Genomic DNA, 57,671 nt, shown 5'->3' with positions numbered 1-57,671 from the left:
AGCGGCCGCCGCACGGGTCGCCGTCCGCAGGCACCGGCTTGGTGTCGGCCACCAGACAGGAGGAGTACACCCGCGGCGGCGTGGGCCGCGGCTCCGGTTCCGACGTGGCGCCCACGGCAATGGCCGCCCCGGCAGCGACGAAGGTCAGCCCTGCCATCACGGCGAGCCAGGTACCGCGGCTCACTGATCACCACGGAAGCGGTGATGGAGATCGTCACGGCAATTGTCCTCGGTGCCGACCTGGACTTGTGAAAAGACCAGCACTCCGTCTCCCTTGCCTTCCTGCTTGGCCTTGGCCAGCTGCGCCTCGATGTCCGCGATGCGTTCGGCGCACCCGATACTGACGGACTTCTCGGGCTGCGGAGCTGGTGCCGAGGAGGCGTTCAGTTTGGCGGTGGCGGCGAGGCAAGCCGCGCACAGCACCGCCCACGCGGCAACCCACGCGTGGGGGCTCATCCGTATCGGCTTGGGCATCCAGGCATCCTACGAGCGCCTCGGCGGGCTGTCGCCGAATCACGGTTTCCTTGTCGACGAGACCGCCGACGGAGCCAGCTGGCATCGCCGAGGAGGGTGACGGTGTCCGACCGATCGCGTGTCAGAGGAAATCCTGAGCCGCGGCAGACGGCCGTAGGGCCGAGCCGGCATGGTGGCCTGCCACGGCACTGCCGTCATTTCTCTTCGACATTTACGAGCCAGCTGATCGACAACTGACTCCGGGACCGGTCGACGATCGCTGTTCCTTGAGATGCACGAAGCCAGTGTGCCGGATGACGTCTACGAGCAGCTGCACCTTGGACCTCGGGGCCCGTTCTCCCCCTGGCGAGAACAGACGGGCCCACACGCGGATCATCGCGGCATCGGATGTGCCCGTCCAGTCACCGCATGCTGCCCGCTCGTGCCTTGCGCCAGCGGCTCCCCGTCACGTACTCAGGGAAGTTGACGATCTCACACCCAAGAGTAGGGGTTCCCGTGCACGATCACGAGAAGGCTGGCTCCCACACCGGGGTGGGCCACAGCCGTACCCCTGCCAGTCGGTCCGCATCCGCCCCGCCCGCGCAGCATGGCCTGCTCGGCCTACAGGCCGCTGTGGGCAACGCCGCGGTTGTCCAGATGCTCCGCGAAGCCGACCACCCCTGGGCCCGGGAACAGCACGCGCACGGCGCCGGCTGCGGCCACCAGGAGAACCACCAGGAGATCGCCACCTCGCCCGCACCGGTGCAGCGCTCCGCCGTCCACGACGTGCTCCGCAGCGCCGGAAAGCCCCTCGGCGACCCAGTGCGCCAGGAAATGGAGGCGCGGCTCGGCGCGGACTTCTCCGACGTGCGCGTCCACGACGACAACGCCGCCCGTGCCTCGGCCAGCGAGGTCGGTGCCCGCGCCTACACGTCGGGCCGCCATGTCGTCGTCGGCGCCGACGGTGGGGACAAGCACACCCTCGCCCATGAACTGACCCATGTCATCCAGCAGCGTCAGGGCCCTGTGGCCGGTACGGACATGGGCAACGGACTCCGGGTCTCCGACGCTTCCGACAGGTTCGAACGCGCCGCGGAGGTCAACGCGCAGCGCGTCATGCAGGCACCGCTCGGTGTGCAACGCGCCGTGGAGCCACGGACTGCCCCCGCCGCCAGTGCCGCCCACGAGGGTCGCGGCGGCCCGGTCGCCGTGCAAACTGCGCCCGGAAAGCCGCCGCCCGTACCGCCCAAGCCCGACAAGCTGAGGCTCGGCGGGGCCGACCAGACCAACTCGGCCGGGCAGACGTCGGCCGACGCGGATCCCGCGCAGGCGAACTCCGACACCCCCGCGCACGGGTACACGCTCGCCGAACCGGCCAGTCTGGTCTTCTTCCGAGCCGATGGGCGCTCTCCTGAGGTCATCCAGCAGGCAAACGGCATGAGGTCCCGCAACAACGCGTCCGTCGCAACCGAACTCGCCATGTTCCTTGACGACCCGATCGCCTACGCCCGGGCCCATGTCAGCAGCCCCAAGCCGACCTTGGTCTCCACGGCGCTGGACGAGGACTGCGGTGGGTACGCCAGCAATGACCGGCACCTCTACCGGATCCAGGTCAACGGCTGGTACCAATTCGCCGCGCCGCCCGCGCGGAGCAAGATCCTGACCAAGCCGACGGTCTACGCCAACAGCACGTCCCTGGATTCCGCGACCGCGGTTGTCATCGGTCCCGTTGGCCCCACCCGGGAAATGGATTTCATCGGGGAAATTCCCCTGGCGGCCATCACTGGCTGCCGCCGACCGGGAGAGAGCGGCTTCAGCGCGCTCTGACGCCCGCGACGAGGGGCGGTGCCTGCCCGAGGGCGGGCCCGTCACCGGCCCGCCACGAGACCGGGGACCATCCCCGCACGCGCGGGAGCACGCTGTCGTTCAAAGGGCGCCAGCTTGGTTGCCGGGACCATCCCCGCACGCGCGGGGAGCACAAGCAGCCGGTACAGGATCGGGGCGTTGCGTCGGGGCCATCCCCGCACGCGCGGGGAGCACGGACCCGGACAACAAGCCTGCCCCACGGGTCAGGGGCCATCCCCGCACGCGCGGGGAGCACGACACCAACACCATCACCCTCGACCTGACGAAGGGACCATCCCCGCACGCGCGGGGAGCACACGTCCTGAGCCCAGCTCGCGGGCGCGAGGGACTCCTCGGCATAGGCATGCTGTACCAGGGGGCTGATGTCGTGCGGCAGCCGTACGGGATGCCGCCGTCCGCCCTCGAGATGCGGGAGCAGCGCTGCGGCGGACCGCAGCAGCGCGTACGCCCCGTACACGGCGACCGAACCACGAACCGGCTCCGGCACGTCGGCTGTCCAGTCGACGACACCGCTGACCAGGCAGCGGGCCGTACGGAGCCGTTCGGGCCGCTCCGCCTGGTCCTCACCTCCCCGGAGGTGCCGGTGCAGGCGGCCCATGCGCTGGAGCAGGAGGTCGGCCGGACACAGGTCCGTGACCAGGAGGTCGAAGTCGACGTCGAGTGACTGCTCGGCGACCTGACTGGCGACCACGATGTGCCGGGCCGGCCGGTCATCCGCCTTCTCCGGAGGCCCGAACCGTTTGAGCAGCGAGGTGTCCTTGGCCGCGCGGTCGACGTCGACGAAGCACGAGTGCGCGACGGTCACGTCGGAGTCCCCGAACCGCTCCCGCAGCGCCCGTGCCGTCTCCACCACCCGTCGTACGGTGTTCCGTACGACGAGAACGCAGCCGCCGCCCTCGAGTTGGTCCTCCAGGCGGTCGGCGAGAAGCGACAGATCGTCGTCGATGCGTTCCAGCACGACGTCCACCCCGCGGCCCGAGGCCGATGGACGGCGCAGGACCGGTGTCCCGCCAGGCGCGACGGCCGTCAGCAGTGGGTACTCCCCCGCTTGAGCCACACCATCGAAGTCGCGGGTATCGGCCTTCTTCCTGCCCGCGTACGCCTCGACCAGTTCGCGGCGCCGGGTTGCCGGGAGAGTCGCGGAGAGCACCACCACCGGGACGCGGTATGCGCCCAGCCAGGAGAGCACCCGGTCGAGATAGGCGCTCATGTAGGTGTCGTAGGCGTGTGCCTCGTCGATGACGATCACTTTGCCCGCGACCGCGAGATGGCGTAGAGCCAGGTGGCGGCTCTTCAGTCCGGCGAACAGCAACTGGTCGACCGTGCCCGCGACGAACGACGACAGCATGGCTTTCTTCCGGCCGCGCAACCATGCGTGCGCGACCAACTCGGCTGGGGCCGTACGCGTACGGCTGGAGGACCGCAACTCCTGTGAGCCATCTGCGGTGTCGAGGTCGACTGCCTTGACCTGGCCCCGTTCCATGAGGTCGGTGAAGTCCTCGTTCAGCGCGGACTTGGAGTGGGCCAGCAAGACCGAATGGCGTGCACCGTCGTCCGGTGCGGGAAGACGCTGGAGCCAGTCCAGGAGCCGGGGGAACATGGCGTTGCCCGTGGCCATCGTCGGCAACGCGAAGAACACGCCGCCGGCGCCGGACCGTGCCGCGAAGACCTCTGCGGCGGCGAGCGCGGCCTCGGTCTTCCCCTCCCCCATCGGCGCCTCGATCACCAGGAGCCCCGGGGCGTCCATGGTTCGGGCCAGTTCCACGGCCGCCTCCTGGACCGGGCGGACCTTTGCGCCCGGAGGCAGCGCGAAGCGGGAGGCGAACAGTTCCTGGACATCTGCCGGTGGCTCCGCGGCACGCCAGGCTGCCGGCAGGTTCAGACCTCGCCAGGCGGCTTCGATCCGTTCCTCGTTGCTACGGGACGCGTCCTGGGGGAAGTAGGGGAACAGATCGGGGTTGCTGGCGATCCAGTCCGAGACGATGACCAGTGCTGTGAGAACGACCTGTACGGGCTGCGGCAACTTCGCCGATCGCCATGCGCTGAGCCTGTCGAGCACACCGAACTCCGCCGCGCACGCGTCCAACAGCTCCTGCTGTACGCGTTGCCACAACTCCTTGCTCCTGCCCGGGGTGCGCAGCAGCTGAGGGTGCCTGTCCAGAGCGGTGATCTGACCATGTTCGGGAGGTACTCCGTGGTGTCCGCCCACCGCAACGGTGAACTGACCCGTCTGCGAGACGGCCCAGTCGTGGGCGTCCTCCAGCCACTCCCCCAGCAGGACCTGCCCGGCCAGCCCGTGCGGAGCCACCTTCCGGTCCGCGCCCATCGCCCGCTGGGAGCGCATCTCCAGCCCATCGGCTCGCATCGCCTGCGCGAGCGGCTCCACCTGACAGGCGAACGCCGGTGTGGCTTTGCCGATGTCGTGCACGCCGGCCAGCCACACAACGAGACGACGGGCGTCGTCTGCGGCACCCGGCAGTTCGGCAGAGATCAGGTTCCGTATCGACTGCGGCAACCACTCGTCCCACAACAGCCCTGCCACTGCGGCGCTGTCCTCCATGTGCCGCCACAGCGGCAGCCAGCCATCGGAGTCCCGATCATGCTTGGCCCACACCTTGAGCACGGGACCGCGCAGCCTTGCCCGCAGACCGGAGCGGGAGCCGCCTTCGACTGTCATGCCAGATGGATATCTGCAAAGTGTCCGGCCTCGCAGGTGAATGAAGAAAATGTGGAAAATGTGTTGATGATGTGAGTGAACTACTCCGGGGTGGGGCTGGGTGCGAGTAGGGTTGGTCAGTTGCCTGTCGCTGGCGAACTTTTAGATCTTGCCTGAAAAGGGATATATGTCGGTTTCTCTGAAAGTGCTCAGAACTGGGTCAACCCGGCGATAAAACTGCAGGTCACGGAGTCTGCTCCCCGCGCCCGCGGGGATGGTCCCCGAATCCGCCGGATGAAGTAGCCAGCGAAGGGCTGCTCCCCGCGCCCGCGGGGATGGTCCCCGCCGCAACGGCGGGTGGCGCACGCTCACGTTCTGCTCCCCGCGCCCGCGGGGATGGTCCCTACACAGTCTGCTTCGGTGGTGGCTGGAACGCCTGCTCCCCGCGCCCGCGGGGATGGTCCCACCACGGGCCCCGACGCCTCGGCGAGCACCATCTGCTCCCCGAGCCCGCGAGGATGGTCCCGTGGTGGGCGATCTCCCCGAACAGGGCAGGGTCTGCTCCCCGCGCCCGCGGGGATGGTCCCTCTTCGCCACCAGTGTCCTCCAGCTCCGCTGTCTGCTCCCCGCGCCCGCGGGGATGGTCCCGGCCTTATGGAAGCCGCCGCCCAGGGCGCCGCCTGCTCCCCGCGCCCGCGGGGATGGTCCCCCGTCCGGGCCCGACTGGATCAGCTGATCCCCCTGCTCCCCGCGCCCGCGGGGATGGTCCTCGCGCTCACGCTCGACCTCCCGGGGTACGGAACTGCTCCCCGCGCCCGCGGGGATGGTCCCACGGCGGCCGACACCGATTCCTTGCTCCAGCACTGCTCCCCGCGCCCGCGGGGATGGTCCCAAGGGGCTGAGCTACGCGAACGGCGGGATCCGCCGCTCCCCGCGCCCGCCGGGATAGTCCCCCCAGGGACGAGATCGCCGCGCCCCGCGCCTTTCTTCTGTTGTCCGCGGACAACAACCAGCCCGTCCGCTGCCCGTCGCGTGAGAGGGCGCGCTCGCCGTGGGGTGTGTTGTCCGCGGACAACACAGGACGTGAAGCGGCCAGCATCGGGCAAGTCTGCCTCGGCAGGTGGGCACGATGCGCTGGTGGGCGCCAGGGCAGCCGGTGTCTTCGGGGAGACCGTGATCGGCCGCAGTGTCTGGTTCTCAGGCGCGGTCGTGGAGGGTGATTTGGTAGCCGTCGGGGTCGGCGAAGGTGAACGTTCCGGCCGAAGGGTCCGTCGATCGGTGCGGAGACGATGCGGTGACCGTCGGCGACGAGAGCATCGTGGATGGCCTGGACGTCGGTGGCATGGAGCCAGATCGCCGCACTGATGCCGGGCTGGGCAACGGATGCGAGGTCGGTGCCTGGAATGACGTCGCGGAGTGCGAACGCGATCGGCTTCGCATCGCGCTCTGATTGGAGTGCGGCCGAACTTGAACCGGGTGGATCGGGTTCTCGTTCCGGACATACAGAGGGGACGTGGTGCTTGTGCCGCGTGGTCGGCCGGCTCGGTCGGTAGCCGCTGAAGACAGAAGTGCGCCCGAGGGCCAGCAGGCCCCCGGGCGCACGAATCCGTGATTTCGCACGTCACACGTAAGCGTGGAGCTCCTCGATGAGCTGAGTGAGCTGCTCGGGAGGAAGTCCGGACGCGAGGGTCCGCGCCTGTTCCTTGATGGATGGGCCGAGCTGGCGCACCAGGAGCAGGCTGCGTTCCTCTGTGGATTCGGCCGTCTCGTGCAGAGCCGCTGAGGCATCGCGCTTGTTGTCCGCGGACAACAATGGAGCGGGTACGGGGACAGCCGGGGCCGACGCTTCCGGCTCGACGACCGTCTTGTTGTCCGCGGACAACAAACCCTCCGTGTTGTCCGCGGACAACACAGGCTCTTCGGCGGGAGTGGAGTTCGTACGAGACCGGGCCGCGGTTGGAGCCGGCTGAACGGCATCGGTCGTGCCCGGTGTGTTGTCCGCGGACAACACGGAACCCGGAACAGGGGAGTGGCCCACCGGTTCCGAGCTGCCGGTAACCGGTGCGGAAGGCTGTGCAGCAGCGGCCTGCTTGGCCTGGCGGAGGAGAAGCTTCTCCTCCTCGCGCGCGCGGACCTCCTGCTCCCGAGTCCCCTTGAGATGAGCCAGCAGCTGCGCCCCGTCGAGTCCGGGCTCTTCCTTCAGCCGCCGAGCCAGCAGACGGCCGTCACGTTCGGGTAGAGAACCGGAGCTGAGCATCGCCTGCAGCTCGGAGGGGAGTTCCAGAAGGGCGAGCTGGTTCGTGATCCACGAACGGTCACGCCCGAGTCGCTTGGCGGCCCGCGTACGCGCACCCTTCTCCGACTCCTCGCTGCACACCCGTACCAGCTCGAGGACACCGCGCGCACGCTCGACGACATCGAAGTCCTCCCGCTCCAGGTTCTCCTTGAGCAGGTGATCGACGAACTCCTCGCGGGAGGCTGCCAGGTCATCCCGTACGACGAAGTCCAAAGACTCCAGGGCTACGTGGACCGCGCTGCGGAACCTCCGCTCGCCATTGACCAGGACGTAGGCGGAGTCACCGATCTGCGCCTCGTGTTCAGGCCAGAGCCGCAAGTACGCGGGACGGGACACGGCGACGCACGCCGCGAGCTGTGCGATGCGCAGCTCCTCACCGAAGCGGGTGAGGTCTTCCTCCGAACCGAAGTTGCGGCGAGGGTTGAGCGGTGTCGGTGCGACATCCTCCAGAGGGAGGCGCCGCAACTCGTACGCCGGAACGTCGCCCTGCACTATGGCCTTCGCCCGGCCACGGGCGCTGCGGCCGCGCGGCACGCCTCCGAAGGACGCGCCCGTGCCAAGCCGATCGGCAACGCTCATGACATGACCTTCCGAGCAATGGCACGCATGACCTCGGACTGCTCGCACTCCGGGGCGTAGGACAGCAAGGGCTGCTTGAGGCGCACCGACTCGCGCTGTTCCTTGAGCTCGGGCATGACACCGACGACCGGCGGATCGCCGATCTCCTTCCAGCTGTGGAGTGACGACGTGGCGATGTAACCCTTGCGGCTGTCGTACATGTTGACGATGAATCCGAGCATCGAGATCTCGACCTCCATGTCCGCGCTCAGGTCCTGGATCTGGTCGTAGAGCATGTCGTAGGCGTCGGCGGACGAGTCCTCCGCGAGCACCGGGATGAAGATGCCGGAAAGGCCGGAAGCCTCGCCTTCGCGTGTGCGGCAGTAGTACAGGGCGGTGTCCATGGTGTACCCGAGGCTGGGCGGGCAGTCGACCACGATGTAGTCGAATTCCTTCTCCAGCGGCTCCAGAGCCTTCTCGAGAGCCGTCTCCTTGATACGGACGAAGCGGCTCGTAGCGAGCTTGGCGTCGAGCAGGAACGCGTCCTTGCACGCCGGCAGCATGAACAGCCGGCCGCTGAAGGCACCGTCCTCTATCGGGACGAGGAGTTCACGAAGCTCTCCCCTTGCCTCGCCCAGCATGTGCTTGGCCAGGCTGGGGGCTTCGATGTCGAACAGGTCGTACCCGAGCTGTTTGGTGAGGTGGCCCTGAGGGTCGAAGTCGATGAGCAGCACACGGTTGCCTGCCTCGGCCAGCGCCTGTGCGACACCGGAGGATGTCGCCGTCTTGCCGACTCCACCCTTCTGGTTACCGAAGATGAACCGACGGGCCCAGCTGGGCCGCGTTGCGGGGCTACGGGGAGAGAGATGAGTGTCGAGCCACAGCCGGATTGCTTGCGCGATGCCCTGGTTGAAGGGGAGGCCACGTTGCTTGCAGTCGTCCTTGAACTCCCCGTACAGCCCGGCGGGGAGATAGGTGGAGAACGAACTTCCTCCCGTGGTGTCCACGGGGGAGCGCTCGGCGTCATCAGCACGCCATGCCTGGACGCCTTCGGTCACGGCGTCCTTGATGTCGACGCCGAACTCGGCTGCTCTGACCTTGAGTTCCTGCCTCAAGGCCGCCGGCAACTTGGCGACTACCTTTTCCCTGTCATCGGGGGAGTATGGGACGGTCATGCGGTTACCTTACTCACCTCGTTATGGTCTGTGACGCAGGCGGGGGTGAGAATTCGCGGCATGTCACCCGGATGGGGGAGGGATGCTTGAGGTGAGCCGTTCGAGACGATGGGTGGATTGGGTGATATAGGGGCAATGTCGGATTCGGTGAAAGTGCATCAGAAGTGGGCTACCCGCTGGTAGAACAGCAGGTCAGTGAGTCTGCTCCCCGCGCCCGCGGGGATGGTCCCACGGACGCGATCTTGTTCCAGGTGGGGACAATCTGCTCCCCGCGCCCGCGGGGATGGTCCCTGCGGTGCCCGGCGAGAGGACAAGGACCGGTGCTGCTCCCCGCGCCCGCGGGGATGGTCCCCCCGGGCCGCCCAGCGCCCCGGGGTCCTTCACCTGCTCCCCGCGCCCGCGGGGATGGTCCCGGGGCGAGGTTTCGTCATGGCCCGGAGGCTATCTGCTCCCCGCGCCCGCGGGGATGGTCCCAGGGCCATGATCAACCTCCTCGACCCCGAAGAGCTGCTCCCCGCGCCCGCGGGGATGGTCCCGCCATCGCGACCAGCCTCACGATGGGCATCCTCGGGGCGTACTCTGCTCCCCGCGCCCGCGGGGATGGTCCCCGGGCGTAGGCGACGTGAATCCGCTGACCGTTCTGCTCCCCGCGCCCGCGGGGATGGTCCCTTCGCCCGGCGGATCCGCCGGGCGGCCGAGCCCTGCTCCCCGCGCCCGCGGGGATGGTCCCTCGCCGTCCTCGGGCCGGGCGGTGTCCTCTGGCTGCTCCCCGCGCCCGCGGGGATGGTCCCATCGAGTAGCACCGCCAGTGGGAAGACCGAAAGCTGCTCCCCGCGCCCGCGGGGATGGTCCCGCGGAGAGGATGGATCCTGTGCGCTGGGTGGTCTGCTCCCCGCGCCCGCGGGGATGGTCCCGTGCGTGCGGGCGTGCAGGCGTGCGGATAGTGGCTGCTCCCCGCGCCTGCGGGGATGGTCCCTGGGCAATGCCCTTGGCAGTGCCGTGGTTGGTCTGCTTCCCGCGCCCGCGGGGATGGTCCCGGGGCGAGGTTTCGTCATGGCCCGGAGGCTATCTGCTCCCCGCGCCCGCGGGGATGGTCCCAGGGCCATGATCAACCTCCTCGACCCCGAAGAGCTGCTCCCCGCGCCCGCGGGGATGGTCCCGCCATCGCGACCAGCCTCACGATGGGCATCCTCGGGGCGTACTCTGCTCCCCGCGCCCGCGGGGATGGTCCCCGGGCGTAGGCGACGTGAATCCGCTGACCGTTCTGCTCCCCGCGCCCGCGGGGATGGTCCCATCGAGTAGCACCGCCAGTGGGAAGACCGAAAGCTGCTCCCCGCGCCCGCGGGGATGGTCCCGCGGAGAGGATGGATCCTGTGCGCTGGGTGGTCTGCTCCCCGCGCCCGCGGGGATGGTCCCGTGCGTGCGGGCGTGCAGGCGTGCGGATAGTGGCTGCTCCCCGCGCCTGCGGGGATGGTCCCTGGGCAATGCCCTTGGCAGTGCCGTGGTTGGTCTGCTTCCCGCGCCCGCGGGGATGGTCCCGCATTGATCAGGAACGTCCCCAGCGCCGCCAGCTGCTCCCCGCGCCCGCGGGGATGGTCCCTCATAGCGCGGCATTGGGTACGGCGCACGGCCCTGCTCCCCGCACGAGCGCGGGATAGTCCCGAGAGTCCCTGCCGCGGTGGCTGGCGTAAGAGCCTTTTCCGGCCTGTGCGGGGGTAGCTGGCCAGCAGGATCGCCGTCTATGCGCCCTGCCCGACTGCGCGTGCGTGTTGTCCGCGGACAACACGCACGCGCAGTCAGCGTCGCCAGGTCCGCAGTATTGCTGCGACGCGCGCTGCTGTGCACTTCGGGTCGTACAGCTCACGTGCCAGTTCAGACAGCTGTTCCCGTGTCGGTACCACGGGGACCCCACTGGCCTCCAGGTACATCACGGCGACGGCGCAGGCCACGCTCAGGTTGGACTGCTCCAGCCAGCGCAGCCGCCCCAAGGTGTGTACCAGGGCTGCGGCTCTCGCGAAGGCGCCCTGGTAGACGGGGGTCTCCAGAAGCTCGGCGCGGTGGCGAGCGACGGCGGCGAGAGGGACTCCCAGGTCCTCAGGGGCGGGGTCGTGGTGGCCGGCGCGCTCGGCCACTTCGAGGATCCAGGACAGATCTACGTGCAGGGACATGCTCACGCAGCGGCACTCCGGCTGGGCGCGGGGGAGTGCTGGGTGTCGAGATCCCTCTCGAGAGCGTCGAGGAACGAGCCGTGCTCGTCCAGGAGGCGCTGGGCGCTCGCCATCCCGGAGGCCCGGGCGCCTGAGGTGTCCTCGGCGATGAGCCGCTCGATGTACCGGTTGAAGTCCAGGCCGCGAGCTGCCGCGGCGTCCTTTCCGGCTGCGAGCACTCCCGGCTCGAGCCGGAGCTGGGTCTGCTTCTTCTGGGATGACATACATTCAAGGTAGCAGGGTGGTAGCAGCAAGGTAAGGGCAGGCCGGCTGCTCGTAGGTAGGCCCCGGTGCGCCCGAGGCCGAGAAACCCGTGCGGCTCTCTCCTCGTCACCGCCGCTTGGGCGCTACTGCCGGTCATGGTCCGAGAGCGCCGCCGGGAGAGCAGTTGGGGGCGCCGGGTGGCCAGGACGATGGCCACCGGACCACCCATGCTGTGCGCGATCAGTGTCGGGCGACACGAGATTGTCAGTGTTCGGCGACACGGGGTGTGGCAGTGGTGTGGCGGCTTCGTCGCGGGAGGCCGGTGGGCGGTTGGGGAGTGGCCGATGCCCGAGTGCGTGCGGGTGCTATCCGTGGAGGACGAGGTAGACGGAGAGGGTGGCCAGGGTGAGGACCATGGCCTTTTTGAGGCTGCGTGTGGGGAGGGTCCGGGCGATTTTCCAGCCGAGGAGGACGCCGGCGAGTTCGGGGATGCCGACCACCAGGGCCAGTGGCCAGTTGATGGCGCCTTGGGAGAGGTAGCCGACGGTACCGATGGTGGCGATGACGACGGACTGGGCCTGGGCTGCCGCGAGGGATTGAAGGAGGGGGACGCCCAGGGCGATCAGGAGGGGGACGGTCAGCATCGGGCCGCCGACGCCGATGATCCCGGCCGCCATGGACACGGCCAGCCCGAGCACGGCCACCACAGCCACCGGAGGGTGGGAGGCTCTGGCGGTCTGGGCTCGGTACTCGCGGTACCAGACGAGTGCGGCGACCAGCGCGACGATCACGCCGAGCACGGCCCCGAAGGCGCGCTTGGAGACGCCGGCGTTCACCATCACCCCGAGCGGGGTACCGACGGCGGCGGTCGCGGCGAGCAGGAGCGCGGTGCGCAGGGTCGGGCGGTCGCGGAACTGGCCGGAGCGGGCGTAGGCGCAGGTGGCCAGGGCGCCGGTGGCGACGTGGGTGACGATTGCGGTGCCGGCGACCTGGGAGGCGGTGAGGTCGGTGAGGGCGAACAGGCCGATGGTGGGCAGGACGCCGCCCGGCCCCAGCGCCGTGATGCCGATCCCGCCGAGGAGCCCGATCAGCCCCAGAAGCAGGAGGACGGAGGTGGTCAGGCCTGCCATCAGCTGCTCCTGGTTGTTCGTCCGCGGTGCACGGTGGCGTGCAGGGCCATCCGGTCGGCCCGGATGTGGAGGGTTTCCGCGTCCACGGGCCGGCCGTCGGCCAGGTGCGTGAGGCGTTCGATGGTGAAGATCGCCGTGCCGGGTGGGATGTCGAGCACGGCGGCGACGTCCGTGTTCGCGTTGGCGGCGTGGACGGTCAGCTCCGCATGCCCCAAGGGCGCCCCGGTGGCCTCCTCGATCAGGGCGAACACGTCCCGTCCGGCGAGGTCGCCGTCCAGGACGGCGGCTCCGATGTCGCCGGTCAGGTAGGTGATGTCCAGCGACAGCGGCATGCCGTTGAGGCGGCGTACCCGCTCGATGTACACGGCCGGTACGCCGGCGGGGAGGTTCAGCCGGGCCGCGAACGGCTCGGGAACCTCGGCGACGACCTCCGCCGCCAGGACCTCGTTGGTCACGGTGCCGGAATCGGCGAGGATCTCCGCGAGCCCCGCCAGCCGGTCCAGGCCGTGCCCGTACTGAGGCCGCACCACACTGGTGCCAACCCCCCGGCGCCGCACGATCAGCCCCTCCTCCCGCAGCAGCCCCAAGGCCTCCCGCACCGCGTTACGGGAGGCGCCCATCTCCGCGGCCAGGGCGATCTCCTCGGGAACCCCCTCATCGAAGTCCCCCGCGCCGATCCGGCGGCGAAGCCGATCAGCAAGCTCCAGCGCCCGCTGCGCGCGCGGCCGGGACGACGTCCACTCCTGCGGGATCCGCCGACCCACCTGCCCAGAAAAAGATTCCATACCCCCACACGATACGGACATTCGCCAGAGTTCCGCCACAGATACGCCGGAGATCCGCCACACATCTATCTACCTGGAGGACGAGGAGGAGTGGAGCCCCTTGAGGAGGCCGACGGCCTGGCACCGCCCGCGTACGCTCGCACGCGAAAGCACCCCTGGCTCTGCATGCCGGCGGTCAGCGCGTACAGCCTGCGGATGCTCTCCGAGCCGTCACCGCCTACTGACACAGCTCATGTCGCCGACCACTGACATTCGCTGTCGCCAGCCACTGACGTTCTGACGTCGTCCGACAGCAGCCCAGCTCCACGTCCACCGTCGTAGGATCTGTAAGATCAATCTGGATGGATGGACAAAGGTACGTCCTCCAAGGAACGTACCCGCCGGAGTAGTTCGTCTGACCGCAGGGAGTAGGGGAGAGGCAGAGCAGGTGGCCTGGGTCAGTCGGATCGTGGACATGGAGCAGGTCGAATACCGCCTCTCCGGGAACGCCGGCTGTTACGTGCGGTGTGGCGGCCAGGAGGCCGATGACGCCGCCGAGCCCGGCATCGACGCTCAGCCCGGCCACCGGATGACCGCCGGTCAGGACAGTGGACTGGTCTGGCTCGGCGACGGTCTGACCGAAGTCGGGCTGGTGGCCGGCACGTCTCTGGACGAGGCCGGCAAACGCGCGGCTCGGGCGCTCGCCAATGGCGTACACCCGCGGACCGGCGAGCGGCTCGTCGGCGCCGAACTGCGTGCGCACCCCGCCGCTCAGCTCGTCGGTGCTCGACTGGTCGAGGCGATCGGACATGCCGCGACGGCCGTGGGAGTCGAGCCGAAGGACCTCCTGGCCGGCACCCCGAAGCAGCAGAAGAAGTACGCCACCCTGGCCCGCATGGTGAACGCGCGGGGCGAGCAGCACCGGTTGCAGATCGACTCCCTCCACCGGATCGCCCGGGCCGCCGGCATCGACCTGGCCGACGTCTACGACGCGGAGGGACTCGTACGGGCCCGCGCCCATGAGAGGGACCGCGTCAACGTCCGGGTCCGCGCCTACGACCTCGTCGCCGACCTCCCCAAGAGCGCCTCCACGCTGTGGGCCCTGCTCGGTCCTCGCCGGGAGGCCGAGTTCCGCTCCCTGGTCCACGAGGCCAAACGTGAGGCGTTCGCCGAGCTCGAACGATGGATCGGTTACAGCGTCGCGAGCGAGGTGGGGGAGCGGCGCCGGATCGCCACCGGCGGGCTGCTCGGCTGGAGCGTGGAGCACCAGTCCGCCCGGCCCGTCGACGACACTCCTGGCGACCCGCACCTGCACGTGCATCTGGTCATCGCCAACATCGCCCGATGCGAGGACGGCGTCTGGCGCGTCATCGCCAACGGTGGCATGGATCTGCACCGGCACGCGCGGGCCTTCGACGCCCTCTTCAAGGCCCGCGTCCGCGCTCTGGCGAGCGAGCGGTTCGGTGTGCGGTACGAACGCGACGGCCGTACCCGGGCCTGGGAGGTCCGGGGTATCCCGGCCGAGCTGCGCACGCACTACTCCCGCCGCGCGGCCCAGGTCGACGCGCTGGCGGGAGCCGACGCCGGCCGCGACGAGAAGCTCCGGGTCTCGGCCGAGACCCGGCACGCCAAGCATGACGAGGGTGACATCGACCTGCACGCCCACTGGCGTCAGCGCGCGGCGGCCCTCGGTATCGACGTCGACGCGATGATCGCGGCCGCCGCGCCCGGCCCCGGGCCGTCCGGCGGGCTCAGGGCCGGCGGATCGACAGGCCCGCAGATCCCGCCGCCCGACGCGATCGCCCGCAACGTCTTCGACCCCGAGCACGGGCTGACAAGCAGCGCCAAGGACTTTCGTCGCGCCGAACTCCTCGCGGCCGTCGCCAACGCCTGTCCGTACGGCCTCGAAACGACCGCGCTCGACGAACTGACCGAGCAGGTTCTCGCCGTACCCGGCTACGCCCGGCCTCTCCCGCACCGCGGCTCGACTGCCATGAGCAACACCGGCCGCTACACCACGCAGGACATCCTCGACGCCGAGCAGGCCATCGTGGATCATGCCCGCTCCCGGTACGCGAGCGGCTCGGCCCAGCTGACCGAGGACCAGGCCGCCGCCGCGCTGGGGGTTTTCGAGGTCGCCTCCGGGTTCGCGCTCGATGCCGTGCAGCGTGCCACCGTCCGGAGGCTCCTGACCGCCGGCCACGGTGTCGACGCCGTCGTCGGCCCGGCCGGAGCGGGTAAGACCTCGCTGCTGGAAGCCTGCCGCATCGGTTGGGACGCCGTCGGCATGACCCACGCGGGCGCCTCTCTCTCCGCCGTGCTCGCACAGAATCTGTTCGAGGGCTCCGGCATTCCTGTACGCACCGTGGCCTCCTGGACGCAGCGCATCGACAGCGGCGAGGGCCTGCGTGGGATCGACGTACTTGTGCTCGATGACGCGGTTCTGACCGACGACCGTTCGCTGGCACGCTTGCTGACCGCGGCAGCCGCGACGGGCACGAAGGTCATCGGAGTCGGCGCCCCCCGGCAACTGCGGGCGGCGACCGGCGCAGGCGGTGGGTTCGACGAGATCCACCGTCTTGTCCGCGGCGCCGTCCTGCACACCAACCGTCGTCAGAAGGACGCTGTCGAGCGCCTGGCCCTGGAAGCCTGGCGGGACGGCGCCCGGGACAAGGCCTTGCGCATGCTCGCCGACGGCGGCCGTGTGCACGCCACCGAGACTGCCGAGCAGGCGCATACGGAGATCCTGGCCGCCTGGAATCAGCAGCGTCGCCGATGGCCCGAGCCGCAGGACATGGCCGCGTACCTCGTCCTGCTGGCCGCACGAAATGCCGACGTGGGCACCCTCAACGCCGGAGCACAGGCCCTCAGGAGCGCTGCCGGAGAGCTCGGCGCCACTCACACCTACGCCCTGCCGCGCGGTGAGCAGATCACTCTCGCCGTCGGTGACATCGTGCGAGTACTACAGGGAGGTCCCCGACGGCGGCGCGGCACAGGCCCGGATGCGCCGACCGGCTACCGCGCCGTCGTCACCGCTCTCGATGGCGAGCACAACGTGCAGGTCACCTGGTGGCGCGGGGACGGTGCCCCTGGCCAGGCATGGTTGAGCCCCGGGCAGATCGGGCACGGAGCCCTGTCGCTGGGCTACGCGATGACCGTCGCCGATTCCCAAGGGCTCGTCGCCGAGACGTCCCTGCTGTACGGACTCGGCGCCGACGCGTACGCGCTCTACCCCGGCATCACCCGCGCCCGCGGCGAGAATCATCTGTGGTTGGCCACAGCGGCGTTGAAGAACGAGGAGACCAGGGCGGCCAGGCCGGGCGAAGCCGGCAGCGAGCCCGAGCGCCTCGATCGCGCCCTGCGCGCCTGCGCGGCCCTGTTGAAGCAGGACCGGCCGGAGACCGCGATCAGTGACCAGCTGCGCGCAGCCCCGGACTCGGTTCCCGCGGCCGCAGGTGACCTGAGGTTCCCCAGCTGGGACGACCGGGAGACCCGCCCGTACGGTGCCCTGACCGATCCGGATCTCGCGTCGAAGGCGGCTTCGCTGATCCGCCGGGCAGCGGCGGCCGACCGGAGAGCGAGGGAACACGGTCGAGCGTCCACCGAACCGGCAACGCAGCACCCCGGCCGACAGATCGCCGACGACGCCAGAGACCTCATCGATACGGCAGACCGGTTGATCCGCCAGTCACACCAGGACGCCGACGCGGCGGAGCGCGCCGGCGCCGCCGCTGCCGGCGCGCGTGACGTCTGCGCCAGCCTCCAGCGGGCCACCGGACGCAGCCGTATCTCCTTGCGCCTCGCGGGCACCTCCCGGGCGGAACAGCAGCAGCTCATCGCGCAGTACACGCAGCAGGCCGAGGCGGCGGACCGTGAGCACGAGACGTCCACCCGGGCGGCCGCCGATGCCCGGCGTGAGGCAGAGCGGATCCTGGCGTCCTCCCCGTACACGAAGGCGCTGCGCGACGAGGCGAGGGGAGGCACGGGCTCAGCGGTCGTACGGCTCGAGGAGCTGGAGGTGATGAGGCGCCAGCTTCCCGCGCTGGCCCGGCGGATCGACAACGACCGGGCCGAGGCGGTCCGTGCCGCACGCGCGGCCGCCGTTGATCTGCGAGCTCGCGCCGAAATCCTCCGTACGGACGTGGATGGCATGAGGGCGGAGCACGAACTACGGCGTCGAATCGCCGAGCAGGCGCCACTTCAGCACCGCGCGGAGGCTCGGCTGCGGGACCGGTTCACGGTCCGCCAGGCGCAACTGGCTGCTCAGCGGGACCGGATCCAGCCGTCCCGCCATGCCGAGCCCTCCCGCATTCCCGGTGGCCCGAGCATCTGAACGACCCCGCACCGATCTTGCTAGTGGCCCGGCTGATCCCGCCGCGGCAACGACTCGAACACATCACCCACAAACTCCGCCAACTCACCCCGGAGCCGCTCGACATCCCCCAGCTTCACACCACAAAGATGCCCACCACCAGGCAAGATCACTCAAGGTGACGAAGCACTACTGTCCGACGGCCGAGCTCTGTCCCGTCAGCTGCGTGCCGGTGGGGCGCCTGCCGCGGATCGGGGCGAGTCGAACCGCTCGCCCCGATCGGGCGGTTTCAGACGGTGGGCGGGGTGTCGCTCCATGCGGTGACCGAGAGGCGGCCGTTGTCCACGTCCTGCTCGAAGGGGACAACGCTGTGGGAGTTGCTGCCGGTCGGCGATATCTGCAGGTAGTGCGCGGCGGCCGTGTCGGCCCCGGTGTGTGTCCACACCAGGTCCGCGTAGGCCGAGTCACCGGCCTGCAGGGTGACAGTGTGCTCCCCCGGGTCCTGGGCGAAGTAGGTGTTGCCGTGCTCGGAGTGTGTCGTCAGCGCGGTGTGGCCGCTGCCCTCGAGGGCGAGCCCCGCGTAGCCGGAGAACGTGCAGGTGCTGTCACCGGTGTTGGTGACCTTCAGGAACGTCCCGGCATGGTTCATGCCCGCCTGCTCGGTGCCGAGGTCCGTCGTCGACACCTTCAGCGTGCCCGGCTGGCAGACCCCCGCCGTTCCCGGGGTGACGTCCGACGCGAGGGCCGTCCCAGCGCCCGCACCGGCAAAAGCGAGCGTGGCGGTGACAGCGGCGGCGATACGTGCGATAGCCATGTTCGTTCCTCCTGGCAGTTCGTGTTTCGTGCAGAGGCAGACGTGGCTGTCTCTGCACGAACGACTTGCCGTGTTCCGCGCTGCCAATGTCACCGCACAGTCACAGAAGACGTGCGGTGACAATGTTTCGGCTGAGGTGCCCGGAACGTCCAAGAAGGTCGAGCGGCTGATGCGCAAGCACCGGATCGTCGGGATCACCCGCCGCCGACGGGGTCCGGCAGCTGAGCGAGCACGGGTATCCGGCTACGAGCGGTCGCCCTGGGCGTGAGGACGGCAGCGTCTGCTACAGCCCCCTTCGTCGTAGCAGCACCTGCGGCTGTGGTGGCCGGAGTCGGGGCTGGACCGGCCTGACCGTCGCCTTCCGGGGCTGTGTCCAGCCTCGGGCGGCGGTGGCCGCCAGGCCTCGGTGGGCCGTGGCGTCCAGCAGTGCTCGTGGTACGGGCACGCCCGCCTGGTCGGCGATGTCGAGAAGCGAGACCGCCGATGCCTGCTCAGCAGGCAGGACCGCCGTGTACGGAGCGGCCAACGCCTTCAGCTGCTGAGGGGCGATCGGACGGAAGCGGTGGTCCTTCAGCCCGGGCGCCTTCAGCCCGGGCGCCTGGTGCTCGAAGACATCGGTGACGAGGCCGCCTCGTGCCCGGTTCACGGCCTGCGGCGCGGCGAGAGCGAGTTGCCAGCCCGTGGCGGGAAGCCGGTACAAGGCGGCGGCCAGAGCTCCCGGGCCCCGTGCGTCCGCGAGGATGGCCGCCCCCTTCCGGGGGTCGGGCCGGGTGGTGAGCTCGGGCCGCCACTCGGCGCCGTACAGCAGCTGCCCCACGCGGACCGCTGCGGTACGGGCGATCACCGTGGACGGGTGGGGGAGGACCTGGGGCAGGCGCACCACCTCGCCGCGGCGGACGACCTCGTAGCTGGGAGCAGGCAGCTTGGGGTGGGACCGGGGGTCGGCGGTGTCCACGATCCGCTGCCATGCCGTAGCCGACTTCTGCCAGGCCTGCGCGGACCCGCGCAGTGCTTCCGCGCTCTGCCGCAGGCCGGCGGCAGTCTGCTCCGGCAGTTCCTCGGCGGCCCTGAGCAGGACGCGGCCGGCCAGGAGGCGCTGCATGGCCGTCCAGCGGGCCAGCTGCTGGAGATCCGATCCGCTCATGCGGTGGTCGGAGCGGTGATGCAGCGTCTCGAACGCGGCCCGGGACAGCCGGTCGCAGTCCTCGGCGAGGTGCGCCGTTACGTCCTGGGGCCGGTCCGCGGAGTCCGTCTGGACCGGGTCGACGGGAAGCATCAGAGGGAGTGCGCCGATCGCGGCGTCCGCGTCGCGCGTACCGTCCCTGCCGAAGACCGAGGCCTCGGAGAGGAACCGGCGGACGTCGGCGAACGCCCCGGCCGCGGACGGGTCCAGGGTGTCCCGGGCCAGGGAGGACGCCACCTGGGCCGCGCCCCAGGCGAGCTCGGCGCAGCGGCGGGTGAGGTAGTGATGGGCCGGGCCTGTGGTCAGTGCGTACGCGTACGCACTGAGCGGCACCCGGTCGGGGCCGTGGTGGCTCTGGATGACGTCGCGTACCGCTTCGACCGCGGCGGACGCATCGAGGAGGTGGCTCTCAGCCGGAGCGGTGCCGGGCGTGCCGAGCGTGTCGGGCGAGGGCAGCAGACGTTGCGCGGACTGCAGGACATCACCGGCCCGGCCCACGCGAAAGGCGAGATCGTTCGTCACGGCCGACCGCGGGGTGTCCACCTTGTCCAGCGCCAGGGGCCCGACGAGGGCGGTGAGGAACCGGTCGAGGTGACCGGCGGTGGCCGCACGGTCGGGTGAGGGCGCCGCAGCCGCCGTCCGCAGCCGGTCACCGGCGGTGTCGAAGAGCTCGTCCAGCGTCGCCACTACTGCCCCCGTACGGCAGCCAGCGCCCGCGCGGCCGTGGCCGCGTGCTCGGCGGCCTCGCCCAACTGGGCGTCGGTTCCGGCGAGGGCGGCGAGCGCACCGTGGGTTCTGCCCAGGAGGCTGACGTAGGGGGCGAGGCCGCCGGGGCCGTCCTGGATCTCGCCGGCCTCCAGAGGGATCGGGGGCCCGGTGTCAGGCAGGGGCAGCAGGGAGCGGGCGGCCGAACACGCCTGTGCCGCGGTGAGTGCCTGGAGTTCGTCGCCGGTGCCGTCCCAGGTGACGGCGTCGGCCACGCGGACCCCGAGATCGAGCGCGTCCCAGGCGGCCGCCAGGACCGTGGAGGGACTCGACGCCGCCAGAGCTTCGTCGACCGTGTTCATCGAGGTGTTCAAGAGGGACCTTTCTTCCTTGTGCGTCGTCACTGGTGGGAAGCGTGGCATCGCACCGGCCGGAGCGTGAACGCCCTGTGGATGACACGGCCTTTGTGGAAAAGCGAGCTACTCGATCAGGTGCTGCTCCTGAATGCCTCTGAGCGCTTCCGGTCGCTTCTGGATGCTTGTGGCTTTCTGCGCAGCGTCTGCCAGGGCCTGAAGCCGCTGCCGGGTCCGGCGAGCCACCGCAGCCTGGGGCCCGTGGATATCGCTGACAACGCCCAGAACTTCTGCCCCGAGCGCGGGCGCGTCGGCGTCCGGCACCGTGCGCCAGAGGCTGTAGACCCGCCGGGTGGCCTCTTCGGTGTCGGGATGACCCGGGCCCTGGACCGTCGCCCGCAGCCTGGCGGTGTGCAGGTACCACCCGAGCGAGGTCGCGTGGTCGCCCGCCAGGTACGCCAGGTGCGCGCGGACCTCTCGCACATGGACCGTGTTGAGGTGCTCGGGGCCGTACTCGTCGGTGACGTCGGTGTCGAGGCGGTAGGCCATCCAGGCAGCGTCGGGCAGTCGGCCGCCGGCAGCCGTCGCAGCGATCTCCGTCAGCCGCCCACGGAGCACCTGGGGGATGTGGGCCAGGGTCTCCTTTGCCGAACACTCCTCTTGCCGGCCGCCCGTGCCCCAGAAGGCCGGCGTGACGGTGCCCCAGGGAGGGAACAGCTCTTCGTGCTCGCCGGTCATCGGCCGTCCTCCGGTCTCATGGATCACCACTGCACCACCCGGCGGACCTCGGTGACCCGGGTGAGCGCGCTCGTGGAACCGCGCAGGCCGCTGTAGGAGACGACGCGGGTACGCACCCCGGTGCGTGGCGCCTCGATGACCATGTCGTCGCCGATGTACATGCCGACGTGCCCGGGGCGGGCGTCGGAGCCGTCGCTGCCGGGGTTGAAGACGAGGTCTCCCGGCTTGGGCCTGTCGACGCTGACGTGGGTGCCGATGCCGACCTGGTCGTAGGTGACCCTCGGGATCCTGACGCCGGCCGCCCCGTAGGCCTGCTGCATGAGGGAAGAGCAGTCGCACCAGTGCGCCGAGTCGCTCCCATGCGCGTCGGTGCAGTCACCGCCGAGCTGGTACCAACCGCCCTTCTGCCTCAGCGCCCAGGCGACCGCGGTGCGGACCTCGCGCGGCGTGCCGTCGGGCAGGGCGTAGCCGGCGGGCAGCTGTACGGCGCCACCGCCGGGAGCGGGGGCGGTGAACTGCTTCGCGAGCGCCAGGATGTTCCTGACGTAGTGGTACGTCTGGCCCCCGGCGAAGGTCACCGGGGGGACGCCGCGGTACTCGTCGACCCTGCCCCAGCCCGCGTTGTAGCCGGCGAGGGCGAGCTCGGTGGGTGATCCGTCGTACTGGGAGTGCGTCCTGCCCTTCCGCATGAGGCTGCACATGAACTTCCCTTGTCCGGCGATGGCGTCGGCGGGCTCCCACACACTCTTGGTGCCATTCCCGTTTCCGTCGGTCGCCCAGGTCGGCCAGGTGCCCGGCATGAACTGGGCGATGCCCTGCGCGCCGGCACCAGGGGAGCGAGCCCCCGGATCGAAGTTCGACTCCTGCTTCAGCTGAGCTCCCAGCACTGCCGGCTGAAGGCCTGCGTCACAGTCGGCAGCGGCCTTGAGGATCATCGGCGCGTACGCGGACGGCACTCCACCCCGACCGATGCGCAGACTTCCGGCCGTCGGCCCCAGGCCTCCGTCGATTTCTCCGTCGTCCTCGTCGAAGGCCGCGATGAGGAACACGAGGCCCATGCCGATGGCGACCGGGGTCATCACCACTCCGCCCACGACGACGGCCAACCAGCCTCTGACGCGCACAGTCCCCCTAGGCTGCACCGACTTTGCGCAAACGAACCCGCATGTCCAGTCTTCTTCGCATCGTGAAGCGTGATGCAGCGGGTGATCACATGTGACACTATGCCATCACTGCTAATTACAGGGCATGTTGAGGTTTCGTTCAAACCATCCGGTTGACCGGATATCGCGACTCCGGTGCGCCCGAGTGGGATGAGACGACGAATAGTATTAGCGTATGCGAAGCATTGCCGCGTATGGGGGAAGCGTGGACAGGAAGGCCTTGTCCCCGATGGCGTTCTCATCGGGGATCCGTCTGGTGACGCCGGTGATGGCGGCGACGGGGGGCAGCGGTCGTTCGACCGTGGCGGATCTGCTGGCCGAGCGCATGGCCGCTGCCGGAGCATCCACCGTCGTCCTGGACACGGCTCCGCGTCTCTCGTCCCCCTGGCCGTCATGGACGGCCGGACAGCAGGCAGGCGGACTGGCCGCGCTGCCGCCGGACCGACCGCTCACCCGCTCCCAGGTCCGGCGTGCCGCGTCCGTACGATCCGGTGACGGCAGTACTGACTGGCAGGTGCTCACCGACGGCCGTGACTGGCACAGCCCTCCACTCGCACTGCCGCAGGCCCCGGCCGCGTGGCTGCAGTTGGCGGCCATCGGCGGTTGGCAGTGCGTCGTCGCCGACACCCCGCACCCCGTGGCCCACGACGTCCTCGAGTCCCGGTGCGCCGGGCAGGCCGGCCGGAGTCGGTCCTGGTGCGAGCTGCCGTACGCGGTGCCCGTGCTCTGTGCCTCCGCCACCGCCGGCGGCGTCCAGGCCCTCCAACAGGCCGTCATGGCACTGCACGCCGACGGGATGCCGCTCCAGCGCACGGTGGTGGTCCTGACCTCGCTGACGGACGGCCGTCTCCCCGCCGTCGTACGGGCCGGCGCCACGATGCTGTCGGCGCGTGCCGCGGCCGTCGTCCACCTTCCGTACGACCCGCACATCCGCGCCCATGGGCTGCGTACGGTCTCCCGCCTGCGCTCACGCACGCGGGCGGCCGCAGGCCGGCTCAGCCAGGAAGTCCTCGCGGCGGCCGGAGCCTCATGGGGCACGCCGCTTCCCGACGCACCACGGCCCGCGCCCCTGGCCGTGGTCTCCCCTTCGTAGCCGATCCGTAGACGATCCGACAGACGAGCTTTGACGAGGTGTTCGCAATGACGCTCATGGACGCGGTCCACGCCCTGGCCCATGCCCCGGACCTGCCCGTACTCGCCGCGGATCCACCCCCGGTCGTACCGAAGCCCGCGCCCGCCCTCCCCGCGGCGGTGAACACGCAGGTGCAGACCGTCCTGAACTGGACCGCGGGATTCGGGCTCGCCGCCGCCGTGATCGGAGGCCTGACCGGGTGGCTGCTGGTCGCGGTCGGGCACAACACGGAAAGGGCCCAGCTGGCCGCCAGAGGCAAGCAGTCCGTGCTGTGGAGCCTGTGCGGCGCCGGCGGCATCGGCCTGACCAGCTCCATGGTGCTCGCGGTCTACAACCTGTCGGTCTGAGGCCACCGGTATGGACAACCACGAGCGCGGGGCCCGCAAGGCCAAGCTCCTGCTGGGCGGGCTCGCCGTCCTGGTCGTCGGCCTCCTGACCGCCGGGGGCATCGCCGTGTACTCGCTGATCGACGAGGGCGGTTCCGGTACCCCGACGGCGGGGCCGACGGCCACGGGCAGCGCGAAGCCGCCGGGCTCCGTCTCCTCCGGCAGCGGGCCGGAGATGACGCCGGAACGGGCGAAGAAGATCACGCTGAGTGCGCCGACGGCTCAGAAGGGCGGTGCCGGCATCGGCTTCCCGCACAGTCCTGGCGGTGCCGTCTCCGCGGTCGTCCACTTCTGGGAGGAGTACGCCTGGATGGACGACCAGAGGGCCCGCCAGCAGCTGGACGTCGTGACGTCGCCGGATGCGACCGGGTACATCGACCGGCAGATCTCCGAGGTACGCACGCTCAGGGAAGGCGCCGGTCTGCCTGCCTCGGGCGGCACACCGGCCGGGATCACCTTCACCACCACGGTGGAGGCCGTACGTATACGGAGCATGACCGACGACGAGCTGCCCCGTGGGGACGTCGTGCACATCTGGCTGAGCTTCGACCGGTACGCGACCACCCCGGAGAAGGCGTCCGACGACAACCCGATCAAGGGCGACACCGCCGACTTCATCGTGAAGTGGCAGGACGGAGCGTGGAAGTTCACGGACGAGGCGGCCTACGTCGAGCAGCGGACGTTCCCCGTCGCCTACGACCCGGATTCGCCCTTCGCGTGGCAGGACCGGTGGATCCAGGTCAGGCATGAGGACTGACCGCACGCGGCACCCCGAGGCAGTCCGGCTCCGGTGCCTCCTGCTCGTGCTCCTCTGCTGCCTGGCCGGTGGCACGGCCGGCGCCCCGGCCGCAGTGGCCGACCACGGAGGCAAGCACGCCGACTACGGGCCCCCGAAACCGCCGCCGGAGGAATGGGCCGACGGCGGCGACGTCGCGGGCATCGATGCTCAGGGCCACTGGTGCGTCATGGACTTCGGGGCCACCGACGGCGCCTGCGAGCCCGCCAAGGCAGGTGACCTGCCCGACACCATCGGTACCTGCGAGGGGGCCGACGGCAACGCGGCCAGGGATTGCAGCGAGGCCGACCGCCGGCGGTACGAGGAGCTCCGCCTCGACAAGTGGCGCAAGGCCTACGACCAGGAGCAGGGCAACTTCGACGAGTTGAACACGTACGTCACCGCCTGCGTCGAGAAGGGCCGCATCTTCCAGAAGTGCCTGCGCGACGGCCAGAGCACGTACCCCCCGGACGCGAAGAACCCGGTGACCTGGGCGGCGGGCAAGGTCAGTGAGTTGGCGTCGGACGCCCTGCAGGAGGCGGCCCGCTACATCGGCAAGGCCGTGGTGTGGCTGCTCGAGGAGTTCGCGAAGATCTTCAACTCCTCGTCGACCATCGACCTGTCCAGGACCGGGATCGACTCGGCCACCGCCCTCATGACCACCCTCTCCCTGGTCGTCGCCGCCTTCCTGCTGCTCCTGCAGTTCGGGAAGGTCGCCATCAGCCGGCGAGGCGAGCCGGCCGCCACCGCCGTCATCGGTCTGGCGAAGTGGTGCGTCATCTCCTCCGTGTACGTGCTGGCGACGCAGACAGCCCTGACCTGGTCGGACGCGGTCTCCACCTGGATCGTCAACTACACCTTCGACGGCGGCGGATCCGGCGAGGCCGACGCGACCGAGGCGATGCAGCACCAGCTGGGCACGCTCTTCGGCGGTCTCATCACCGGCGGGGGAGGGGCCGCGACCGTCGGCACCGCGCTCATCACCGGCGAGGGCGTGGCCGCCGCGGCGGTGGGGGTCATCATCGTCGTCGGGATCATCTGCATCCTCGCCATCGCGGCGCTGTGGCTCGAGGTGCTGCTGCGGCAGGCCGGCATCATGATCCTGGTCGCCACCATGCCCGTGGTCCTGGCCGGCCAGCTCTCGGACTCGACGCAGGAATGGTGGCCGAAGGCGCGTAACGCGCTGATCGCCCTGATCCTCATGAAGCCGATGATCGTGCTCTGCTTCGCCATCGGATTCGGCGCCATGGCCGAGGGCCAGGGCGTGCAGAACATGTTCGTGGGCCTGGTCATCTTCATTCTCGCCTGCTTCGCGTGGCCCGTATTGGCCAAGTTCATGACGTTCTCCACCGTCGGCGGAGGCAGCGCGATCGCCTCCGGCCTCATGAGCTCCGTCGGCTCGTCCGCCGCATCGGCCAGCGGCGGCTACCGCCCGGAGATGGGCGGAGCCGGAGCGGTCGGCGGGGGCAGCGCCTACACCCGGGCGCTGGAACAGGACACCGCGCACACGGCGGCAGGCGGTTCCCCAACTGCTTCCGCACCAGGCGCTGCCGGTGGCGCCGGGAAGTCCTTCGGTTCGAAGGTCTTCGGCACCGTCGCCCTTCCTCTGCAGCTCCTGGCCGCGGGCAAGGACACTCTCGAGTCCGGCATGTCGAGCACGGCCGGGCACGCGGGGCTCGACCACGGCGCCGCAGGAGGCCGCCACGTCGTCATCGCCCAGCGGCGCGTATCGGCGGGGCATCCCCCTGAAGACCGGCCCGAAGGCGCGGACACCCCGCAGCCTCCGGTGCTGCCTCCCAGCCCGCCGACTCCCAGTCCGCCGACTCCCAGTCCGCCGACTTCCAGTCCTCCGACCCAGGGACAGCAGTCATGACACAACCCGTCGCTTCTGTCACTCCCGTCACGTACAGCGGGTGGCAGTCGGAGAAGTCGGGCTTCATGGGGCGGCTGTCCGGTCCCGGGTTCGCCCTGGTGGCCATCGGCTGCACGCTCCTGCTCATCCCCGTCAACCTCGCGAGCTGGACCGCGGCCGGTGTGTGCGTGCCGGTGGCCGCGGTGCTCCTCGTGCTCGCGTTCGGCCGTGTCAGCGGGCTGAGCGCCGATGAATGGATCCTGCTGGCAGTGAGGCACCAGATCGCCGTGGCACGGAATCAGAACGTCTTCGTCTCGGGGCCGTTCGCGCCCCGCTCCGTCGAGACCGGCCGTCAGCCGATGGACCTGCCCGGCACCCTGGCCAGGCTCCGGATCCTGGAGGCCCCGGACGGGCTCGGAGGCCTGCTGGGAGTCGCGCACGACCCGGTCGCCGGTACGTACACGGCCGTGGCCAGGGTGAGCTTCCCCGGCCTCGCACTCGTCGACACCGACAAGCAGGCGGCCCGCGTCTCGTCATGGGCGGCGCTGTTGCGGACGTTCTGTACGGAGGACTCTCCGGTCGTCCGGCTGTCCGTACACCAGCGGTGCCTGCCCGACGACGGCGCGGCCCTGCGCTCCTGGACCGCTCACCACATCACCCCCGACGCACCTTCTGCCGCGGTGAGCTCCTTGTCGGACCTGATGGAGGGCGCCGGCCCCGTGGCCACCAACCGGGAGACGTATCTGTCCGTGACCCTGTCCGCGGGCCGGGCCCGCCTCGCCGTCAAGGGCGCCGGAGGCGGGCAGGTCGGCGCGGCCGCCGTGCTGGTCCGGGAGATCCACGCCCTGGGCGGAGCACTGAGCACCGCGAGCCTTCAGGTCATGGAATGGCTCTCGCCCCGCAAGGTCGCCCAGAGCATCCGCACGGCGTACGACCCCGACGCCCAGGTCGCGATCGCCACCACCAACGCGGCTGCCCGGACCCCCGGTTGGGAAGGCGTGGACGAGGGCGTCGACCCGGCGCTGGCCGGGCCCGCAGCTGCGGAAACCGGATGGGGGACCTACCGCCACGACGGAGCGTGGACCGTCACCTACCAGGTCCGCACCTGGCCGCAGGCCCAGGTGTACGCGACGTTCCTCCAGCCGCTGCTGCGGCCCCGGCGCAACGCGCGACGGGCCATGAGCCTCGTCTACGAGCCGCTCGGGCCCCGCCGTGCTCGCCAGGAACTGGCCCGTGAGAAGAGCAAGCGGTCCTCCGCCCGCTATCTGCGTGCCAAGACCGGGCGGGACGAGAGCGAGGACGAGCGCCGCGAGGTGAACCTGGCCCGCACCCAGGACGCCGCCCGCGCGGCGGGGCAGGGCGTGGTCCGGATGACCGCGGTGCTGTCGGTGACCGTGACCGACGTGGAGGAACTCGAGACCGCCTGCGCCGAGATGCAGGCCGACGCAGCTGCTGCGGGCCTGGAGCTGCGGCGCATGTGGGGCGCCCAGGACGTCGGTTTCGCCGCCGGCGCGCTGCCGCTCGGCCAGGGTCTGCCGGACCGACGGGTGGGCTTCTGATGGGGCTGCGTACACGCCTGCCGGCCGGCCTGCGCACAGGGCTGCCGGCGCGACGTCGCGCGACGGACACCGAGCTGGAAGCGGCCGGCCTCGGCGAAGCCACCGGCATCAGCAGCACGTACGTACCGGCATCGGCCGGTCCGACGCCGGCCGAGCAGCGGGAGTCCCGTCGGCTCGAGGACGCCGAAACCGTCATGCGGATCGCGCCCCGCAAGGGCTGGTCCCACCCCTTCGCCGGGCGTTCGGCCTCCCTGCCCCGTACGGAGGTGGTCCGCGCCGACACCGGCAACGCCGCCGGGGCCTACCCCTTCCTGCACGCCGGATCGCTGCCCCCGGTGGGCGCGTACATCGGCCACAACACGCTGACCACCCAGGCGTTCAGCGCGCACCCGGCGGTCTGGGTCCGCGAAGGGCTCTGCACCAACCCCAACGTGATGATCACCGGCATCCCCGGCAGCGGGAAGAGCGCCCACATCAAAGCGCTCTGCTTCCGGCTGATGGCCTTCGGGCACCGGACGCTGATCGCGGGGGACGTGAAGGGGGAGTACGCGGGCCTGTGCCGGCACCTGGGCGTCGAGCCCGTACGCCTCGGCCCCGGCCTGCCCGGCCGCCTCAACCCGCTGGACGCCGGGCCCCTCGGAGCCGGCCTCGGCCGGATCAAGGATCCGGCCGAGCTCCGCGGCCGCCTGCAGGAGATCCACCGGCGCCGCCTGACCCTGCTCAAGGCCCTCCTCGAACTCCAGCTCCGCCGCACCCTGGAATCCCGCGAGGAGGAGGCCCTGGACGTCGCGGTGCGCGAGGTGACCGGCGAGCTGTACGGGCAGAGCAGGCTCGCCGTGCCGACTCTGCCGCACGTCTACGACAAGCTCCGCGACCCCACCGACGCGATGGCCGAGGAGCTCCGGGTCCGCGACGGCGAGGTCCAGCTGGCCCGCGAGCAGATGGTGTCGATCCGCTCGGCCCTCGGCACGATGGTCAACGGGCACCTGGGCGGGCTCTTCGACGAACAGACGTCGATCGGCCTGGACTGGGACGCACCGATCCAGTCGGTCGACATCAGCGCCCTGGAGCAGTACGGCGACGAGACGGTCGCCATGGTCCTGTCCTGCGTCTCCTCCTGGGCGCAGGCAGCCATCGACCGGCCCGGTCAGCGACCCTGGATCGTCGTACGCGACGAACTCTGGCGGCAGATGCGCTCCGGCGGGGCGGCCATGGTCCGGAAGATCGACGCCGACCTCAGACTGTCCCGGGCGACCGGCACGATCCAGATCCTGGCCACGCACCGGCTGTCCGACTTCGAGAGCGTCGGCGCGGCGAGCTCGGAGGCCGTCGCGATCGCCAAGGACCTGATCTCCTCCTGCGAGACGCGGATCCAGCTGGCCCAGGACACCCGCCCCCTGCAGATCACCCGCGAGGCGATCGGCCTCTCGGACGCCGAGTGCGACCTGATCGGATCCTGGGGAGCCGGCCAGCGCGGCCGTGCCCTGTGGAAGGTCGGCCGTGGCGGCGGCCACGCGGTCCAGCTGGTCCTCTCCCACATCGAGCAGAAGCTCTTCGAGACCGACGAGCGGATGGCTGTGTAATGGCTGGAAGGACTGGCCCGACCAGCGCCGGCCTGGACGACAACACCCTCCTCGCCGCCTACGGGATCGGCGCCGCCGTCTCGGTCGGCGCCGCCGTACTGCTCGCGGCCCCTGCCGCGGCCCTGCTGTCCGGGCGCGGGTGGGCCACCCGCACCGACAGCGTCCCCGGCACGGTCCTCAAGTCCCTGGCACGGGGCCCCGGAACGGCGTACGTCCCTGCCCCGCCCGGCTGGCTGTTCTACGCGCTGACCGCTGCCCTCCTCGTGGCCGTACTCGTCCTGGTCGTGAAGGCCGTCAGCCTCTTCGACCGCAGCGGTCGGACCGGCGGTGCCCAGTGGGGCGGAGCCGCGGTGGAGCGGAAGCTGCGGGCACCCGAGGAGCCGGTCAGGCGGGCCAACCGGATGACGGCCGGGCGTGGCATGCGTACGCGCAAGATCGTGGCCGCGCAACCCAACATCAGCGCCACCGTGTTCGGAGTCCCCGGGTCCTCGAAGACCACCGGACTGGTGCTGCCGAACGCCGCGGAGTGGCAGGGCCCCCTGGTGGTGACGACCACCAAGGCCGCCGACCTCGACATCATCTACGCCCGTCGGCGCGCTCTCGGGCCGGTCTGGGTCATCGCCCCGGCCGGGATCCCGGGCAGGGCGACCCAGAAGTGGTCGCCCGTCGACTACTGCACCGACGCGAAGGCGGCCGACCGGATGGCTTCGTGGATGGCCGAGGCGTCCGCGTCCGGCGACAGCAAACGCGCGGCGCCGTGGGTCGACCAGGCCAAGAGCGTCCTCAAGGGCGTACTGCTGGCAGCGAACCTGTCCGGCGGGGGAGTGCCGGCGATGCGCCGCTGGCTCAGCCTGGGCAAGGACGCCGTGGACCATGTACGCGCCGTCCTGCTCCAGCACGGCTGCCACGAGGTCGCCGACGACTACGCCTCTCCCTGGCTACGGCTCCATGAGGACGGCATCGGCTCGATCCAGTTCACCCTCAACGTGCTGGCCAGGGTCTACGCCGACGAGGAGGTCCGCGAGACGTGCGCCGGCACCGACTTCACGGTGGAGGACCTTCTGGACGGGAACGGAACCGTCTGCCTGATCGCGTCCGAGGCCGACGCCGAGCGGTTCGCCCCGCTGCTGACGTCCGTCATCGCCTCGATCATCCACGGCGCCGAGGTCCGCTACAACGGCACGGGCAGGCCCCTCGATCCGTCGCTCGGCGTGATGGTCGACGAGGCCGGCAACATGCTGCGCTACCCGCGACTGCCGAACATCCTGACCACCGGCCGCGGCATGGGCATCGACGTCCTGACGGTGTGGCACGACCTCTCGCAGCTCCGGGACCGGCTCGGTACGCAGAAGGCCAACACGGTGCTCTCCGCGAGCGGCCTGCGGATGCTGCTGCCGGGCTGCGGAGACCTCGAGACCCTGCGCTACTTCTCCGGGCTGTACGGACGCACCGAGGTGATGAAGACCTCCCACGGTCGCTCGCGCGGCGAGTACACCACCAACACCTCGGCCACCGAGACGGACCTCGCCCCGGTGCACTCGCTGCAGCAGCTGCCGGACTTCACGGCGATCGCGCAGTACTCCAACCAGCCGCCCATCAAGGTCAGGATGCGGCTCACCTTCCGCGACAAGGACCTCAGGAAGCTGCTGGCCGCGGTGCCGGGCCACAACGGCGAACCCTCGAAACAGCGCTGAACAGAAGAAAGGGCACCCCCTCCATGCCCCCGGATCTCGACAACCCCGCCTCGCTGTGGCCCACCATGCCCTCCGAGGCGCAGCCCGAGCCGCAGCGGTGGGTGTGGGCCGCCATGGACCCGGTGGACCGGCAGCAACGCCTCCGCGAACTGGCGACCTGGGTCGACTGGCTGCGCGCCACCTTCGAGCTGCACAACAGCATCCCTCCGTGCTGGTACCGCCATCCTCCGGTCGTGGAGCACCTGACGGCCCTGTACGCCGGGTGGATCCGTACGTACGCCGGCGAGCAGGTCCCGGGCCGGGAACTCGCCGAGGCCGACTGGATCAACACCTTGCACGCCTTCACCCCACGCCTGCAGCTGGCCGCGTGCGCCACCGGCATGCATCAGCCGCCGCCCCCTGTCCCGCCGGTCATCCCGGGGGCGGAGAGTGACTTCGACTCCTACCTGGCCTGTTCGGAGACGACGAACGCCCCCGCGGTCCATCCGGCGGCAGCCGAACTGCTCCGCAGGGCCGACGACGCCGAGCTGCCGCTATGACCCCCGATCACGCGCTTCGGGGCAACCGACACTTCACGGAGGCGCCCATGATCACGCGCGCAGACGCCGGCAACGAGCGGGCAGACCGTCCCGTCACGCGAGCTCCGCTGCCTGCCGAGCCGTCGAACGCCGTAACAGAGGCCGAGCACCCTGATCTGCCCCTGTGGCCGGGCAACGATCTGCCCGGCGGCCGATGGCTGCGCAGGGGCGACGTCCTCCATGAGCCGTCGGACGGCAACCCCATCTGGCGCCTCAAGCGGAGCCCGGCCGAAGGCGGCGCTGTTCTGCCGCCCATCGACTGGGAGGAGGGTCTCAAGAAGGCGCAGCGGGCGTGGAAGGAGCACGTGTCCGAAACCCAGGGCAGTCCCGATGACATGTGGGCGGTGGTGGCGGAGGACCTGGAGACGATCGACCGGACGTCATCGGTTCTCGACCGCCCGCTGCCCATGAACGATCCAGCAGATACGGACACCTCCTCCGCCGCGGCCTCCGGCCTCGTGAACGGCGCCTTGCAGGACGCAGCTTCCGCCGATCTCCGTAGCTCGCCGGAGTGGCAGCGGATCCAGACCGTCCGCGGCGCGATGGGGCACCTGATGACCACGATCGAGGGGAAGGCCGGCGAGTACTGGAAGGAGCTGCGGACCGACGCCCGCTTCCAGGGATTCTGGAAGTCCCTCTCCATCCGGACGTGCGAGGCCATCGGTCGGCTGGCCATGGCGGGCGCGGACAGGATCCGCCGCAGCACCGCCGGAGACCTTCCCAGCGCGGACGCTCTGCTCAAGCTGAGCGACTCGGCCCTCACGTACAGCACGGTGGCCGCGCGGAGCCCGGTCCCGTACGGCTCCCGGGAGGAAGCCACCGCAGGGGCGCGATCGGTGGCCGAGTCCTTCCAGGCGTGGATCGCCAGCCCGATGGGGCGGACCCTCGCCCGGTCCAGCCATCCGCGGATCGACGCGTTCCGCGAGGCGTGGCAGCAACTGCCGCCGTCTACCCTCCCCGACGGACCCGGCCGGTCCGCCTCCCCGTACGGCAGAGCCGCGGAGGAGGCCGGCGCCTTGGCCGAGGCCGCTGCCGAGTCCACTCGCTTCACCGGGGCCGACCTGGCAGCTCTGCGAGAGGTGGCACGGGCAGCAGACAGCCACGCGGCCAGGCTCTCGGTCACGTTGCCGGGGACGAGGAGCCAGCCTGACGCACCGTCCAAGCCCGCTCATCCGGCAGCGGTTGCCCCACTGCCGCGAGTCGCTGCGCCGATCCGGGCGACTGGACCATCCCGATCGTCGAGGGCGGCGGTATGACTGTCCGGGCCATCTGCTGCTCAGAGGTCACGGGGAGGTGCGCTTGAAGTTGCATGCCGGGAAAGCGCGCTTTGTCGGAGTCGGTGAAAGTTATGCGAAACGGCTCTCGCGGATGGCAAACTCGCAGTTCAGCAAGAGTGCTCCCCGCGCCCGCGGGGATGGTCCCCGGCATCGGGTCCTGGGCCCGGTCCAGCCTGCGTGCTCCCCGCGCCCGCGGGGATGGTCCCCGGATAGGCCCCTGCCCAAGTGTGGCTGTACTCGTGCTCCCCGCGCCCGCGGGGATGGTCCCACCGGCAGGGGCACCCCCGCCCGGCTGTCGCTGTGCTCCCCGCGCCCGCGGGGATGGTCCCTCGCCGAGGACGCCGTGCACGGCCTCGACGTCGTGCTCCCCGCGCCCGCGGGGATGGTCCCTCCAGGATTCCCCAGTCCCGGGGCACCCTCCCGTGCTCCCCGCACCCGCGGGGGATGGTCCCCTGCGACGACTCGCGGCATCGCGGTTGTTGTCGTGCTCCCCGCGCCCGCGGGGATGGCTCCCCGCACCAGCACCGCGCCATCATTGAGGCAGGGTGCTCCTTGCGCCCGCAGGGATGGGCCCCACTACCTTTCGGGGTGGCCGCCGGCGGTCCAGTGCTCCCCGCGGCTGCGGGGATGTCCCCTGGACACCGGTCATGGCGTCGAGCGCCTGTCCGTGCACCCGCGTGTGCGGGGACGGCTCATCTCGGCGGCTAACGCCCAGACGGTGAGCCAGCGCTCCCTGCCCGGCAGGGATGGCCCCCACATGGCATCCGCACCGGCCTCGTGCTCCCTGCGCCCGCGGGGATGGGCGAATGCGTTCAGGTGTTCCCCGCACCTGCTGGGACGGGCCGCCGCCCTTCGGGCTCTGCATGCGCAGACCAGGGCTTCCGGCGCCGCTGGACAGCCCTGGTTCCGGGTCTTTCACCATGGCGCCCATAACGACTGAACCGGCTGTCAGGCCTGCGGCCCCGTTCGTTCTGGGGTTCACGCGGTCAGGTCGTCAGGTTCGGGAGACGTGCGATGCACCCAGGTGAGTCGCAGTGATATCGCGGACGACGGCGATCGCTTGAGGGGCGAGCCGGGCCAGAACTGGGATCGCGTGATGCCAGCCGCCAGTAGCCAGGGCGTGGTGGAGAAGCTTGATGGGCGTCTCGTTGTCGGGGCGGGTGGCTGAGGTCACCTTCAGCGCCAGATGCTGGATGGCATGAGTGAAGCGGTCTGTGCCGATGGAGTCAGGGACGGGGCAGGGGCGGGAGGGGACGCGGGCGAGGTGTGATGCCACCGCGGACAGCGCCGCCGCCTTCTGGTGCGGGGCAGCGGGCAGCGCGGCCACTCGCTGGGCGGTGGCGGTGTCGCACAGAGCCGCGTGGAGTACCGCCAGAGCGGCAGTGGGAAAGAGCCTGGCTCCGCGGTTGGCCAGGTCTCGTGTCAACCAATCCAGCTGCCGGGCGGGTTCTTCTCCGGCACCGATGTGCAGGAAGGCATCCAAGAGGACGCTTTCGGGACGCCAGGACTGCGGGCTGCTCTTCGCTACTTGCTCACGCGCCCTTTCCATCACCGCGTCGAAGAGCGACTGCTGTGCAGAGGGCAGGTGGGCAGTAGCCGGGAGGAGCTCTGCCAGTGAGGTCAGCGGTCCTTCGCTGTGGATTGCATGCCGTGTGGCGTCCAGGCGCTTCAGCAGTGGATGGATCAGTTCGCCTGCCGCTTCAGGGTCGTGCGTAGCGAGTTCTGCGGCGACTGCGATGCGTGCTGCCCGGTCTGCCTTTTGCCAAGCGACTTGCCCGCCCGCACGGTCCGGCAGCTTGTGCTGCATGATGAGGTTCATGGAGGGTTCCACCTCGCCCGCACACGCCAGTGCCTGCGCAGCGTAGGCCCAGCTCGCGTTGGGCGCGGGCGCAGAGGCAGCCGCACGGGCTGCTTTTTGTGCGTGGTGGCGTGCTGCGGCCAGCTGTCTGGAATCTGCATAGGCCAGGGCCGTGGCGGCGTGTATGCGCACCCGGTCGGCCGGGTGCTGCACCAGCTCCAGCAGCGGCTCAGCACTGGAGGCCGCATCCGTACGGATCAGCGCACCCACCAGGTCCGGCAGCCACGCGGGACTGCGGTCCATTCCAGGACCAGCCGTGGGCAGGAGGGCCAGCGCCTGCTCCAGGTGGTGTTCGGCGTCATTGACGGCGCCGCGATCGGCGAGTTGGAAGGCCTGGTCGGCGAATGCGCCGGCCTCGGCGAAGGCGTGGTCTTCATCCTCGTCAGGAGCAGATTGTTCCAGCTGGTCTGCCAGCTCCAGAGGTAGGGCGCGTTGTCCGAGCTGCAGTACACGTGCCGCTGTTTCCGGTGGTGCCCCGACATCGGCGACGGCCTGAGAGAGCGCGATCAGTGTGTGCCGGAAGCCGAATTCGATATGGAAGGCATCCGCTGCCGAAAGCAGCCCAGCGTCCGCGTGCAGCGTGCGCTCGAGGTGCTGGCACGCCGTGGCCACAAGCTGCTCGGCCTGCGCTGGCTGATCGTGCGCCACGAACGACGCGGCGGCAGCGATCACGGAGACGTTCTCCAAGGTGGGCGCGTTCTGCCAGACTTCAGCCGCGTGCGCCAGTACGCGGTCGTGGACACGGTCGGCGCGATCAGGGGCCACGGACACCACTGTCTGCCAGAGCTGAACGGCTCCGGCTGCGACGCCTCCCTCGGCCGGGTCTTCGGCGGCGAGTGTCTCAGCCTGTTCTTCCAGCTCGTCCAGGAGTTCTGCCGCGTGCTCCGGATGGTCCGGTGTGAGCAGAAGGGCGGCCTGCGCCCAGGCCTCGTTACGACCCGTACTCGTGCCGCGCGTGGAACGGAGCAGAACGAGGCCGTCCTCATGCTGGTGCTGGAGGTCGCGACTCCTGCCCCGCCCCTGAGCCGACTCCAACAGCGCGAGGGCCGCTTGCGCTGCTGCGGCCTCCGCCTCATCCGTGCTGTGACCGAGGCGGTCTGCCTCTCGCAGGGCCGTACGTGCCCACTCGCCCGCCTCGCGGGCCGCGGCGGAGGCCTGCTCGTCGTCCATCGCCAGCAGTACGCGTGCCACGCCGGTCAGGTTCAGGGCCTTGTCGATGGCATTCCCCGATGCGCCCGCCAGGGCGCGGGCGCGTTGCGCGTCGCCGAGTCTGGCGATGGTCCGCGCCACGGAGGCCGGCAGAGGCTGTACGTGGGCCAGCAACATCTCCCGAGAGGCGGCAGCTGCTGCTGCCTCGGCGACGTTCAGCGGCGCCGAGTGGTCCCTGACGGAGGAAGTGATGAGGTCGAGCTGCGCGAGTGCGACATCGGGCCCGGAGCGTTGAGCGAGGCGGAGTTGGCGCTCAGGGGCGAGGACCAGGGCCGTGAGCTCCTTGGTGCGTCGCTTCTCGTGCAGCAGCCGGGTGTAGCCGGTGAGAAGATAGCTCGGGGTGTCCTCGGGCCAGCCCTCGTCCCTGTACTGCTGGGCCCAGCGATCCAGGTCATGGGTACGTTCGGTAAGGAAACGCCTCCCCAGCTCTTCGGACGCAGTGGCGTGGAGTGTGCTGTGGGCCAGCACGAAAGTCTGCCTGCTGGCTTCGGCCTCAGCCGCTGTCCGTACATCCAGGGGGAGGAGGTCGGTGCGGGTTGGTGCCATGGAGCGGGCGACCACGGTACGGAGCTTGGCCTGCACATCGTGCGGCGGGATCTCGAGGAGGTCGCCCAAGTCCGCGGCGGTGAGCCCGCCTCGTGCGGCGACGAGCAGCCCCAGGAGGCTCCGGCCGATATCGCGGTCGTCGAGCAGGGTGCGCAGTTCTGCCATCGCGGTGTCCCGGATGACCTGCGCTGCGGGGGAGGCGGTCAGCCGTCTGACGATGGCCGGGTCGCGCAGAGGGTGGTCCGGCGCCAGCTTTACCGGAACGCGCGGATGGGGGCGCCCGGTGACGATCACGCGCATGCCGTGCGGGGGGACCTTCGGCAGCAGCCCGGCGATACCCGTACCATCCAGGCCGACGTCCGCGTCCTCGTCGAGCCCGTCGACGATCAGCACCAGGCGGCGATTGCGCCCCTCGCACTCACGAGCCGCTGCCTTGTACAGGGGCTCGAGGTTCGGCTGCTTCCGGTCCACTGCAGGGCGACGCCTGCTCCCTGCCGCAGCAGCCAGTTGCTCACCGATCGCCTGTACGAAACCGTCACGGCGGTCGGTGCCCAGGCGTCCCGCGATGACGTAATGCGCGACGTCCACCCCGGCGGGCAGCGCTTGGGTGGCGAACCAAGCCGCCAGGGCGGTCTTCCCCGCCCAAGGGCCCGCCTGCCACCACAGGTAGGCCGGGGCGCCGTCAGGCGCCGTGACGAAGGCCTGCAGCTCCGCCACTTCCCCCTCCCGATCTTCGAGATCATTGGGAAGTACATCCAGGAGGGCCTGGGAAGGCCCACTCAGTAGACGTCCCCGGGAAGCCGCGTGCACGCGTGAGCCACGGCCCCCCTGCCCACTCTTGCTGACGTCTTGTGCCGCTTTTAACCAACGCCCCCAGGCGCCGGCAGAGCCGCCGACAGTCGACCCGCGGAAGCCCGGTGAACGTTGCGCTGCGCGGGCCTCCAAGAATGGGATCAGCACCCGAGTGACGTACGTGACGTGTTCCGGCTTCCTCGGGGGCGCCTTGCCGAACCATTCACCAAGACTCGACTTGGAAACCTCGTGGCCGTGCTTCTTGGCGAGGCATATCAAGCGCGCGTATCCCAGCCCGTGATGGCCGCCGGCAGCTTCGTACAACTCCTTCAGCTTGCTCATGAAGGTCGGCGCCTGCCCGGCGCCGCTCGGTCCACTGTCCGCGGAAGACTTCTCCGGACACATTCTCATTCTCCCCTTGACCTGCGTAAACGCTGCTGATTCCCGCTTCCTGACATCGCCGGACGCTGCCCGGAAGGCGGATACCTATGGGGCCGCGCCCGGCGGAGAACGCCACCGGGCGACAACCCGAAGGAGCCCACATGTCCGTCCTACCGACCGTTCTGCAGTCCGTGCTTCAGGAGGCCGCCACCCTTTCCGCCGCGATCGGCCTCGCCTACACGGCAGCCGTGGTCACGGTGGCGGCCTCATCCGTCCTCTTCCGAACCTCGCAGCGCCGGCGCGACGCCCGGGCGACTCTGGCGATCCTGATGCGTCGTGGCGAGAAGCGGTGATCCTTGGGGCCTGGTCGCGGTGGCTCCTCAGGGCCTACTCTCGGCCACTGTTGATGCTTCCCGCCTGTGCGGGAATGGCCCCCGTTAGGAGCAACCCCTCCGTGGACCCCGCATGCGCGGGGACGTCTTCCACCAACGCGCCCCGTCTGCCGGCAGTTGGTCCTCGTGCGGATGGCAACACATCGTTGTGCGCCGTCCTGTGGAGCAGGATCCGATCCGGCTCCACAGGACACCCCCGCCGAGATGGCGCTCAGCGGGCCAGCACCAGTCCGCAGCTGTACGCGCGGGCATGGCCGAGGCCGTTCGACAGGACTCCCACCAGCGTGTCCGGGTCGGTGACGGTCAGGGAGCCGCGGATCTCGGCGCGGCCGATTCGGACCGGCTTGCTGCGGTTGGCGCTCGAGACCGTCGGCAGCATGCGGATCCCCAGGGCGTCGGGGTCGGCCGTGGCGCCGATGCGGGCGACGCCGTCCTCAGCGTTCGCCGGGTCCCCGTCGGCCTGAAGGCGGCGTGCGAACCATCGCTTCACGTGCTCCGGCGTGGTGTGAGCGGTCCGTACGCCACGGGCCTTCTCCGAGGCGGGTTTCCCCGACGGCCTGCTGCGGGTCGGGTTGACGACCGTACGGAAGCCGAAGACTTCGCCCTCCTTGAAGGTCCGGTCGACGGTGATGATGTGCGGCGCCGCGGTGAAGGCTTCGCGCGGTATACGGGCCCAGTCACCCGGGATCCTGGACTGCACGACCAGGACGAGGGCCGCCGCCTTGAGGTCCACCGACCACGTCGACAGGACACCCATCTGCGCGCGCGCCTGCGGGTCGCCGTCCTCGACCCAGCCACGGAAGCCGCTCATGACGGTGCGGTGCATCTCCTGGGCATCGACCAGGGACTTGGCGACCAGGGGGTGGCGGGCGTTCAGCGAGAGGACGGAGTGGGTGGCGACGAACCGGGCCGTCGAGGCCCGTGTGCTGTTCACGGGATGATGTCCCATCCGGTTGCGGTCGGTGCGATGGCGATGCGCGTACGGGTCTCCCAGCGCGTGACGTGAGCCCGGTGGGCCGGATCGAAGCTGACCGGCTGATCGTTCACCTGCAACGCCCCGCGTGTGCCCGACGGCGCCTGGACCCACGCCCAGGGGCGCCGGCCCGAGGAGTCGGGCCCGTTCGGTCCGGGGAGCAGCTGCTTGGCGGCGAAGGCGGTGGCGATCGTGCCGGGCAGGATCTCCGCGGCCAGGGTCCCGGAGGGCGGGCAGGACTTCCGGCCGAGCCACAGCAGCCGCTTCGGGTGCTCCAGGGCGTACGCGATGTCCTCCAACAACGCCCGGTCCTGGTGCTCGAGCCCGACGACGAACGCCGCGTCCGACAGATACCAGCGCTCCGTGATCATCGCCGAGCGCGACAGCTCGGCCGAGACGAGAGCCCCGGACACGGGGTCGGCCGTGATCTTCTTCGGCGCCCCGTACCAGCCGGCCAGCTCATGGTGTCCGAAACCCGGACCGTCAGCCTCCGCCATGCTCGCGGCGACGGCCGCGGCACGCCGGTGGTCCGTGATGACGTCCCGCGGTCGCAACGGGAACCGGCCGGCGCCGACCGTGTGGTAGTCGCGCACCGGCGTACCCGGATGGTCGGCGCGGACACCGAACACGAGCGCGGCGAGGTCGTCCACCGGGTCGGTCCGATCCCGCCCGAGGGCCGCCGCGCACAGACCGATGACCGCAGACTTGGTGGGGCGGACGTGCGAGTCGCGGTGGGCCGCGAATCGGCTCGCCACCCCCCAGGACTGCAAGGGCGCGGCGAGCCGTACGAGCAGTACGTGCGTGGTCACGCCGTCAGCTCCACGGGCGAGGCCACGGCCACGGCGCCGGTGTCCTTCAGGGTGCCGAGGAGCTCGTCGATCTGTGGGTCGTAGGTGAGGACGCGCGCGACCTGGATGTCGGCTCGGCGCCGGCTGACGAACGCGTGGTGCTTCAGCAGCCGCCTGACCGCCGCCGGGCCGGCGGGGCCCTCGCCGTCCTTGTCCAGAGGGTTCTCGTCGATGGGCGCCTGGAAGGCGGCCGCGTAGTTGTACGGGCGCTCGCCCTCGAAGGCGAGGACCAGAGCCGGCAGCGAGCCGGTGGAGGCCGTCGAGTTCTTCTTCGCTTCGGGGAAGGCGTCGACGAAGGCGGTGACGAACTCGGCTTCGGCCGCTACGGACGCCTCCTCGGCCTCCTGAGCGGTCATCCCCGCCGCCTGGAGGTTCCTGCGCAGCCGGAGGCGGTCGAGGACCGCGTGCCGGTAGAAGGTGCCCGTGATCAGGGACTGGTAGCCCGTCATACCGGCGCCGGCGTCATCCGCCGCGTCGAGGAAGTCGAGTGCGTTCTTCTTACGGTCGAGCTTGGCGTCGTCGGCCGCGGCGTAGAAATCGTCGACCTGCTCCGCCTCGTGCACGGTGAAGGCGTGGCTGCTCTGGACGGCGCCGTCGACGTTCGGGGAGTCCGCGATCTCGGCGAGAAAGCGTCCGTACAGGGCGATGTCGATGGCGTCGCGCGGGGCGAGCGCGGTGAGGACCGCTGCCCGGGTCGCCGCCGGTGCCGCGGGCAGTTTGGTATCGGCCGCAGGAGTCTCGTCCGCGTTCGGCTCTGCCTGTCCGCCGTTCCTACGGGCGCCCTTCTTCCCCTTGGCCGCGGCCGCCGCAGTCTGCGCTGCCACGTACTCGTCGGCCCAGGACCGGACCGACTCGGCCTGCTCGTCGATGTGCGCGGCGATGCGTGTGCCCGCGTCCGCGGGGGCGAACAGCAGCACCTTGGTCAGATTCGCGACGGTCTTCTTGCCAGGGTCCCCGAACTTCAGGCCGGTGGCCTCGATGACGGCGCGTGCGGTACGGACCGCTTCCTCCTCGTCCCAGCCGTGCGCGGAGGAGAGCGCACGAGCGGTGATCAGCGCCCACTCACGAGTCCGCACACCGGTGCTGTGGCCGGCAAGGGCGCCGAGGCCCGCATTGGCCCGGTCACGGGTATGGACACGCTCGGCCCTGCGCCGCGCCTGACTAGTGATCATGTGCCGTTCGGTGCCGCCGTAGACGATCGACTTCGGCGACCCGTTCTCATCACGCACGGGGAGGACGGCCACCAGGGTCTCCAGGAGGTGCAGGGAGAGGAACTGGCTGCCGGTGGACGAGGCATTGCTGGTCACGTGGTGGAGTCCTTCTGGAGAGAGGAGGCGGCAGTCGAGGAGGCGGGCGGCCGCTCGGCGGAAGTGCGGGCTGGAGGCATGTGGAAGGCCACACCCCACTCGTACGCAATGCGTGCCTTGCGGTCGTGCCATCGGTTCAGGTCGTCGACAAGCCGGGCCCAGGACGGTGGCTGCTGGTCGCAGGCGCGCAGACGTGCGACGGCGTGTTGCAGATGCCGCCAGGGAATGCGACGACTGGACACGATGCGATCGACCAGACGTGCTGCGCCCGGGTTGTCCGGTCCGCGCCCGGTTCCACCGCCGATACGGCGGGCGGCCTCGCCGAGGCTTCCGTATCCGAAGGTTGGCTTCGACCGTCCCTGGTGGTAGACGGCGAACAGGAAGGCGACCTGGCCGTAGACCTCACGTTGGGCTTCGGTGGGGCTGTGCCAGAGCGCCCGGAAGTGGGGCTCCCGATGGACACGGGGGCGCCGTAGCTCGGCGAGGCTCGCATAGTCGTGGTTGTGGACAAGGCTGGCGAGCCAGGCCGTGAGCGCGGCGCTGCTTTCACTGGTATCGGGGTCTGTGCCGGTGGTGGTCATGAAGTCTCCCCTCGGAGTTCGGCCGGGGCCTTCGGCGCGGTCAGCTCGTCGTCGAACCGCCTCAGCGCGGCGGCCCGGGCCTTTGCCCCCTGTGAGTTCCTCGGCAGCGGGTCGAGGCATTCGGCGAGGAACTTGCGGGCGGCGATGGCGATGGTGGCCGCGTACTCCTGGAGGGACGCCTGGACGTCCTCGCCCAGCGTGGTCTCCTCCATCAGCAGGTCGAAGGACTCCCGCGTCGCCGCCCAGTGCTGACCACGGGCGTCGAAGCGCGCGATCTGGCTCGTCTTGTCAGCCGGGTTGGGGTTCGGGTACGCCACGGCCCAAGCCGCGTACGCCGCCTTGGACAGAGCGGACGCCACGAACTCCGCGATCTCCGAGCCGCGGTAGGAGGCCAGGTACAGCCTGGCCTCCAGGCCGGGGGCGAACGGGAAGGTGCCGTCCACCCATGCGATGGCCGTGGTCTGCTTGGCCACGAGCCCGACCGTCCACAGGTCGATGCGTCGCGCGGGCTGCTGGCCGGGCTCGGGGGCTACGTCCTCGGCAGGGAAGAGCGCGAGTCTCCGGTACAGGGTGGCCCCGTCGTTGCGGCCTGTTTCGGTGCGTGCCTCGGCCACAGCCGCGTAGAGGGCGTGGGCCTGTCGCCAGACGGCCCGGGTGGCCGAGGCCCACAACGGCTTGCTGGTGCCGTCGGCCCCCTTGGCGTACACGGCGTCCTGCAGGTGCTCGTCCGTCAGGGCGAGCAGCTCGCCCGCGCCGAGCAGTACGCGGTCCACGTGATCCCCTGCGCGCGTCGGACGGAGCAGGATCGACCGGCCGAGATAGCTGTGCAGGTCGGCCGGACCGGTGACGGCGCGGCCGCTCGGTTTGACCTTGAAGCCCCGACGCTCCTTGCCGGCGGTCCAGGTGCGGTTCAGCTCTCCCGGGGGGCCGGATACCGCCGTCAGGTTGAGGCGCAGCGTCTCGCCGAGACTGTCCCCGAGCGCGATCACCCGGATCCGGGTGCCGAGGCGCGTGGCAGCGAGGTTGGTGATGGTGGCGCCGAGCGTCTCCTTGCCGGAGATCCTGGCTCGTCCGGCCGGACCGTACACATGCTGGGTGAGCATGGCCCGGAACGCCTGGGCGACGGGGAGCGGGCTGGGGTGCTGCAGGTGGTGATGGTCGAAGAACTGGTTGTAGTCCCCGACCCGCTCGATCACCAGCTGCGCCGGTCCGGCCCCGTGTTCGTCGAGGAACGGAGCGAGGAGAGCGTTCTGGCCCAAGGGCTCCACGGGATGGAACAGGTCCCAGACCTCGTCCTCGGGGCGCTGGGCGAGCCACTCGGCAGCAGGCCGGAGCGCGTCCTTCTGGTCCACCCAGGCAGGCCACTGAGCAGCCGACTCCGGATACGTGCCGGAGGCGTAGCAGATGGCCAGCAGAAACTCGATGACCGCGACCTTTTCTCCCGGCGTGCCGCCTTCCACACTCCGTACGGCATCGGCATCATGGAGCAGCTCCACCAAGCTCAGATCGACGAGCCGGTCCTCGAAGGTCAGCACCGGGATGCAGGGGGATTCCCGGGGATCCCACCGGGGGCGTGCGCCCCCGTTACGCAAAGCGTCTAATTCGCCCACGCTTTTCCGTCTCCTCCTTGCTCATAACGGTTGCCCGTTCGAACGAGACAGGACGCTAGCAGCCCGAAGTCCCCGGGACGGCAGATTCCGAGAATCCCAAACTCGCTGCACGCAACAGCGGTTGAAAGTCGTGTGGCGGCTGAGAGCGTGCGTCTGCTGGTGCACAACAGCCGTCCCGGGTGACACACTCGCGGGGCAGCAAGGGTGCTCCCGCACACCACCCGCACCGCGCGGGGATGGTCCCCTGGATGACGGACACCTCGACAGCATCGGCCTGCGCGCCCCGCACCTGCATGGCCTTCCCTGCACCCGGTTCACGGAGCGGGAGGGCACGGTGTGCTCCCCACCTCATGGGGATGGTCCGAAGGACCCTCGCGCTGTTGCTGCTCTGATGCCGTGTTACCCATAACCTCTGGCGGAAGCACCCCAGACCCGGGCCGTCCTCACCCGCACCAACCGCGGTGAGTCAGGACTCTTCCCCGGCCGCCCCACCCCACAGACCGGCTCAGCCTGAAACTGCAGGCGCACGGCATCCTGGGAAGGGTTCGCCAGAACCTCCTGGGGCGACTACCTCGCCGCCCGCATGTTCGGACGCGACGGCCGCCCGACCTTGCTGGGGGCGGCGTTCGCGGAGTCGGGCGGATCGCGAAGAGCGAGCACCTGCTGCGCGTGGTCGACCCGGTGGACGACGCCTACCGCCGACAGATGAACCGGCAGCTCACGGTGCAGGAGTCCCGCCACAAGCTCGCCCGGGACGGGTGCCACGGCAAGCGCGGCACCATCCACCAGGCGTTCAAGGGCGGCATTGAGGACCAGCTCGGCGCGCTCGGCCTGTCCTCGACGCCATCGTGCTCTGGGCGATGAAGTACATCGACGCCGCCGTCGCCCGACCCCGCGCCGAGCCAAGAACACCGCCCCGCCAGCCTCAAACACCCGCGGCAGCCCCAAGCAAACCCGACGTACCGGGCGATCGAGGAGCTGGGCCGGGCAGTGCGGACCTCCTCGTGGTGGTGCCCCCGGGGAAGGCGTGGTGTTCCTCGTCATGCACCAGAGCTTGTTCGGGGTGTGGCTCCACGCTTTCTCGCCACGAAGAGGCACGTGGTCATGGTCTTCCTGCCATCCGGTGCCGGGCCATGGACCGTGTCCGAGATGACGAGATCGAACCCGGCTCCGTCCAGCAGCTTCTCCCAGACCGGCGTATCCAGAACCCACCGTTGCAGAGTGCTGGGACTGTCGTCCGGCAGGCGCACAGGGACGTCCGTCGGCAGGCACTCGGTCGCAGGCGGTGCCCCGTTGTTGTAGTGGCCGAGGGTGGAGAAGACCAGGCGCCCTCCGGGTCGCAGCGCGACAGCCACTGCGGGGAGCAGCGTCTCCGGGTCGCAGAAGTCCACCGCTCCGAAGATCGAGTAGGCGATATCGAGTGACTCCGGGTGCTCGGCCAGGTACGTGGCTGCGTCGGCCTGGATCAGCTCCAGGCGGGGGACATCGCCGTACAGGGACACGCTGCGGGCGTGTTGCGTGGCGGAACTGTCGAGCGCGATGACCCGGGCCGGTTTCATGACCTGGGCCAGGTAAGCGGCCTGCCGGGCGGATCCCGCGCCGAGTTCGGCGACGTCGCGGCCGTCGACATCGCCGAGAAGTGCTTCGTCGGGGCCTGTGCTCTGGTACCAGTCCCAGTGGAGGCGGGGGAGCGCAGGGCGGTCCTGGGAGGCTGGCTCTCCGTAGCAGTGCCACAGATCGGGCGTGGCCGTTGAGGTCGGTGAGGTTGGTTTCACGGACACATACTGGCCCGCTGCTCGTCATCGAGGTTCCGTCGCGCAGGATCTGCACTCGACCGCGTGACAGGCCTGGTCCCCGCACGGCAGCCGCCGGGCGGGGACCAGGGGAACGTTCAGTGGCCGTCCTCGCCGGGGCGGCAGGGCGTGCAGTTGGAGGAGTCGGCCGCCCACAACGGCTGGTCGACGTCCCAGCCCGATGCGGCGAGGATGTCAGCGGTGCGGGCGACGGAGCCGTCGGCCTTCATCTCGACCTCCGGTACATGGTGCAGGTACACACCCTCGTTGAACCGTTCGCACAGTGCGAAGAACTCGACGGTGTCCAGCATCACCATGTGGACGCCGATGTCGACGATCGGACCCGGGCCCATGCCGAGGCCGCGACCCTTGTTCTCCATGGCCGTGATCAAGTACGCCACAGCCTGGCCGAGGACTCGCTCGGCCATGACGGAGTCGAACGGGTAGTCCCGCATGAGCAGTCCGATCAGCTTCGCCCATTGGGCGTCGCCGATGTAGTCGTGGGGGTTCCGGAAGGGAGAGAGGGGATCGGTGGTTCCACGGGCGGGGGTCTCAAGGACTGCGGTCATCGTGGGCCTCCTTCGGGCCGGCCCCGGCTGGGGCGTTGGTAGAAGGACACCGCGAATGGCTGGCGCGGTGGAGCCAACGCCCCTGGTGTGCAAGCTGTTTGCACGCCCTGCACACGGCATGTACGCGGACCGGTCGAGCGCCTACCGTGGGGAGACGGCTCTCCGTGACCGCTCCGCCAATGGAGGCGCGATGCGTACCGTTGAACCCTCCTGGGACTCGCCTCAGGTGGGCAGACTTGCGTCTGCCCACGACCTCGGCGGACTCATCCGGCTGGGCCGAGGCCAGTTGGGGTGGCGGCAAGCCGATCTCGGCAGACGGATTGGCTGCTCAGCCTCCACGGTCTCCCGACTGGAGCAGCGCGGGAGCCGCGCTGACCTGCGACTTCTCAAGCAGGCGGCGTTAGAGGTGGGTATGCCTACAAATGTCCTAGCGGAGTCTCTGGGGTTAATGGAACCTGCGACCACTAGAGTGACGGCGGTAGGTCCACGAGTGGAGGAGGACCCCATGCGCCGCCGTACCCTGCTCGCCGCAGCAGGCTTGTCGGCTCCGGTCGGACTGCTCGCCGGGATGGACACAGCACTGGCGAACATGCCCGACCCCACCGGCTCGCCCGTCCCCCTCGACCACCGCCTGGCTGCCGCGCGAGGCGCCTTCGACGCCGGGCGCAACGAGCAGTTGCTGCACACCCTTCCAGGGCTCATCGGCGATGCCCACGACGGTGCCCGCCGCGCCCGCAGCGATCTGACGTACGCACGGCTCTCCTCCACCTACAGCCTCGCCTCGCAGGTTCTGGTGAAGGTCGGCCGCTACGACCGGGCCAGGCTCACCGCCGACCGGGCCACCGTGTACGCCGAGCTCTCCAACTCCCCGCTCGTTGCCGCAGCCGCAGCTCGCGAGCTGAGCATCGTGCTCCGCCACCAGGACCAGCCCGCCGCCGCGCACCGCCTCATTCTCGACGCGGTCGCCAACGTGGAGGCGACCGGATTGAGGAACGACGCGCATGCCTCGGCCTACGCGCAGATGCTCTGTACGACCTCGTACACCGCAGCGGTTGCCGGGGACCGGCCGCAGGCTCTCAGCCTCATTCGCGAGGCGTCCCGGGCCGCCCGAGACCTGCCTGGCGAGGCCCCAAGGGGACGGCTGTTTCCCGTCACCCCCGCATCCGTAGACCTGTACGCGGTCAGCGTGCACTGGGCCCTGGGAGATGCGGGCTCGGCGCTCGAAGCCGGCCGAGGACTGCGGCCGGGACAGTTCAAGACCGCGGAGCGCCGGGGCAGGATGCACACGGACCTGGCCCGGGCCTGGTGGCAGTGGGGCAAGCCCGAGCAAACGGCCACCGAGCTCCTTTCCGCAGCCCGCGTCTCCCCGAGCGAGCTGCGTGACCGCCCTGCCATCCGACAGATCGCGGCTGAGGTCTACGCCCGCCACCCGCGCACCACCGGCGTTCGGGAGATGGCAGCGGCGGCCGGCCTGCGGACCGCCTGACCTCTGTCGTGCGCCTCGGTTGGCCGCGCGGGCTTCCACGACAGCCTGGTGGGCGGGCCGCCGCACACCGGGACCGCTTCGATCGGGTCCCGCGTGTCAACGTCATGACTTCGGTCGGCGAAGCGTTGAGCAGTACGATCATGCTGACGCGCTCCGCCAACAGGCCCGGCCGAGCGGTGACCAGGGCGTCGGCGGTCCGCACCATCGGCCGTCAGCAGGGCATAGACCTCCTGTTCGATGCCGGGGACCGTCCGCGAGCGCAGCACCCGCCCGCCGAGGATCGTGGATATTAGCGAGAAGTAACAGGTCTGCGCCTGCCACCTGCGGTGATACAACGTGATCAGATCGTGGGCGGCGTACCGTCGGGCGTCGCTTGCGGGTCGAGCGCAGCAGGAAGGACGCGCCGGTGCCGGTCACTGCCTCCAGAAGTCGTATGCGTCGTAGTAGGCGTCGGCCAGCAGCACCATCGAAGTGTCCAGGTGGGGCAGCAGACGGCGTGCGTAGCCGAGTTCGCCGGTGGTGTCCGGGCCGAAAGCCGCGCCGAGCAGGGCTTGGGTGCCGCACTCGACGAGCGCCACGAGTTTCAGCAGGGGGCAGCCGAATGACTAGGGGCGGCGCCTGATCGCTGGCGTCCGCCCAGTGACCGGTGGTACGGCTGGCGCGCTATCGCCTATGTACCTGAATCGGTGGACGCAGTACTTGACTCGGGGCATGCTCTTGAGCCATGCCGACCAGCAGTAGAGATGAGCCACCCAGAGCGCGACGTGGCGGCCGCCCGGGATTACGTATGCCTAGCGTCTTGGGAGAAACCGCCCTTGCTGCAGCGGGACTGATTGGTTCCGTCGCGTTCTTATGGGTCTACTTAGGGCCGTCGGAAACTATTGAGGTTGTGGGGGCTGCTCTCGTTGTCGCGGTGGGTATCGTCGTCGGGGTCAGCATCTCGCGTGAGCAGTCCCGTAAGAAGAGGGCGAAGGTCGGCGAAAGCCGGCATCGCCTGAATCAGGCCGAGGATCGCCTCGCCGAGGCGCTGCGACACCAGCACCTGGGTACCGCGGATGCTGTGTACGCCACCAGCGCTGCGGCCGGTCAAGTCGCCGCCGAGGTAGCGAAAGAGGACATCGCGCAGGCCGAAAGAGATCTGATCTCGCGGAACGAGCGTGAGTCCAGGGAGGCCCGACAACCCAAGTCTGACGAGCCGCTGGGCTCCGGGAGCCTTGCGCTTCCTGAGTTGTGGCAAACCACTCATGCGCGCCTCGGCCTCTACCATGACATCGCCACTGGGCAGGCGGAGACGTCCTTCCGGAATGCGCAGAGGTCGATGTGGGCCGGTTTCGCGCTTCTTATTGTGTTCGCTGGCCTGGCGGTGCGTACCAGTTCGACCGCCGGGGCGATCGTGGCAGGTGGGCTCGGAGTCGTTGCTGCCGCTCTGGCTGGATTTGTGAGCAAGACGTTCATCCGGTCGCAGGAGGCGGCGGCAAGTCATCTGCGTGGCTATTTTGATCAACCCCTGGAATTGTCCCGCTATCTCGCGGCGGAGCGCCTTGTGGCGGACGCTGATCTGTCACAGGAGCAGCGGGGGGAGATCCTTTCGACGTTGGTCCACGCGATGGCTGCAGCACCAGACCGGCGTGAGTCGACTCCGTCAACGGCCACTGCGTCGGTGCCGGCGCAGCAGGGACCGTAAGGACGGACGGAGCCCACGTATGGGCGGGGTATCGGGTCTCGTCGACATCGCGCGGCATCCGGAGCGGTGGCCGCAGCTGGGCCGCGAGGTGAACCGTTCCGGGGCCGATCGTTTTTGCGGAAGAGCGTCGGTGGCACGCCCTATTGTCGGTCCTCCAGGCACCACTGTGCGGGGCGTATGGGCGTGGGGTCGAGGGAATCCAAGGGGAGCGGGTACCACTGTGCAGGCCAAAGAGACGCTGTTCGCCGACCTCGTGCAGGGGCGGGCTCAACAGTTCCAGGTGCCGCTCTACCAGCGGACGTACTCCTGGACAGAGAAGCAGTTGGCTCAGCTGTGGAGCGACATCCTCGATCAGGTGGACCTGCTGGAGACCGGGGAGAAAGCGAGCGCGCACTTCCTCGGCTCCGTGGTGCTTGCCCCGTCCCCGCATAACGAGGCGACGTTCCCTCGCTGGCTGGTGGTCGACGGCCAGCAGCGGCTGACCACGATCTCCCTCGCACTTGCCGCCATCCGGGACCACCTCGCCCAGAGTCGGCCGGACGAGGCCGAGCGGATTGACGAGGAATACCTGATCAACAAGCGGAAGAACGAGAACGACCGGTTCCGTCTCCTGCCCACCCAGGCCGACCGGCCGAACTACGCCGCGCACATCCGAGGCACCCACGAGGGGCAGGCGGCGGGGGACAACGTTTCTGTCGCCTACCGCTTCTTCCGCCGCAAGCTCGTCGAGGCGGAGGACCCCGCCGACCCGCAGGACGTCCTCCGGATCGAGCAGGCGATCACCTCCCGGCTCACCCTGGTCGCGGTGACCGCCGAGGCTGGTGACAACGTCCACCGCATCTTCGAGTCCCTCAACAACACCGGTCTCAAGCTTAGCCAGGCCGACCTGCTGCGCAACTACCTCTTCATGCGGCTGCCGACCCGTGGCGAACTGGTCTACGAGACGTACTGGCTGCCGCTCCAGGCAAGCCTGAGCAACAGAGAGCTCGAACAGCTCATGTGGCTGCAGCTCGTGCTTGACGGCGATGACCGGGTCCGCCGCCAGGACCTGTACGCGGCTCAGCAGCACCGTTTCGAGCAGACCGAGGTCAGGGAAGCGGACATCGAGGTGTACGTGAAAGAACTGCACCGGCGGTCCATGCACTTCCGTAAGGTGGTCCGCCCCGACGAGGAGGGCGATCCGGCCGTCCGTGCCCACCTTCGCCGGCTCGAGGCCTGGGAGGCCGCAGCTACGTACCCGGCGCTGATGGTGCTGCTCGACCGCCGCGAACGTGGAGAGACCGACTCGGCGGAGACGGCCCGCGCCCTGTCGTACATCGAGAGCTTTCTGGTACGCCGCACCGTGTGTCGCGTACCGCCGAACAACCTCAGCCGGATCTTCCAGTCGGTTCCCGCCCAGCTTCCGCTGGACGTCCCCGTCGCCGACGGGCTGCGTCAGCTCCTCTCCGCCAGCAACCGCTACTGGCCCGACGACGACGAACTGCGCGAGAAGTTCAGGACTGCGCCCTTCTACCTGTACGGCCGGCCGGAGCAGCGCAAACTGGTCCTCCAGCGGCTGGAGGAGAGCTACGACCACCCCGAGCCTGTGGACTTCGCCGCCGCGAAACTCACCATCGAGCACGTCCTGCCGCAGTCGGCGGGCGACGACTGGCTCCAAGTTCTCGCCGAGGACGCCACCGACGGCGAGACCCCACAGGACGTGCACGCCCGACTCCAGCACACCTTGGGCAACCTGACCCTCACCGCTCAGAATTCCGAGCTCTCCAACCACCCCTTCGACCGCAAGCAGGACCTGCTGCACAGCAGCCACCTGGAGATGAACCGCCGCATCGCCGCCACCGACCGCTGGGGCGCCCGCGAGATCGGCGCCCGCGCCGACGAGATGGCCGAGCGGGCGCTCGCGCTGTGGCCGTCCCCGCTGCGCGGGGTGGGCCGAGCCGAGCGGAGCCGCGACTGGCAGCTCGTCCACCAGGTCCTCGCCGCCCTGCCGCACGGCACCTGGACGTCGTACGGTGACCTCGCCGCGTACATCGGCTCCGGCGCCCAGGCGGTGGGCAACCACCTTGCCCAGACCGCGGGCGTCGTGCAGGCCTACCGCGTCCTCAACGCGGAGGGCCGGATCGCCGACGGCTTTCGCTGGGCCGGCCCGCAGCCGGAGGGTGAGGACGTACGGGCGCGACTGAGCGCCGACGGCATCCACTTCACCCAGACCGGGGCCGCGGACCCGGCGCAACGCTTGACCAGCACCGATCTGGCACTGCTGCTGGCCGGTCCCGACCAGGAGCAGTCTTCGGAGGGCGCGGTGGCGGCGGGGCGCGACGGAGCGGAGCCAGAGGAGGAAACCCGGGCCGAGCGGTTCTTCCGCCAGCTCGCCGCGGACGATACCCCCGAGACCGTGGGCGCGGTGCGTACTCTCCTCGCCCGGTGGGAGGAGCTGGGCGGCTGGGTCGGCTATGGGGCCGGCCAAGTCACTACCAGCGCCTTCCTGATGCTGGGTGCGGCAGGTCTTCCCGGCGCCGGGATCTGGCCGCTGGTGCTCTACCCCGGTGGTGGACGCGGTGGTTCGGCGGAGGTGGTCTTCCAGTACCTCGCCACCCGCGAGCCCTTCACCGACCGCCTGCTGCGCGCGGAGCTCCTCGGCCGCGTCAACGGTTTGGACGGCGTCGACATCCCGGAGGGGAAGCTGGACTTACGTCCCAACTTCCGGTTGGTCTTGCTGGAGAAGGACGGGAACCGCGACGCGCTCGCTGAGACTCTGACCTGGTTCCGGGACCGCTGGATCGGCCGGGACGTGTCCTGAGCTCCGACTTCAGCACCTGCTGTCCAGCTTGCGGGGGAACTTCACTCTCATGAGCTCATCTCCCGCGAGGCACAGCAACCCACCCTGGCGGAAACGGCCGAACGCGCCCAGCGGTACGCCCGAGCCCTACGCAAGGAGCATGCTTCCCAGTGACCGTCAATGTTGACCTGCCCGACCACATACGCGCTCGCTGCACCGAGCTCGGCGACGGTGTCCTGTACGCGGTCAAGACCCTGGCCCGGCAGCTGGCCGACGATCCACGCCTTGGCGAGCGCGCCGGCAGGCTCGGCCTGTACGCGGCGATGATCGACAGCGACACCTTCGATGCGTGCCCGCCCCTGATCGTGCGCTACGCCTTCGGTCCGCCCCTGCTGGACGTAGACCGGCTCGAGATACGAGACATCGAGGCGACCGGGCCGCTCCCCGACGCCGGCGACGAGCAGGCCCCCGCGGCCGTGCCGGATCCCCGCATGCAGCAGATCGCCACGCGACAGGTGACCGAGGCATGGCGACGGATCATCAGCTGGCTTGAGCAGCACGCACCGGCTACCCGTGCGGCGCTGCTGCCCGGCGCGTCCACGTACGAGATCGCCTCGCTGGAGCATTCACTTGGGGTACGTGTACCCGTGGAGTTGCGGGCGTTGTGGCTGCTGTGCGCGGGAGGCAAGGACACCCCGGGGGCGGGCGTGATGCCCGACTACGGCTGGGCGCTGATGCCGCTGGGCACGGTGGCCACGTCCTACCGGTGGCACAGGGGAAACCAGCGGGAGCTAGGAGTCGGGTGGGGCATTGAAGACGAGACGGTATGGAAGCCGTCATGGATTCCGTTCTGCTCATGGTCGGTGACCGACACCAGCTATGGCCTGTTCGTCGACGCCGAGACGGGCAAGGTCGGGCACTGGGACGACACGTCCGTGCGGGCTGTCGGGGACCAGACGTTGAGCATGCTGCTGGAGGAGATGGCCGACAAGCTGGAGAATCCGCAGCTGGCCACCGGCTACCTGCCGGGGCTGATCGGCGGCAGGCTGGTGTGGGGGCCGCCGCTTGCCGCGGATGAGGCTGCCCTGTGGGAGCGGTTCACCGGCTGACGTACGGGAACGCGGAAGGGGGCGGACAGGTGTGATGACCTGGCCGCCCCCTTCTTTTGCCCTGTCCGAGGGCTAGGCGGTGCTAGACCTTACGCCAGATGCAGGTCGTCGCCGTCCCCGAGCAGTGGTTGAAGCCGGGGGTTTCGACGAAGAACCCGTCATCGTCCAGCAGCCGCCACACGCTGGGCTGGAGCTTGCTGAACGCGCCCTGGTTCTGCGCGGAGTCGATCGCCGCCCGTCCGCAGTGTTCGGTGCCGGTGGGGCCGTTGGTCGCGGTGCGGGTGTCAGCGAACAGGCCGAACGACGTCGACCCGTCGCCGACGCCGTTGAACGCCCAGTCCGTGTACAGCTGGGCGCACTTGCTGCCGTCCGTGACCTGATTGACGCCGCCAGGGAATCCGCCGCTCTCGTGGGTGGACGCGGGGGCGTACTCGTCGCAGTCGGTGTTGCCCACGATCGGGTCGGCGGGGTGCTTGGTCCACGTGGTCGGGCACACCACCTTCCGGCTGTCGTCCGAGGACCAGGCCGCGCCGGTGGACGGGTTCTTCACCGTGGTGTCCGGGCCGAGGTAGTGGAGCAGGCTGTCCCACTTCTTCGATCCGGCGTGGTCGGGCATGCGTTCCTGCATGACCCAGTAGTAGGCGCCGGCTGCCGGGTAGAGGTTGGTGTCGACGGTGAACGTCGGCTTGAAGAACGGGAACACGCAGCCCGGTGTGACTGCGCCACGGGTGATGTCGTCGCAGCGGGGAGCCAGTTCGCGTAGCACGCTGCCGCCGCTGCTTCCGAAGTCGGCCGTGGCGTCGACGGAGTTGCTGGCGTCGACGCTGGCGGTGATTGTCCAGTCCAGGTCGATCTGTTCCTTCCCCGTGCCGGTCCACCGGGTCACGACGGTGCCCCACCGGCCGGAGTAGTCGCTCGTCGGGTCGTACGTCCAGTGCGCGCCCACGGTCGGGTTGGCGCCGTCGTCGGTCCACTGGATCGGCGCGACATCACACGACGAGCAGGACGAGGCGACGTTCCACTTCATCGTGACGCCTTGGAGGGCGGGGTCGATGTAGGTGGGGATGATGACCAACTGCTGATCGAACTCAGCGAAGTCGCTGCCGCTCTCCGACTTGTTACGGTACGTCTTCATGCGTTGCTCGAACAGGAACGTACCGCGCCCAATGGCCGGCATCTGCGGGTCTGAGTCGAAGAACCACAGCTCGCCTTCGCCCAAGTCCTTCAGGCAGGCTTCAGTGCGGTTCATGTAGTCCAGGCCGTCGGCGGCGTTGGTGCACCAGTCGACCAGGTCCACCGCGTCATTGCCGCCCGGAGTCGGGGACCCGGCCAAAGCCTCAGCAGAGGCATCAGTGAAAGTCTGCGTCGTCTCCCTGGTCTTGCCGGGTTTGGGCGCCTTGGACTGCTTCGCCTTGTCCTTGGTGCTCTTGTCGAGCGTGAAGCACACCCGCCGGTCCTGCTTGTCCGGCTTGGAACATTCATCCTTGGCGAAGTCCGAGAGGGTCGGCTCCGAGATCGCGGACGGCGGGGCGACGGTGGCAGACCCGTCCGGATCCGTGCGGGTGAACTCCACCGTTGTCTGCGCCACCGGGTCGATCCCCGACGTCGACTGCGCCACCGGGAACGTCGCGTACGGCTCGATGGTGAACTTCGTCCAAGGCGACCAGTCCGTCTCGTACAGGCTGCCGTCGAAGGCGTTGGTGTGGAACATGTACTGCGTGCGGGGCTTGAGGAACCCGTAGTCGACCTTGACACTGGCCAGCGACCCCGACGCCACATACGGCGACACCAGGACACCGTAGGGGTTGGCATCGGTCAGCTTGACCTTGGCGTCCGGAGTGCCGTCCGCCTTGACGGTCCACACCTCGAACGTCAGCGTCGACGTGTCCCCGTCAGGGTCGGTCACCGTGTTACGCAGCACGGCCTCCGGGGCGATCACCCGCCACTGAGTGCCCGACTTGGTGAACCTCGGCCCAGCCGACGGGGCCGTGCCCGACACCGGCCGCGACCCAGCCATGATCGACATTTGTGCTTCCGGGCCGTGGACCTTCGGGGGCGCGGCCAGTGAATCAGGCTCGGCAGCTAAAGCGGGTGACGCCCCGGCCAGAACAGCGAGGACGGCGCCGGCTGCCATGCAGCGCAGCGCCGTCGTTATGCGTGTGCGTCTCAACTATCCCCCTTGAAGGGTACGAATGTTCGACGCAAGAACATCACGTGCATTGCCCACGCGGTAGGGGATAGATCGCCATTCTGCTCACGCGGGCCGTAGACCTCGCGGGCGACGAATCGCTTGAGGCAGCGCGTGATTCCTTCTTGTTCAGCCCATGGTGTGCAGGGCGTTGTTCGCGGTCCGGTCGCCGCGGTTGAGGCGGTGACGGTGGGTGCGGTTTCAGTCCATGGCGTCGTCATCGAGATCGACGGCGTCCTCGTCAGCCCAGCTCGGAGCGCCGGCTGACTCGCCTTGTGAACTTCGAGGGCCGGGCACTGCGGCCCTGGTGGCCGCAAGATCCAGGTCGAGACGGCTGTTCATATCCACTTCAAACCGGCCATACAGTTCACATGGGTCCAGAACAGCGGCGACAGCCCCCGCCGGTCCGCCTCGGTGAAGCCTGTCTGCCCACTTCTTGTCAGCTCCGGCGGGACTTGGACTTGTGTCCGGGGCAGAGATGCGGGCTACCTCCTGGTCGCAGGGCGAGTGCAGAATGCGCTGACTTGTTTGCCGGGCGTCCGCCCGGTCGGCGCGAGCCGAACATGCACGCCCTGACGTCGACGTTCTGTCCGGCTTGGGGCTTCGGCCACCTCAGTTCTCGCGCCGCTTCGCCTGCACCTTGAGCCACGGATTCTCCGCTCTGGACTGGGCACGGTCCAGGTACTCCCGCTTCACGACGGCCGAGCCCGGTTTCCATCGGCCCTGCTTCGTGGGATCACCGCCGGCCTCCGCGATGGCCTGGGCTCCGCCGCGGCGCAGCCCGTGGGCGGTGATCTGCTGCCAGTTCTTGGCGCCGGCCTTGTGGGCGCGGCTGCGGACCCAGTCGTTGATGGCGTCCCCGGTGACGTAGTCCCCGCGTTCCTTCGCGACGGCCCGGTTCTGCAGGGTGCCGCGGGAGGTCAGGGCCCGGAAGAACGCGCCCTCGCGGACGCCGAGGTGGTGGAGGGCGGTGAGCCAGCCCCGTACGGCTGCGACGGGGTCCAGGAGCGGGTCGTCCTCGGCGGGGATGTCGGTGTGCTCGCCCTTGGCCTCCTGGTCGGTCTTGGAGGACCGGATGTGCAGGGTGACGAAGTCGTCGTCGACCGCGACGTCGGCGATGGACAGATCGGCGAGCTCGATCCTGCGGTTGAGGGCGCCCCGGCCGAGGAGCAGCATGCACCGGTCGCGACGCCCCGCGATGGTCCGCAGATCGCACGTGGCGACCATGGCCCGCAGCAACTCGTCCGTGATCGGAGGCGCCTTACGGACCGCGGTGCGCTTCGCCCATGTCTTCTTGTACTCGTTGAGCATGCCCCGGGCCTGCTTCGTGCCGGGCTTCTGGTCCTCCGGCATCCAGGTGCGGATCGCGGACATGGCGGCGTTGATGGCGTTCGGGGAGCGCCCCAGCTCGATGAGGTGCGCGACGTACTCGACGTAGGTGGCGGTGGTGCACGGCCGGGCGACACGGCCTTCGTCGGAGCACCAGGCGGCGAACTTGCCGCGCTGGGACTGGTAGTTGGCGCTGGTGTTCTTCGGCGCGGACTGGTTCTCCAGCCGCTCGGCGGTCTGCTCGGAGACGTACAGGTCCCGCTCGGTGTACGTCGGCTGGTCGGCCTCGGTGGGGAGCCCCTGACCGGGATAGAGAATGGTGTGCCGGTCGACCACCGGGCGGGCCGCCGGACGAGGCTGGATCGCTGCGGGGAGATGGCCCTCCTCCACCAGCTCCGCGTCCACCACCTCCGCGTCGGCCTCGTGTTCCATCACGCTGTCACCTGCTCCTGGTTCGCTGCCCACTTCGCGAGTGCCCCGAAGTCGTCCGGCAGGAGACCCACGCGCGGGTCCACCCAATGCAGGAGCGCCGGAGCATCGTGGTTCTTACGGACCCACTCCCGGTCTTCCGGGCCGAGCTCATCGTCCACCCATGCGAACCGACGACCCTTGGCGTACGCGACCAACGCCTGTGTCTTCCAGTGCAGTCGGGTGCCCTGCTGCGGTGTCATGGTGGCCCAGTCGACGAAGGGAAGCGCGGGCAGGCCGAGGTGCGGGCCGATCCACTCGTTCGCCTCGTCCTTCCACGTCGTGGCCCACACCAGCTCGTAGGGCAACGCCAGGAGGTCTGCCCCGTGGCCATGGTTGAGCCATACCCGCAAGGG

42 protein-coding genes, 3 pseudogenes and 2 CRISPR repeat arrays (2 of these 47 cut by a window edge) are annotated in these 57,671 nt (G+C 69.8%); of the genes and pseudogenes, 17 read left to right on the top strand and 28 right to left on the bottom strand.

Annotation, left to right across the window (positions count from 1 at the left end; translation table 11 throughout):
• On the bottom strand, positions 1-184 hold the 5' portion of the coding sequence (locus tag OG623_RS35090) for a hypothetical protein (protein WP_406152178.1). Its footprint begins 2 nt before the window's first position; only the first 184 of its 186 coding nucleotides appear in the window; its start codon is at positions 182-184; its stop codon straddles the left edge of the window (only 1 of its three bases is visible, at position 1).
• Positions 181-474 carry a hypothetical protein gene (locus OG623_RS35085; protein WP_331725963.1) on the bottom strand — a complete coding sequence of 98 codons (294 nt, stop codon included), beginning with the start codon at positions 472-474 and terminating at the stop codon, positions 181-183. The genes OG623_RS35090 and OG623_RS35085 overlap by 4 nt, the downstream gene beginning before the upstream one ends.
• Positions 475-1,110: 636 nt before the next feature.
• On the opposite strand from OG623_RS35085, the gene OG623_RS35080 reads away from it, so the two are divergent.
• On the top strand, positions 1,111-2,280 hold the full coding sequence (locus tag OG623_RS35080; protein ID WP_406152177.1) for a DUF4157 domain-containing protein: 1,170 nt from the start codon (positions 1,111-1,113) through the stop codon (positions 2,278-2,280).
• Here OG623_RS35080 and cas3 read toward each other — a convergent pair.
• The 8 genes and pseudogenes from cas3 to OG623_RS35040 all read right to left on the bottom strand — a co-directional run bounded on the left by cas3 (position 2,267) and on the right by OG623_RS35040 (position 13,330).
• The gene (gene cas3 / locus OG623_RS35075) at positions 2,267-4,996 is read right to left on the bottom strand and encodes a CRISPR-associated helicase Cas3' (protein WP_406152175.1); all 2,730 of its coding nucleotides are present in this window, start codon (positions 4,994-4,996) and stop codon (positions 2,267-2,269) included. The two genes, OG623_RS35080 and cas3, sit on opposite strands and share 14 nt — an antisense overlap.
• Positions 4,997-5,228: 232 nt before the next feature.
• Positions 5,229-5,928: direct repeats of the CRISPR family, unit length 29 nt; unit sequence CTGCTCCCCGCGCCCGCGGGGATGGTCCC.
• Positions 5,929-6,172: 244 nt separating this feature from the next.
• Positions 6,173-6,416, bottom strand: a pseudogene (locus OG623_RS35070) (VOC family protein); the annotation flags it as partial.
• Positions 6,417-6,596: 180 nt separating this feature from the next.
• Positions 6,597-7,850, bottom strand: coding sequence for a plasmid partitioning protein (locus OG623_RS35065; protein WP_331725961.1), 1,254 nt, complete (start codon positions 7,848-7,850; stop codon positions 6,597-6,599).
• Complete coding sequence (locus tag OG623_RS35060; RefSeq protein WP_331725959.1) at positions 7,847-9,004, bottom strand: ParA family protein; 1,158 nt, start codon at positions 9,002-9,004, stop codon at positions 7,847-7,849. Before OG623_RS35060 ends, OG623_RS35065 begins: the two co-directional genes overlap by 4 nt.
• A 201-nt stretch (positions 9,005-9,205) precedes the next feature.
• Positions 9,206-10,604: direct repeats of the CRISPR family, unit length 29 nt; unit sequence CTGCTCCCCGCGCCCGCGGGGATGGTCCC.
• Between the two features lie 196 nt (positions 10,605-10,800).
• Positions 10,801-11,172, bottom strand: a complete 372-nt coding sequence (locus OG623_RS35055) for a fic family toxin-antitoxin system, toxin component (RefSeq protein WP_331725958.1) — start codon at positions 11,170-11,172, stop codon at positions 10,801-10,803.
• Between the two features lie 2 nt (positions 11,173-11,174).
• Positions 11,175-11,435, bottom strand: coding sequence for a hypothetical protein (locus OG623_RS35050; RefSeq protein WP_331725956.1), 261 nt, complete (start codon positions 11,433-11,435; stop codon positions 11,175-11,177).
• A gap of 345 nt (positions 11,436-11,780) precedes the next feature.
• Entirely contained in the window at positions 11,781-12,545 is a 765-nt protein-coding gene (locus OG623_RS35045) for a sulfite exporter TauE/SafE family protein (RefSeq protein WP_331725954.1), read from the bottom strand.
• Entirely contained in the window at positions 12,545-13,330 is a 786-nt protein-coding gene (locus OG623_RS35040; protein ID WP_331725952.1) for a GntR family transcriptional regulator, read from the bottom strand. Before OG623_RS35040 ends, OG623_RS35045 begins: the two co-directional genes overlap by 1 nt.
• A 427-nt stretch (positions 13,331-13,757) precedes the next feature.
• Between OG623_RS35040 and mobF the strand changes: the two genes are divergently transcribed.
• A complete protein-coding gene (gene mobF, locus OG623_RS35035) occupies positions 13,758-17,642 on the top strand; it encodes a MobF family relaxase (protein WP_406152173.1) in 3,885 nt (1,294 codons plus the stop codon).
• Between the two features lie 268 nt (positions 17,643-17,910).
• Here the strand turns inward: mobF and OG623_RS35030 are convergent, their stop codons facing one another.
• From OG623_RS35030 to OG623_RS35010, 5 genes are all read right to left on the bottom strand, one after another.
• Positions 17,911-18,435, bottom strand: a complete 525-nt coding sequence (locus OG623_RS35030) for a DUF4232 domain-containing protein (protein ID WP_331725948.1) — start codon at positions 18,433-18,435, stop codon at positions 17,911-17,913.
• Between the two features lie 283 nt (positions 18,436-18,718).
• Positions 18,719-20,305, bottom strand: coding sequence for a hypothetical protein (locus tag OG623_RS35025; RefSeq protein ID WP_331725946.1), 1,587 nt, complete (start codon positions 20,303-20,305; stop codon positions 18,719-18,721).
• Positions 20,305-20,697 (bottom strand): hypothetical protein, encoded by a 393-nt coding sequence (locus OG623_RS35020; RefSeq protein WP_331725944.1) that lies wholly within the window; start codon positions 20,695-20,697, stop codon positions 20,305-20,307. The genes OG623_RS35025 and OG623_RS35020 overlap by 1 nt, the downstream gene beginning before the upstream one ends.
• A 105-nt stretch (positions 20,698-20,802) precedes the next feature.
• On the bottom strand, positions 20,803-21,414 hold the full coding sequence (locus OG623_RS35015) for a hypothetical protein (RefSeq protein ID WP_331725942.1): 612 nt from the start codon (positions 21,412-21,414) through the stop codon (positions 20,803-20,805).
• Between the two features lie 23 nt (positions 21,415-21,437).
• Positions 21,438-22,538, bottom strand: a complete 1,101-nt coding sequence (locus OG623_RS35010) for an NlpC/P60 family protein (RefSeq protein ID WP_406152171.1) — start codon at positions 22,536-22,538, stop codon at positions 21,438-21,440.
• 268 nt (positions 22,539-22,806) lie between these two features.
• Between OG623_RS35010 and OG623_RS35005 the strand changes: the two genes are divergently transcribed.
• The 9 genes from OG623_RS35005 to OG623_RS34965 are packed head-to-tail and all read left to right on the top strand — an operon-like array spanning position 22,807 to position 33,392.
• A complete protein-coding gene (locus OG623_RS35005; RefSeq protein ID WP_331725938.1) occupies positions 22,807-23,670 on the top strand; it encodes a hypothetical protein in 864 nt (287 codons plus the stop codon).
• Between the two features lie 47 nt (positions 23,671-23,717).
• Positions 23,718-24,056: a hypothetical protein gene (locus OG623_RS35000; RefSeq protein ID WP_331725936.1), complete on the top strand. Its 339-nt coding sequence runs from the start codon at positions 23,718-23,720 to the stop codon at positions 24,054-24,056.
• Between the two features lie 10 nt (positions 24,057-24,066).
• Complete coding sequence (locus OG623_RS34995; RefSeq protein ID WP_331725934.1) at positions 24,067-24,852, top strand: hypothetical protein; 786 nt, start codon at positions 24,067-24,069, stop codon at positions 24,850-24,852.
• A complete protein-coding gene (locus OG623_RS34990; RefSeq protein WP_406152169.1) occupies positions 24,842-26,743 on the top strand; it encodes a hypothetical protein in 1,902 nt (633 codons plus the stop codon). Before OG623_RS34995 ends, OG623_RS34990 begins: the two co-directional genes overlap by 11 nt.
• The gene (locus tag OG623_RS34985) at positions 26,740-28,281 is read left to right on the top strand and encodes an SCO6880 family protein (protein ID WP_331725931.1); all 1,542 of its coding nucleotides are present in this window, start codon (positions 26,740-26,742) and stop codon (positions 28,279-28,281) included. Before OG623_RS34990 ends, OG623_RS34985 begins: the two co-directional genes overlap by 4 nt.
• Positions 28,281-29,864, top strand: a complete 1,584-nt coding sequence (locus tag OG623_RS34980) for a type VI secretion protein (protein WP_331725929.1) — start codon at positions 28,281-28,283, stop codon at positions 29,862-29,864. The genes OG623_RS34985 and OG623_RS34980 overlap by 1 nt, the downstream gene beginning before the upstream one ends.
• Entirely contained in the window at positions 29,864-31,558 is a 1,695-nt protein-coding gene (locus tag OG623_RS34975) for a type IV secretory system conjugative DNA transfer family protein (RefSeq protein ID WP_331725927.1), read from the top strand. Before OG623_RS34980 ends, OG623_RS34975 begins: the two co-directional genes overlap by 1 nt.
• A 23-nt stretch (positions 31,559-31,581) precedes the next feature.
• Complete coding sequence (locus tag OG623_RS34970; RefSeq protein WP_331725925.1) at positions 31,582-32,097, top strand: hypothetical protein; 516 nt, start codon at positions 31,582-31,584, stop codon at positions 32,095-32,097.
• A gap of 47 nt (positions 32,098-32,144) precedes the next feature.
• Positions 32,145-33,392: a hypothetical protein gene (locus OG623_RS34965; protein WP_331725923.1), complete on the top strand. Its 1,248-nt coding sequence runs from the start codon at positions 32,145-32,147 to the stop codon at positions 33,390-33,392.
• 1,015 nt (positions 33,393-34,407) lie between these two features.
• Here the strand turns inward: OG623_RS34965 and OG623_RS34960 are convergent.
• Positions 34,408-38,160 (bottom strand): hypothetical protein, encoded by a 3,753-nt coding sequence (locus OG623_RS34960; RefSeq protein ID WP_406152167.1) that lies wholly within the window; start codon positions 38,158-38,160, stop codon positions 34,408-34,410.
• Positions 38,161-38,360: 200 nt separating this feature from the next.
• Here OG623_RS34960 and OG623_RS34955 point away from each other — a divergent pair, with 200 nt between their 5' ends.
• On the top strand, positions 38,361-38,552 hold the full coding sequence (locus tag OG623_RS34955) for a hypothetical protein (protein WP_331725919.1): 192 nt from the start codon (positions 38,361-38,363) through the stop codon (positions 38,550-38,552).
• Positions 38,553-38,802: 250 nt separating this feature from the next.
• Here OG623_RS34955 and OG623_RS34950 read toward each other — a convergent pair whose 3' ends face one another.
• From OG623_RS34950 to OG623_RS34930, 5 genes are read right to left on the bottom strand one after another with little or no spacing between them, the layout of a single operon-like run.
• Positions 38,803-39,525, bottom strand: coding sequence for a type I-E CRISPR-associated protein Cas6/Cse3/CasE (locus OG623_RS34950; protein ID WP_406152165.1), 723 nt, complete (start codon positions 39,523-39,525; stop codon positions 38,803-38,805).
• Entirely contained in the window at positions 39,522-40,373 is an 852-nt protein-coding gene (cas5e, locus tag OG623_RS34945; protein ID WP_331725915.1) for a type I-E CRISPR-associated protein Cas5/CasD, read from the bottom strand. Before cas5e ends, OG623_RS34950 begins: the two co-directional genes overlap by 4 nt.
• Positions 40,370-41,719, bottom strand: coding sequence for a type I-E CRISPR-associated protein Cas7/Cse4/CasC (locus OG623_RS34940; protein ID WP_331725912.1), 1,350 nt, complete (start codon positions 41,717-41,719; stop codon positions 40,370-40,372). Before OG623_RS34940 ends, cas5e begins: the two co-directional genes overlap by 4 nt.
• Positions 41,716-42,300, bottom strand: a complete 585-nt coding sequence (gene casB / locus OG623_RS34935; protein WP_331725911.1) for a type I-E CRISPR-associated protein Cse2/CasB — start codon at positions 42,298-42,300, stop codon at positions 41,716-41,718. The genes OG623_RS34940 and casB overlap by 4 nt, the downstream gene beginning before the upstream one ends.
• Complete coding sequence (locus OG623_RS34930; RefSeq protein ID WP_331725909.1) at positions 42,297-43,835, bottom strand: type I-E CRISPR-associated protein Cse1/CasA; 1,539 nt, start codon at positions 43,833-43,835, stop codon at positions 42,297-42,299. The genes casB and OG623_RS34930 overlap by 4 nt, the downstream gene beginning before the upstream one ends.
• A 643-nt stretch (positions 43,836-44,478) precedes the next feature.
• Between OG623_RS34930 and OG623_RS34925 the strand changes: the two are divergent.
• Positions 44,479-44,812 (top strand): annotated as a pseudogene (locus OG623_RS34925) (Tn3 family transposase); the annotation flags it as partial.
• A gap of 138 nt (positions 44,813-44,950) precedes the next feature.
• On the opposite strand, the gene OG623_RS34920 reads toward OG623_RS34925, so the two are convergent.
• Positions 44,951-45,685 (bottom strand): class I SAM-dependent methyltransferase, encoded by a 735-nt coding sequence (locus OG623_RS34920; RefSeq protein ID WP_331725907.1) that lies wholly within the window; start codon positions 45,683-45,685, stop codon positions 44,951-44,953.
• 116 nt (positions 45,686-45,801) lie between these two features.
• Positions 45,802-46,272: a hypothetical protein gene (locus tag OG623_RS34915; protein ID WP_331725905.1), complete on the bottom strand. Its 471-nt coding sequence runs from the start codon at positions 46,270-46,272 to the stop codon at positions 45,802-45,804.
• A gap of 190 nt (positions 46,273-46,462) precedes the next feature.
• Here OG623_RS34915 and OG623_RS34910 point away from each other — a divergent pair, with 190 nt between their 5' ends.
• Complete coding sequence (locus tag OG623_RS34910; RefSeq protein WP_406152162.1) at positions 46,463-47,758, top strand: multiprotein-bridging factor 1 family protein; 1,296 nt, start codon at positions 46,463-46,465, stop codon at positions 47,756-47,758.
• Between the two features lie 413 nt (positions 47,759-48,171).
• On the opposite strand, the gene OG623_RS34905 is transcribed toward OG623_RS34910, so the two are convergent.
• On the bottom strand, positions 48,172-48,336 hold the full coding sequence (locus OG623_RS34905; protein ID WP_331725901.1) for a hypothetical protein: 165 nt from the start codon (positions 48,334-48,336) through the stop codon (positions 48,172-48,174).
• A gap of 335 nt (positions 48,337-48,671) precedes the next feature.
• Between OG623_RS34905 and OG623_RS34900 the strand changes: the two genes are divergently transcribed.
• The 3 genes from OG623_RS34900 to OG623_RS34890 all read left to right on the top strand — a co-directional run bounded on the left by OG623_RS34900 (position 48,672) and on the right by OG623_RS34890 (position 53,330).
• Positions 48,672-49,442 (top strand): hypothetical protein, encoded by a 771-nt coding sequence (locus OG623_RS34900; protein ID WP_406152208.1) that lies wholly within the window; start codon positions 48,672-48,674, stop codon positions 49,440-49,442.
• A 220-nt stretch (positions 49,443-49,662) separates the two neighbouring features.
• On the top strand, positions 49,663-52,242 hold the full coding sequence (locus OG623_RS34895) for a DUF262 domain-containing protein (RefSeq protein WP_331726105.1): 2,580 nt from the start codon (positions 49,663-49,665) through the stop codon (positions 52,240-52,242).
• A gap of 149 nt (positions 52,243-52,391) precedes the next feature.
• Positions 52,392-53,330 carry an SMI1/KNR4 family protein gene (locus OG623_RS34890; RefSeq protein ID WP_331726102.1) on the top strand — a complete coding sequence of 313 codons (939 nt, stop codon included), beginning with the start codon at positions 52,392-52,394 and terminating at the stop codon, positions 53,328-53,330.
• Positions 53,331-53,412: 82 nt separating this feature from the next.
• On the opposite strand, the gene OG623_RS34885 is transcribed toward OG623_RS34890, so the two are convergent.
• From OG623_RS34885 to OG623_RS34870, 4 genes and pseudogenes are all read right to left on the bottom strand, one after another.
• Positions 53,413-55,500 carry a hypothetical protein gene (locus OG623_RS34885; protein WP_331726100.1) on the bottom strand — a complete coding sequence of 696 codons (2,088 nt, stop codon included), beginning with the start codon at positions 55,498-55,500 and terminating at the stop codon, positions 53,413-53,415.
• Positions 55,497-55,716 (bottom strand): annotated as a pseudogene (locus OG623_RS34880) (hypothetical protein); the annotation flags it as partial. The pseudogene OG623_RS34880 and the gene OG623_RS34885, both read right to left, overlap by 4 nt.
• 414 nt (positions 55,717-56,130) lie before the next feature.
• Positions 56,131-57,279, bottom strand: coding sequence for an integrase (locus tag OG623_RS34875; RefSeq protein ID WP_331726098.1), 1,149 nt, complete (start codon positions 57,277-57,279; stop codon positions 56,131-56,133).
• On the bottom strand, positions 57,279-57,671 hold the 3' portion of the coding sequence (locus OG623_RS34870) for a hypothetical protein (protein WP_331726096.1). Its footprint extends 147 nt past the window's final position; 393 of the gene's 540 nt are visible here — the last part of the coding sequence; the start codon falls outside the window, past its right edge — the gene reads right to left on this strand; its stop codon occupies positions 57,279-57,281. Before OG623_RS34870 ends, OG623_RS34875 begins: the two co-directional genes overlap by 1 nt.

The organism is Streptomyces sp. NBC_01012 (assembly GCF_045162755.1).
GTDB lineage: Bacteria > Actinomycetota > Actinomycetes > Streptomycetales > Streptomycetaceae > Streptomyces.
The sequence above is the reverse complement of the archived record's forward strand: the minus strand, read 5'-3'. Positions and strand labels throughout refer to the sequence as shown.

Bases quoted from the DNA above. Each gene is read 5' to 3' on its own strand.
- casB (WP_331725911.1), bottom strand. From the start codon at position 42,300: ATGACCACCACCGGCACAGACCCCGATACCAGTGAAAGCAGCGCCGCG.
- OG623_RS34965 (WP_331725923.1), top strand. From the start codon at position 32,145: ATGATCACGCGCGCAGACGCCGGCAACGAGCGGGCAGACCGTCCCGTC.
- OG623_RS35085 (WP_331725963.1), bottom strand. From the start codon at position 474: ATGCCCAAGCCGATACGGATGAGCCCCCACGCGTGGGTTGCCGCGTGG.
- cas3 (WP_406152175.1), bottom strand. From the start codon at position 4,996: ATGACAGTCGAAGGCGGCTCCCGCTCCGGTCTGCGGGCAAGGCTGCGC.
- OG623_RS35055 (WP_331725958.1), bottom strand. From the start codon at position 11,172: ATGTCCCTGCACGTAGATCTGTCCTGGATCCTCGAAGTGGCCGAGCGC.
- OG623_RS35030 (WP_331725948.1), bottom strand. From the start codon at position 18,435: ATGGCTATCGCACGTATCGCCGCCGCTGTCACCGCCACGCTCGCTTTT.
- OG623_RS34970 (WP_331725925.1), top strand. From the start codon at position 31,582: ATGCCCCCGGATCTCGACAACCCCGCCTCGCTGTGGCCCACCATGCCC.
- OG623_RS34995 (WP_331725934.1), top strand. From the start codon at position 24,067: ATGGACAACCACGAGCGCGGGGCCCGCAAGGCCAAGCTCCTGCTGGGC.
- OG623_RS34960 (WP_406152167.1), bottom strand. From the start codon at position 38,160: ATGAGCAAGCTGAAGGAGTTGTACGAAGCTGCCGGCGGCCATCACGGG.
- OG623_RS35050 (WP_331725956.1), bottom strand. From the start codon at position 11,435: ATGTCATCCCAGAAGAAGCAGACCCAGCTCCGGCTCGAGCCGGGAGTG.
- OG623_RS34975 (WP_331725927.1), top strand. From the start codon at position 29,864: ATGGCTGGAAGGACTGGCCCGACCAGCGCCGGCCTGGACGACAACACC.
- OG623_RS34910 (WP_406152162.1), top strand. From the start codon at position 46,463: ATGCGTACCGTTGAACCCTCCTGGGACTCGCCTCAGGTGGGCAGACTT.
- OG623_RS34990 (WP_406152169.1), top strand. From the start codon at position 24,842: ATGAGGACTGACCGCACGCGGCACCCCGAGGCAGTCCGGCTCCGGTGC.
- OG623_RS35080 (WP_406152177.1), top strand. From the start codon at position 1,111: ATGCTCCGCGAAGCCGACCACCCCTGGGCCCGGGAACAGCACGCGCAC.
- OG623_RS35065 (WP_331725961.1), bottom strand. From the start codon at position 7,850: ATGAGCGTTGCCGATCGGCTTGGCACGGGCGCGTCCTTCGGAGGCGTG.
- OG623_RS35000 (WP_331725936.1), top strand. From the start codon at position 23,718: ATGACGCTCATGGACGCGGTCCACGCCCTGGCCCATGCCCCGGACCTG.
- OG623_RS35040 (WP_331725952.1), bottom strand. From the start codon at position 13,330: ATGGAATCTTTTTCTGGGCAGGTGGGTCGGCGGATCCCGCAGGAGTGG.
- OG623_RS35015 (WP_331725942.1), bottom strand. From the start codon at position 21,414: ATGACCGGCGAGCACGAAGAGCTGTTCCCTCCCTGGGGCACCGTCACG.
- OG623_RS34985 (WP_331725931.1), top strand. From the start codon at position 26,740: ATGACACAACCCGTCGCTTCTGTCACTCCCGTCACGTACAGCGGGTGG.
- OG623_RS35060 (WP_331725959.1), bottom strand. From the start codon at position 9,004: ATGACCGTCCCATACTCCCCCGATGACAGGGAAAAGGTAGTCGCCAAG.
- OG623_RS34980 (WP_331725929.1), top strand. From the start codon at position 28,281: ATGGGGCTGCGTACACGCCTGCCGGCCGGCCTGCGCACAGGGCTGCCG.
- OG623_RS34875 (WP_331726098.1), bottom strand. From the start codon at position 57,279: ATGGAACACGAGGCCGACGCGGAGGTGGTGGACGCGGAGCTGGTGGAG.
- OG623_RS35005 (WP_331725938.1), top strand. From the start codon at position 22,807: ATGGCGTTCTCATCGGGGATCCGTCTGGTGACGCCGGTGATGGCGGCG.
- OG623_RS34915 (WP_331725905.1), bottom strand. From the start codon at position 46,272: ATGACCGCAGTCCTTGAGACCCCCGCCCGTGGAACCACCGATCCCCTC.
- OG623_RS34955 (WP_331725919.1), top strand. From the start codon at position 38,361: ATGTCCGTCCTACCGACCGTTCTGCAGTCCGTGCTTCAGGAGGCCGCC.
- OG623_RS35045 (WP_331725954.1), bottom strand. From the start codon at position 12,545: ATGGCAGGCCTGACCACCTCCGTCCTCCTGCTTCTGGGGCTGATCGGG.